The organism is Paenibacillus taichungensis, assembly GCF_050994985.1.
Classification (GTDB): domain Bacteria; phylum Bacillota; class Bacilli; order Paenibacillales; family Paenibacillaceae; genus Paenibacillus; species Paenibacillus taichungensis.
Genome location: NZ_CP194720.1, coordinates 3,632,768 through 3,690,438, shown reverse-complemented (window position 1 = coordinate 3,690,438; position 57,671 = coordinate 3,632,768). Strand labels below are relative to the sequence as shown.

Below are 57,671 nucleotides of genomic sequence, written 5' to 3'. Positions count from 1 at the left end.
ACGGGATTCGTAGTGTACAGCCTGGGTGAGCTGTATCCGGGTGTGGAGCGATTCCGCTGTGTGCTGGAAAAAGAAGAGGAGCAAGACGAAGACTAGTAACTGTCTACTACTGTGTAACGTAAAGAGAGCATAATCATAACAGGATGTTGGATTTGGCGAAGCAGCTGAGTCGGACGTCCTGTTTTTTTGTCGTTTGTTTAAAAAAAATAGGAAAAACGTATTGCTTTGCAATATAGTTTCATTATAGAATAGTTTCATTGGAGAATAGTTCTATAAGTGAACTATATTTTGAGGGAAGGAGAATGAAGAATGAACACACCAGATGCTAGAAGTTTGGTTAACCGCTATTTGGATGCTTCTTTCCTGGTAACCAAACGGTTTGATACCCAGATACGTGAACGCTTGGGGCAAACGATTACTACTGATCAGTTCTGTGCACTTCGTTTGATCGAAGAGAAGCCGTTATGCACGCCCTCTGATCTGGCAGAGCTTTTATGTGTGGGCAAGAGCAGTATCACTGCTCTGGTTAACAAGCTGGTGGATCGGGATCTGGTCCATCGGGCCGGGGATGAGCGCGACCGTAGAGTGGTCTATTTGACTCTGACAGACAATGGACGTGAAGTATACAAGGAAACGGAACAGGAAATACAGCAGCTTCTGGAGCCGTATTTGGTCCATTTCAAACCGGAAGAGGTTCAGAATTTCATTGAATCTTTTGAGAAGCTGGCAGCTCTACTAACGCATGAAGGAGGACAGGAGAACGAATGAGAACGATTTTGAAAGCGCGATGGTGGTTGATGGGGCTATGGGTTGTTGTGGCTGCTGTATTAATGTTCACCGCCCCTAACATGAGTGAATTGATTCGGGAAAAGGGGCAGTTTTCGGTTCCTGAAGGACACTCTTCCACCCAGGCAGCCGCGATTTTGGAAGAAGCTGCAGCACAAAAGGGTGAGCAGCAGGGCAGCCAGTTGGCTCTTGTCTTTTATAATCCGGATGGTTTGGGTGCCGAGGGTAAAGAAGAGGCAGAACAGGCCGTTAAGAAACTGGAGGCAGAAAAGGAGAAGCTTGGCATTCTGTCCATACTGGAACCTTTCTCTCAGCCTGAATTATCAGACAAAATGATCTCTGCGGATGGCAAGACGATCTTGACGTCGCTTTCTATTGATCAGGGAGACCGTACAGTCAAGGAAATGCGCGAAGACCTCAATGAAGCTTTGTCATCGGTCAATGTGGAGCATTACATAACCGGTAAAGGTTTGATTGATGAGGATACGGTGGAAAGTTCCCAAGAAGGACTCAAAAAATCGGAGTACATTACTGTAGTATTTATTTTGCTCATCTTGTTTCTTGTATTCCGCTCTTTTGTCGCTCCATTTGTTCCACTGCTTACGGTGGGAATCAGCTACATTGTTTCACAGCAGATTGTCGCGTTCCTTGTGGACGGACTTGACTTCCCTATATCGACGTTTACGCAGATCTTTATGGTGGCAGTCATGTTCGGGATCGGTACGGACTATTGCATCCTGTTGATTAGCCGGTTTAAGGAAGAATTGGCTCATCATGAAAATACTTGGGATGCCATTATTGCAACGTACCGCACAGCAGGCAAAACGGTATTCTTCTCAGCACTGGCCGTGCTGGTTGGATTCATTGCCATTGGTTTTGCGCAGTTTATGTTGTATCGTTCCGCGGTAGCAGTTGCTGTCGGTATTGCGGTGATGATGCTGGCATTAGTCACGATTGTTCCATTTTTCATGGCAGTACTGGGCAAAAGGTTGTTCTGGCCTTCCAAGGGTTCACTGGAACATGCCGAGAGCAAGATTTATGGTGCAGCCGGCCGTTTCTCCCTAAAACGTCCATGGGCAGCCCTGCTCATCGTTGCAGCGGTATGTGTGCCTTTGCTGGCAACTTACGATGGCAAACTGTCGTTCAACAGTCTCGATGAGATTGGTGAGAAATATGATTCGGTCAAAGCATTCAATATCATTTCGGACAGCTTCGGTCCGGGTGAATCTTTACCAGGTCAGGTCGTGATCCAGAATGATGAAGCTATGGATAACGCCAAGTACATGGCGCTCGCTGAAAAAATCAGCCGGGAAGTGGAGAAGGTGCCAGGGATCTCTGGTGTCCGCAGTATGACACGTCCAACCGGTGATGAGATCAAGGATTTTGAAGTGACACAACAAGTAGGGACATTGTCTGATGGTTTGGGCGAAGGTAAAACGGGTCTGGATAAAATCCGTGATGGCCTGAGCGAAGCCAGCAGTCAGTTAAGCAAAAATGAACCACAACTTAAAGAAGCTGCGGATGGGGCTGGAGAACTGACCAAAGGTACTTCCCAACTGCAGTCTGGTATTACACAGTTGTCGGAAGGACTTCAGCAGATTGAAAAAGGAATTCGTGACGGCTCCTCGGGTGCCGGTGATCTAAAAGCAGGTCTGCAGAAAGCCAAAACGAGTGCAGATCAACTTGCACAGGCCAACAATCAGCTGCTTCAAGCCTATCGTCAGGCAGGAGCAGGTGTCGCAGCGCTGGGTGATGGTGTAGGTGAACTGCAACAACAACTCAAAGGTGTATCTACAGCGTTGACCAGCTTGAATGAATCGTTCACAGCGCTTGAAGAGCGCTATCCTGATTTGCTGCAAGACGCCGATTATCAGCGGGTCAAAGGCACCCTTGGTGAAACAGGTACCGGCACGGCACAGCTTGCTCAAGGTTTGGGTCAAATTCAAACCAAGCTGGGAGAAGCCGCGGCTGGAATTAATCAGGCGAACGTTGGCTTTGCCTCCGCAGCTTCCGGACAGAAGGCACTTGCCGATGGTCTGGGTCAGATTGTGACGGGAATCAGTCAGTTGCAATCCGGTCTCAAACAGGCCGCTGACGGTCAAGGTAAAGTGATTAGTGAAATTCCTTCAATTCAGAAAGGACTTGGTCAGCTTCAGGGCGGCCAAGAGAAAATTCAGCAAGGCTTCTCGGATCTGAGTGGTCAACTGACTCAATTGACAGATGGTCTTAATCAGAGTGTAGATGGAATCGAACAGGTTTCAGGTGGACTCGATTCAGCACAGGACTACCTGACACAATTGCAAAACTCTCCTGATTCCGATCTGGCAGGCTGGTATGTTCCTGAAGAAGCACTGAATAGTAAAGACTTTACACAGGTATTCGATACGTATCTGTCCAAAGATCGGAAAACGATGACGATTGACGTTATTTTTGCGGAAAATCCATATGGAACTGAAGCGATTGATCGTGTTCCGGATATTGAAGCTGCTGTACATCGTGCCGTACAAGGTAGTGCACTTGAAAAAGCGGATATTGCAATTGGTGGGGTAACTAGTACCTTTGCAGATCTGCAGGAAGTCTCCAACAACGACTACACGCGCACAGTTATGCTGATGCTTGCAGGAACGTTTATCATTCTGGTTCTGCTGCTCCGTTCAGTTATTATGCCGCTGTATCTGATCGTCTCGTTGCTGCTGGCGTATTTCACATCGATGGCCCTGACTGAAGCGATCTTTGTGAATATACTTGGGTTCTCGGGTATCAGTTGGGTTACGCCGTTCTTCGGCTTTGTCATGCTGATTGCACTGGGTGTGGATTACAGCATCTTCCTGATGGACCGTTTCAATGAGAACAAAGGTATGAGAGTCCAGGATGCCATACTGTACGCCATGAAAAACATGGGTACGGTCATCCTGTCTGCAGCCGTCATTCTGAGTGGTACCTTTGCCGCAATGTATCCATCGGGAGTTCTTTCGATGATGCAAATTGCGACGGTTGTACTCAGCGGACTGATCTTGTATTCTCTGCTATTCCTACCATTCTTCGTTCCTGTAATGGTGAAAATGTTTGGCCGTGCCAACTGGTGGCCATTCCCGAACAAGGAACAGGCAGATTCCGTTGATTCGGATCGTAATATAGGCATGTAATGTAATGATATATGAAAGCCCCGCTGGATCCCCGGCGGGGCTTTCTGTGTTGTTTTGAACAATCTTTTATGAAACGGACAAATAAATGTGTATGCCTACGGACACCATCCCGCGCCTTGTCTCCGTTACTCTCATACGATATATAGGAATTGTATATGGAGTGGTTTATAACACAGCAGAGAGGGGCGGCGGGATGGTATATCGATATGTGGCTATAGGAGATTCATTAACGGTAGGTACAGGAGCGCTGCTGGGCACCGGCTTTGTTCCTTTATATCGGAGAATGGCAGAAACGAATGTGCGTACGTTTGTATCCATGGAGAATTTGGGCGTGAATGGACTTACGTCAGGGGAAATGCTGCAGATGATATCCAACAATCCAAGAGTACGCCAATCACTGCGTGAGGCGGATATTATTACGTTGTCTATTGGTGGGAACGATCTCATTCGTACATTCAAAGCAAGTGGCGGGATCCCGAATGCAAGTAAAATGACACAGGTGCTTGGGGATACTCGCAGTAACGTGTCCCAGATTATGAGGCATATCCGGCAGTTGAAAGGAAACAGTGTATATATGGTCCGTACGATTGGGTTGTACAACCCGTATCCACAAGCGGCGGAAGCTGCATATTGGGTGCGGCAGTATAATTCCTTTCTGAATAGTGCAGGATCGGGGAACTATGCCTGTGCTCAGGTCTATGACCGGTTTGAAGGGCGTGAACGTGAACTGTTATTTTGGGACAGGGTTCATCCAAATGCAAAAGGCTATCGCGTGATTGCAGAACAGCTGAATCGTACAGGATACTATCCATTTGCCTGATCAGCAGGCAGTTAAGCTTAGAATGAGTATTCACTTGGAGCTGACTAGACCGTAAGAAATACTTCCGTTAAGATGAGGACATATAGAGGTTGTATTATCTGAGGTAAAGGAGTTATTTTTGGTGCACATCATCGATTCAGGTTCCCTAAATGATTCAGAACAGCAGCTCATATCCACCGTTTTATCCTCATATGGCTTCACGTCCAACTGGAAAGCTCAGCGTGGAAAGGGAGGCATGAACAACTCTACCTTCATGGTAGAGATAGACGAAGAATGTTACGTGCTGAGGCAGTATGAAACGCATAATGATCAAATGAAAATTGCTTTTGAACATGAGGTGCTGTCTGCCTTGTCACGTTCAGAGTTTGAGCTTCATGTGCCTACGCCCGTTAGCCTTCCTGTTGATAAGCATGCAACATTTCTAGCTGTGCAGGATCGTTCCTCGGGCCGTAGCAAAATTGTGACGTTGTTCCATTATCGTGAGGGACATAATCCCGTGTGGAATACACCAGAGCAGCTGCGCGGACTGGGCAGGGCGGCTGGCATGCTGTCTTCCGTTATGGCGCACATTCCCATATCCCTGGCTCCCGTTTATCCGCCCTATTATCAGATTCAGGAGGCTTACCCGCTCTGTTCACCGGAGAAATTGTTACAACTATGCACCTCACCCCCGGATACGCTGATGGCATGTGCAGATGATCTGCAGAAGCTGAAAGTTGTATTGCCAGACTTATTCAATACGCTGCGAGGTATGGAGCTTTTGCCACATCAATTGGTCCATGGGGATTTGAATGCATCCAATGTATTGGCAGACTCTCAGGATATCATATGTGCTATTTTGGATTTTGAATTTGCCACATGGGATCTGCGGGTAATGGAGCTTGCTGTGCCCATGTCTGACCTGCTGACGATGGACAAGGAGCAGGCATGGATGTGGGAGGCTTTGGAGGGAATGATTCAGGGATTCAGGCAACAGGTCAACTTAAAACCAGAGGAGCTGGACGTGATTCCAGCGCTTATTTTACTTCGAAGTCTGGATGTGGTGATGCATTTTATCAGTCGATTGTTCGAAGGTACAGATGGGCCTGAAGTGGCTGTGCAGCAAATCAGGAAGCTGAGGGATCGGATAGACTGGATGAAAGGTAATGAGGAACGGCTGCGTAAGCTGCTGATTTAACTCTGCAACATGTGGATGTATAACAAAAGAGCACTGATTTCTGCCTTGAGGCAAGAATCAGTGCTCTTTTTATTTGGTGAAATTTTTATCACGAATGAATGGAAGGGATGCGTTCATTGCAAATTCACGACGTCGAATCCAATGTCCAATCTAACGTAATCAAGTACCCTTACAGTCCACGCTTGCGGAACCAGCTGCGAACAGCCCAGCGACGTTCCTGGCGCTTCTTATATTTTGGCAGGGAGCGATACACGTTCAGTGATTGCTCATAGGCTTGCTTGGCATCTGCGGTACGTCCAAGGGAGCGGTACACCGAGCCGAGCAGATAATACGCTTCACTGGATGAGGAATGAATCTCTTGGAATTGCTGAACGTATGCCAGCGCTTTGTCCCGGTGGCTATCCTTGAATGCACCTGCAAGTGTCAGATAAGGACGTCCATATTTCACCCTTGGATTAATATCCAGTGCCTGCAAAATATGACGCTCGCCTTCTTCCGTTTGGCCCAGATGGAGTTCAGTTGTGCCTAGCGCCTCCCAATATTCGGCTGATTGTTCATAAGGACGCTCCAGTTCCAGCAGCAAGGCATGAGCTTCGCTATAACGTTTGCGTTCAATCAACAGACGGGCCAGATCCAGCTTGGAAGAGACTTCATTCGGACTCATGGCAAGCTGCTGCCGGAGCCGTGAGATGTTACGCATACGTTTAAGTGGCTTCATGAAGCTTGGCATCACCCCAACATAGCGACGATCCAGGAAATACAGAATGATGAGGAAAATAATAACCGCCAAGAATGGATTGCCTACAATCCGCCACAGCAGGCCAAAGATTAGAAATTTAATCAGCACGACAAAGTCAACTCCATTTATGATGTAATCGCATTTCGAACACTTAAAATATATTTGGATTGGTCCAGCGGGTTAACTCCTCTGCGCTTCCGCGTATGGGTCTGATCCGAAGGGCAATCCTGGTACCCGGCAAAAGAAGTCGTGAGTACCCCGCGTCCGCTCGTCTCTGAACGCAGCTTCACCGGATAATCCATGGAGCTTGCCAGAGGCATACGTCCTTCAACGATGCATCGTCCGCCTCCGATGATCGGCGCTTCAAAGGTTGCTCGCATATGTACCAGATCACTAAGCGCTTTGCCGCCGTACTCCTCCGGAACCGTTAACCGGAAATTCAGGATGGGTTCCAGCAGGGTTGTACCTGTGTTTGCCAACCCATCCATAATTCCCATCGGCGTAGCTACTACAAAATCCAGGGGATGGGTATGCCAGACATGGTGCTCTCCTTCGATTAGCGTAATGCGCAGGTCGGTAACTTCCCACCCCAACAAACCCTGAGATAGCGCTTCGGGAATACGGCGTTCTACTTCATTCTGATAACGGAGCAGGAGATGATCTGTCCGGACAGTGGATGAGTAGATCAGACCGCTGCCACGTGGCAAAGGCTCAATGCTGAATCGAAGAATGGCCCAGCAGGGCTTGGGCATCGTATATGCGATGAATCCTTCCCCGGAAGAACGAGGGGTTTCCTTATAGATGACGGACGGTGGGTCAAATACGACATCCAGTCCGAAACGACTCATCAACAGGCTGGACAGAATCTCAAGCTGAATGGTTCCCATGACTTTAAGATGCAGTTCCCGTTCTTCAGGCAACCATTGCAAATCGAGTAGAGGATCTTCATCCGTCAGCTCTTGCAATGCCGCTACAAGGTCAGGATAACGAGCTGTGTCTTTACCATGGACCTGCACGGTCAACAAGGGAACAGCCAGCTGGGGTACAGGAGGCACACCTTCGGGGCTGCCAATAATATCACCAACATGGGTTTCGCTTAGTCCGTACAGTGCGGCGATCTGTCCGGCATGAACAGCACCGGTATCCGCCCATTTCCGACCATCCATTCGGCGAATCTGTGTCACTTTCTCTTCCAGCTTCCGAGTGGAGTTATAGATCGTATCCCGATTATGCACGCTGCCACCATACATGCGAACATAGGCTGTACGGCCCATCGTTTTATCCCGTTCAATTTTGAATACAACCCCGGATACTGAAGGTTCTTGAGGCTGTGCAGGTGCTGGAAGAAATTCGATGATGGCATCCAACAGTTCCGTTACGCCGATCCCTTTGCCAGAAGCACCATAACAAATGGGGAACACTTCACCCTGATGCACCTTTTTGCGAAATGATTCATCTAGCTGGTCAGCAGGCAGCGTTTCACCATTAATGTAGGCTTCCATCAAATCTTCGTCCAGTTCGGCAAGTAATTCAAAAAGGCCAGGGATAGATGAAGAAGAACCCTTCACTTGCGTTTGGCTCTCATTCCATAAGGAGTCAATGCCCTCAAATACATCTTCATTCATACGAAAGGATTGGACCTCGCATACGAAAGGAGATAGGCTGGAGCGGATCTGATCAATAACCGTCTCAGCAGAGGCACCAACCCGATCCATTTTGTTCATATAAATCAGGGTAGGAATTCCAAGCGAGCGGAGAGCATGCCAGATGGTCTCGCTTTGGGATTGGACCCCTTCCACGGCGGACACAATCAGTACGGCTCCGTCCATAACACGCAGGGCTCGCTCTACCTCAGAGCTGAAATCGATATGTCCCGGCGTATCAATCAGATCAATAATCGTATCTTTCCAGATCAAAGAGGTCATAGCTGCCTGCACGGAAATGCCTCGTTCCTTTTCAATATCCAGAGAGTCTGTGGCTGTAGTTCCGTCATCTACGCGACCTGGACTGCGTACGACACCGCTTTGAAATAACATATGTTCTGTCGTTGTTGTTTTCCCTGCATCGACGTGTGCGAAGATGCCGATATTTCTGCGATTCAATTCGTTTAACATGGGATGTAAGGCTCCTCTGGCAGCAGAAACGCATCGTTTCCGACATTGTAATTCAGTATTATAACATACCACACGAATAGTATGGAAGAATATGTTACACACAGACAAATCTCTACATTTCAGGATGTCGTGACAATCACGTTTGATCCTGATTCTTCATGGTTTTACGGTAGGCAGCGGGTGTGGTACCCGTCAGTTTCTTGAATTGTCTATAAAAATGGGGCAGGCTCTCAAAACCGCAAGCATCGGCAACAACGGCCATCGTCTCATCACTTCGAAGCAGATGCTCTTTTGCCATAATGACCCGGCGGGCCAATGCATAGTCAGTTAGTGTCATGCCGGTATACCTTTTGAAGGCACGGCTGAAGTGCGCCGGGGATACGGCTGCTTGCCGTGCCAGTTCCGGCAAGGAAAGGCCACTGCGCAGCTCTTCATCCATATGAGCCAGTGTAGAGGAGAGCCAGCTTGGTCCAGGAACAGTTCTGGCAGGACTTGCAGGACCAACTGCCTCCAATCGCTCCAGATATATAAGTAAGAGCTGCAACCGCAGCAGAGCGGCGTGGGCACTCAGGTGATGTTCTAACTGGAATTCTGCATGAATGTCGTCAATTAATGCAGCCACCTGTGCTTGCTCCGTGGCTTCCAGATGCCTCTTGTACACCCTGCGTTTGCGGCAGCGTTCAAATAGAGAGAGCATGGCTGACGCACTGCCTCCCGCTGTGGAGGCCAGTAATCCTGGGCTGAAGAACAAGGCCGACGAAGTCACCGGATTTCCGGCATCCGGTAATGCGCGGTGTACCGTGCTGCCAGGAATGATAAACAAATCGCCCTCCTGCATGTCTTCAAGACCAGTATCAATGAAAATGGTGCCCTGACCCCGATATACATAAATAATTTCATGCCAGTCATGAAGATGATCCGGCAACTCGTTCTGGGGGGACTTGGTATCTGCATACACCAGACGAAAGGGAATCCCCGATTCCGCCTGAATGGTTGTACGAACGGGCGAACGTTCCATTCGATCTCCTTTCAAAACAGTGCTTAGAAAAAAGTGGTTACATCTGATCATGAAAGAGTACATTTACCGCAATATAAGCAATTAAATTTCCTTTTATTGATGATACAATGAATTTAAAGCGTTTTCAATGGAAGTGTAAGCAGCTGTTTCTGTGCAGCGTGACATCTGATATTGACAAATAAAACGATGAGGTGAGTGTTCATGTCGGCGAGCACGAAAAGACCACGGCTAAAGCTGAATCTGCTTGGAAGTGATAACCAGCGCAAGTGCAAAGAAGTGATGGAACGTCCCGTAAAGGTACTACAGATTGGGGAAGGCAACTTTTTGCGTGGGTTTGTAGACTGGATGCTTCATGAAAGTGCCAGACAAGGCAAATTCCATGGCAGTGTTGCCGTGACCCAACCTCGACCTGGGGGAAAGGCAAAGCTGGAACAAATTCGTGATCAGGATGGATTGTACACGATGATTACCCGGGGACTGTCACAGGGAAAAGCGGTGGAGCGTACAGAAATGATCTCGATTTTTTCACAGTGTATTAATCCGTACGAAGAATGGCAGGATTTTCTGAAACTAGCGGAATTGCCCTCCCTAGAGTTTGTCATCTCCAATACAACCGAATCGGGATTGAAATATACGTATTCAGAGTACACGCAGTGTGAGCCGGTAGAATCGTTTCCAGGTAAACTGACAGTCTTCTTGCATCAACGTTATCTGCGGTTTGATGGGGACCCTTCCCGAGGATTGATTCACCTGCCGTGTGAGTTGCTTGAGGGCAACGGGGATGTACTGCGCAGTTGTGTGCTGCGGCATAGTGAGGATTTTGGTTATTCTGAAGGCTTTCGTTCATGGATTGAGAACCATAACTTGTTCCTGAACAATCTGGTTGACCGGATTGTCACGGGTGCACCGACTACGGAAGAAGCCGATTCCCTGACCAATCGCTGGGGATACGAGGATCAACTGGTCAATACGGCTGAGCCATATCATTTCTGGGCCATTCAGGCAGATGAAGTACTGGACAAGAAACTCCCCCTGAAACAGGCGGGGCTCAACGTACATTGGGTGAAGGATTTGAAACCTTTTCAGTTGCGCAAAGTTCGTATTCTGAATGGTGCTCATACTCTCATGTCATCGCTCGGCATTCTGCAAGGCAAGGAATATGTGAGAGAGACGATGGAAGACCCAGAGTTTGGCTCTTGGGTCAGAGAAGCGGTACATCAGGAGATCGTGCCTGCACTGGATATGCCGGATCATAATCTGGATCAGTACGCAGGGGAAGTGTTTGAACGTTTCCTCAATCCGTATATTAATCACAAGCTGCAGGATATTGCATTAAATACAGTAGGAAAGTTCAAGGTCCGTGTGTTGCCTACACTTTTGGCCTATGAGCAAAATCAGGGAACCTGGCCTTACCGGCTCGTAAAGGGGTTTGCGGGATTATTGTGTCTGTATCGTCCAGTGAACACGCCGGATGGTTATATGGCACAGCGACTGAACGGTGAATCTGTCCTGCTTCGGGATGATGCGGATGTACTGGCTGCACTCGCCAAGCATTGGGATAGTTATGATCCTTTGAAGCGGGATAAGCAGCAATTAGACCAGAGTGTCGCTGCTGTATTATCTGATGTATCGATCTGGGGAGAGAATCTGGATGATCGAGAGGGGCTTCGCGAAGCACTCGTTCACGAAATTGGTTTGCTGGAAGGTGAGAGTTAATGAACACAACACGTACAGTTAATGACTGGATCGCGATTCAACCGCAGGATGATGTCATTATAGCTCTTCGGGATTATGTAAAAGGGGAACATATTACCCTGCCAGACAGCACTGCTTTTACATTAAGGGAAGACGTACCCAAAGGCCATAAAATTGCTGTGCATACCCTCGCACCGGGTGAGGATGTGATGAAATATGGTTTTTCCATTGGGATAGCCAAGGAACAGATCGAACAGGGTAGCTGGATTCACAGTCACAATCTAAAAACAGGACTTCACGGTTTACTTGAATACCAGTATCAGCCGGGACCACCTGTCCAGACTGACATGCCTCCTGAACATCTGCGTTCATTTGATGGGTATCTGCGCCCTAACGGTGAAGCAGGTATTCGTAATGAAATCTGGATTGTAAATACGGTCGGCTGCATTAATAAAGTGTGTGAGGCTTTGGCTCGGATGGGGCAGTCTCAGTTCGGCAGCAGGGTGGATGGCGTATATCATTTCCCACACCCGTTCGGCTGCTCGCAGCTTGGAGATGACCTGAAATATACGCAGCAGGTATTGGCTTCCCTGGTGGAACACCCGAATGCTGGCGGCGTGCTGGTCATTGGTCTAGGTTGCGAAAATAACCAGGTAGAACAGTTCCGCGAATGTATCGCACCGGAATATCAGGGGAAAGTCCGTTTTCTCAAAGCACAGGAAACAGATGACGAACTTGAGGAAGGACTGCGTCTGATGGAAGAGCTCGTGGAGCTCGTCGAACATGAACAGCGTCAGCCGCTACCTTTGAGCAAGCTCAAAATTGGATTGAAGTGCGGCGGTTCGGACGGTCTGTCCGGGATTACGGCGAACCCGCTCGTAGGCTCCGTTGCGGATATGCTGGTTGCTGCCGGCGGTACGGCCATATTGACCGAAGTTCCCGAGATGTTTGGTGCAGAGACCATTCTGATGAATCGGGCGGCCAATGAGCAAGTATTTGATGATTTGGTAGACTTGGTGAACGGTTTCAAACAATACTTTGTGAACCACGGTCAGAATATATATGAAAATCCTTCACCAGGGAATAAAGCAGGCGGGATTACCACGTTGGAAGAAAAGTCTTTGGGATGTACGCAAAAGGGAGGACGTTCTTCCGTAGTTGATGTACTTCGTTACGGCAAACGTGTCACTCAAACCGGCCTGAACATTGTGGAAGCTCCGGGGAATGATCTCGTGTCTGTTACAGCACTGTCAGCTGCGGGTGCGCACATTGTTCTTTTCACGACAGGTCGCGGAACGCCGTTTGGAGGCCCGGTACCTACCGTCAAAATTGCAACCCAATCTGACCTCGCAAATCGGAAAAAGCACTGGATCGACTTTAACGCAGGTCAACTGCTGGAAGGGAAGATGATGGAGGACGTGAAAGTGCAGCTGTTCAGCCAACTGATCGATATTGCTTCAGGACGGGCGCATACACTCAGCGAGCAGCATGGATTTCGGGAAATTGCGATATTCAAGGATGGAGTCATCCTGTAATTGTATTCGTTCGTTGCTTTATATCTGTTGCATGTATGGTAAAAGTATATACAATAAATCCCGGTGGCCCTCTTCGGCTACCGGGATTTGTTGTTCAAAGGGCGTTTCAATCACTTTATGGCAAAGGATTTTTTGATTTTGGTCAGTGCGGCAGCAGAAGTGTGTTTCTCCAATTGTTGTACCAGAAGTTCGCTCGCATCTGCAACGCTGCCCTCAAACGGTTCAATACCTTGACGCTTCATCCAGCAGCCTGAGGTCTCATAAGCAGAGCTGTTCCAAGCCACCTTGCCTTCAGCGAGGCCTTCTTTTTCTTTGGTGCCGCAGATGACAATGGCACACATGCTTTGAAGGTCCAGCAGCCCCTGGTCAAATACTTTTTTGTCCTCTTTGGCTCCAAAACCTGCCAGTGAACGTAATTTCCGTCCATCAATCCCCTCCTGCTTCTCGATTATCTCATACAGTTTGAATGCTTCTCGAGAGAGGAGACCCGCGTCATATTGTTCTTCCATGACTCTGGAGTCCGCTAGCAGACGGTGCACCCATGGGAAATATTCGCGTGAGACAAGAATGGCTTTCTTTTTGAGAAATTTGCCGTAGGCAGCGATCCCTTCCTCAGCCAGACGTGAACGCCACAACCAAGGATCAAGCTCGTTATCCTTGTGCCAGTTTTCTTGAGGCGTTATAGAGGACAATGAAGGGTATTCAGGAAATAAAGGGGCGAGTGGGAGCAGTCCCACAGCCTCTATTCGCTGCACAGCTTCTTCGTAAGTAACGATCGATTCATGCTCATTCATCATGATTTGGCAGGCTCCTTTTTAGCGTGTGTTACAACGATTATTGTTGGAAGTAAGATACTTCTGGTAGACTTCCTCGGCATGTTTGCGAATATCGCAGCGGAGGTTCTCGGGTTCAAGTACTTCTGCTTCACGTCCAAGTCGATAAAAGAATCGTACAGCCCAGGCCCACTCACCAGGAGGGCAAAGAAAGGACAGTTCCCAGACATCCGGAGCAATCTCGGTCATCCGTTCTCCAATATGCTTGTCCTGTTCTGCCTCGATCATTCCGCTGTAACTCAGACGTGCGGTAACACGGGTCGGAGAAGGATCGGGAGATTTCGGTTTGCTGCGCTGTCGCTTTGCCTTTTCTGCCAGCTGTTGTGATTCAAGCAGCTCAACTGGCGTAACGTCCAGAATGCGGTCTGCCCTGAACAGGCGCTGTTCACCGTGCTCCTCCGAATACGCTTCACAATACCAGAAACCGGCTGAAGCATAGACTCGAATGGGGCAGATTGTTAGCCAGCGTTGACGGGAAGCAGAGCGGTACAACATACGCAGCCACCCTTGTTCCGGGATACAAGCCAGAAGCGGTTCCAGATGATGAAGGATGTAGTTTCGCTCGGGAACATCATGCTGCAGTTGTTTGAGCATGGGGTCCATCCTTGCTTTGACATCATCCGGAATAATGCTTTTGATTTTGTCCATTAATGTCCAGCGTTTCTCTTGAAAAGGGGTATCTGCATAATGGCTTAGGCCTTCGAGAGCAAAGATGAGAGTAGCTGCTTCAACCGGGTCTAATTGCAGTGGGGGCAGTACATACCCCTCCATAAGTCTGAAGCCGCCTCCGGGACCGGAGATAGCAATGATCGGGACATTCATCTCTGAGAGAGATTGGATATCCCGCAGGATGGTACGGCGGGAAACTTCAAACTTTTCTGCAAGTGAATGTGCCGTTTCGTGACCGTGCTGCAATGCCATAACGATGGCGGCAAGCCGATTTGTTCTATTCATGTCAGCCACTCCGTTTCGAGGGTTGCGCCGCCGGAAAGGATGCTGGAGTGTTCCTCTCATTGTAGCAGTGTATAAGTGACATCATGATTGTCACCAATATTTCGCAGCATTATATTATTTATTTTTTACAGTGCAGCGCCTACTTTAGGAGGGTCGCTTCCTTTTCCCGGCGGGGCGTCGTTAAATTGTGTGTCTCGTCCAATTCGCTTCGCTTCTCGGTATTTCCTTCTAACCGATAGCCTCACAAATAATGACAAAAACCCGTATCCGGTCTAAACGGATACGGGAAGTAGCAGATTGAAACAAGTTCAATCATATAATACTTTAAATTTTAACAATTGACACGTTTTTAAGCCACGGATAGTGATCGGTGCGATTTCCATGTAACATGTTGTATCATTAATTTTCGAATATTATTTCATTTCAAGCAGCTGCACACCACGTCCTTCAATCTCGATCGTACCTGAAAGTGACCGATCTGTGAGCAAATCATGAGCCTTAGCTTTGCCCAAATCATAGGATTGAGTGGTAGCATTGTGATTCATGACAAACAGGTACTGTTGTCCATCCTTGGTACGAGCAGTCACTTCAACACCTTCTGGAGTATCCAGAAGAGAAGCAATATTTTTGTTTGCAGCCAGTTGTCCCAGCAAGCCGTCCAGGAATCGATCTTCCGGATCGGAAGCTACATACCAGGCTTCACCTTGACCAAAGGTGTTACGGGTTACCACAGGCATGCCTTTGTAGAAATCGTCCCCGTACTCGGCAATGATATCTGCACCTTCACTGTGCAGCAAGTCACACAACATGCCGCAACCAAATTCTCCTTCAAGATCCCCATAAGCCTCTTTCATGACAATACGGTTTCTTTGCTCAGGCAGCAGTGCATCAATTTCTTCGACCCAGATACCGAGCAGTTTGCGAAGTTCGCCAGGATAACCACCGGTTGTTACGATGTCACTCTCATTGACGATACCACTGAAGAAGGTTGTCAGGAATGTACCGCCTGCTTCAACATACTTCTCCAGCTTGGCCGCAAAGCCTGGTTTAACCATATAGAGTACCGGAGCGAGCACGATGTCGTATTTGCTGATATCGGTATCCACACTAACGATGTCCACCTGAATGTTGCGGCGGAAGAAGGCAGCGTAGTATTTGTGAATTTGATCTACATAGTTCAGTGCAACCGTAGGCCCGCTGGATTTCTCGATTGCCCACCAGTTATCCCAGTCAAACACAATCGCCACTTTGGCATCCACGGTAGCATCCAGCGTTTTGTCTCCCAGCAACTGCAATTCCTTGCCCAGCTCCGCGACTTCACGGAATACACGGGTATGTTCATGGCCGACATGTTCAATAACTGCACCGTGATATTTCTCGCAGGCGCCAACCGAACGGCGGAGCTGGAAGAACATGATCGTATCCGCGCCATGAGCAACGGACTGGTAGCTCCACAGGCGCATAACGCCTGGGCGTTTCAATGAGTTATAAGGCTGCCAGTTTTGCTGGCTTGGTGTCTGCTCCATGAGCATGAACGGCTGTCCGTCCTTCAATCCACGCATCAGATCATGAGCCATAGCTGTGAAACTTACCGGAGTCGCAAGACCCGGATAGCTGTCCCAGGAGACGATATCCATATATTTAGCCCATTTGAAATAATCCAGCTGTTTGAAGAATCCCATCAGATTGGTTGTAACGACCGAATCCGGGATATGTTTTTTGATCGCATCATATTCCAGACGGTAACAATCAAGCATACTGTCGGAGTTGAAGCGGGAGTAATCAAGCGAGATGCCCTGGAAGGTGGAATTGTTGTTTCCCCAGTGCTCACTCAGATTGCTTGGCAGTACAATCTCATCCCAATCGTAGAATGTGTGCCCCCAGAAATTGGTGTTCCATGCCTTGTTGAGCTGCTCCAGGGTCTGATAACGTTCTTTGAGATACACGCGGAACGCTTTCTCGCAGTTATCACAATAACAGTCGCCGCCATATTCGTTGGAGATATGCCATACAAGCACAGCCGGGTGATCCTTGTAACGTTCCGCCAGCTTGTCTGCAATTTTCTCGGAGTATTTGCGGTAGGTTGGGCTATTCGGACAGGAGTTATGCCGTCCACCGAATTTGCGTTTGCGTCCATCGGCATCCACACGCAGTACATCCGGGTATTTCTTCGCCATCCATGCTGGATGGGCAGCAGTGCTTGTCGCGAGACAAATGTAAACACCGCTTTCATAGAGACTATTAATTAACTGGTCGAGTCCTTCAAAATTATAAGTAACTTCATCAGGCTGAATCAGTGCCCATGAAAATACGTTGATGGTCGCAATATCAATACCTGCCAATTGGAACATGCGCAGATCTTCAAGATGTGTCTCATGATCCCATTGTTCAGGGTTATAGTCGCCGCCGTAGAACATTTTGGGTAACTTGCTGCTAATCAAATGTGTTCACCTCTTGTATAAGAATAAATCTATACTATATGATGGATATGACTTTTAAAATATAAGAAAAGTAATGAAACATATAAGAATATGGAACTGTAATTTTGGTTTTTGTTCAAAGGAGAGAATCCCTATGCTCATCACACCCGATCATCGGCGCTATTTTATGACCCCACGCGATCAGCCGCTTCCGCTCTACATCGAAAGTATAGGGTATAACGGCAATCAGGAGAATGTGTACAGACCTGCCGGATATCCTTGTTATCACTGGCTTCAGACGGTGAAGGGAGCTGGAGAGTTCAAGTTTGCAGGTTCCACTGTACTGCTGGGAGAGACTTCCGGCATTTTGCTACCGCCGAATGAGCCGCACGAGTATGTACGCTCGCAAGGAGAATGGGAGACACTTTACATTACATTTGGAGGCGGCCAGTGCCCGGCCATTACAGAGTCGCTTGGTTTGGGGGAGGCAGCCCTTCACCAGTGGGATTCAGAGAGCCCGCTTGAATACTATGGCAGGGAAGTGCTGGGTTCCATCAGCAGTGACCAGGATTTATCCGGGTTGGAAGCGTCAGCGGACATGTATCGATTTCTGATTTTGCTCAAAAAACATGGCATGACGGGCAGTCGTTCTTCAATTTCCCATGCCGTGGAACGGCTGGCTCCGTTAATTTCGTTTATGAATGAACACTATGCCGATCCCGAAATCGGTCTTGAACAGATGGCCGCCATACCCGGCATTACGCCTAGGCATCTGAATACTCTTTTTAAACAATCTTTTGGTATGACCGCCTACAGTTATTTCATTCTCCTCCGTATTCGCAAATCGAAAGAATGGATGACAGGGGACAGCAAACTGACCGTCAAGGAAACGGCAGCGAAGGTTGGTTTTCGGGATGCGAGTCATTTTGTGGCTACATTTCGGCGGATTGAAGGCGTAACTCCGGAGCAGTATCGAACGTTATATTAATCCGTCTGAGGTACAAATGTGCTATAAAACACTGTTCAAGCATGAGGATTCCGTGTAACCTGTTACAAATTGAACAAAAAGTGATGCCAGGAAGGTATTGATGCGCAAGGGTGCTACCCGTTATGATGATATCGATTCCTTAGATTGGAAAATGACTATACGGATCAACGTATCCGTTCAACTTAGAGAGGATGATTGAAGTGACATCAACTATACCATTGTGGGACCATGCAGCACCTTATGCGGCCAAGGGTCATGAGGATGAAATGCCCCATCTGATTCCATTTATTCAGCCTGGTTCCGAGAGCGCTGTCATTATCTGTCCAGGTGGAGGCTATGGATTTTTGGCCGATCATGAAGGAGCTCCAATCGCTGAATTGCTGAACCGTGCGGGAATTAGCGCATTTGTGCTGAAATACCGTGTGGCGCCTCACCAGCATCCGGCACCCATGACAGATGGTCAGCGTGCGATCCGTTATGTACGGGCTCATGCCGAGCAATATGGCATTCAGCCTTCCAAAATTGCCGTGCTTGGTTTCTCGGCGGGCGGTCATCTTACAGCCACGTTGGGAACCTTGTATGACGAGGGCCAACCAGATAATGAAGACCCTATTGAACGGGAGAGTTCGCGTCCGGATCGGGTTATTCTTTGTTATCCGGTAATTACGATGGACTCCTATGGACATGCCGGTTCTCGTGAAAATCTGCTTGGGCCAGATGTGTCTGCTGAACAGATCAAGGCTTTCAGTGCGGAGCAGCAGGTGAGAGCCGACGCTCCTGAAGCATTCATCTGGCATACGAGTGATGATCAGGCGGTCCCTGTAGAGAACAGTTTGCGTTACGCGATTGCCCTGGGTGCACACGGCATTCCTTATGACTTGCATGTATTTGAAAAAGGTTCACATGGTTTGGGATTGGCAGAGGATGACCATGCCGTTCGGGCCTGGTCTGATCTGTGCCTGACCTGGCTTAAGAATCAAGGGTGGTAACCCGGCACCTGGCTGATCTATGTCTTTCCTGAATATGAAATATGAATACGAGTGAACTCACATATTTTAACGCTTATGAGAGCGAAGGAGAAAACGATAATGAAATTGCAAAAGAATGATAAGCTGCTTTTTATCGGAGATTCAATCACAGATTGTGGCCGTGAACATCCTGTTGGTGAAGGTAGTTCTGGACTGGGGCATGGCTATGTGGCGCAAGTGTATGCCTTGCTGCGCTCCATCTACCCGGAATTGATGTTACGGATTCAGAATGTGGGTAATAGTGGGAATACGATCCGTGATTTGAAGCAGCGCTGGGACCGAGATGTGCTAGATCTCAAACCAGATTGGCTAACAATCATGATCGGGATCAATGATGTATGGCGTCAATTTGACAATCCGTTATCCACAGACTCGCAAGTTTTTCTGGAAGAGTATGAATCCACACTACGAGATCTGGTTGCTTCTGTTCGTCCTGGGTTGAAAGGACTTGTTCTGATGTCTCCTTATTATTTGGAAGCCAATCCGGAAGATCCGATGCGGGCTACGATGGATATATACGGAGAGGCTGTTCGTAGAGTAGCTGCTGAATATGACGCCATTTTCGTGGATACTCAGGCTGCATTTACTCCATTCTGGGATCATTTCTATACGTCTGTGCTGACTTACGATCGGGTTCATCCCGATGCAACAGGCCATATGGTGCTTTCCAAAGCGTTCTTGGATGCTATTGGTTTCGAATGGTCAGGCGGCGTCAAATCTTAAAAAGGACGTGATGGCATGAGCGATTTGAACATTGCAGTACATACCCCGGCACTGTTGGGCGAAGGTCCAAGCTGGGATGCTGAACACAATCGATTATTATGGGTGGATATTGAAAGCTATAAGATCCATGTATACGTTCTGGCTACAGGAGAGGATCGAACTTATGATGTTGGCGAGCATGTAGGTGCGGTTGTGCCATACCATGATGATGAGGTTGTCGTTGCTTTGCGAAGTGGCTTCCACACCTATAACTTGCTCACGAGAGAGTTACAGCCGATTGAAGATCCGGAGAAAGGCAAGGACAACAACCGTTTCAATGACGGGAAGTGTGACGCTCTTGGACGCTTCTGGGCAGGGACGATGAGTATGAACAATGAAAGCAAGGCGGGGGCATTTTATTGTCTGGAGGAAGGACAGCCTGTTCGAACGTTGTTCAGGGATGTATCCACATCCAATGGTTTGGGCTGGAGCCCGGATCAACAAAATATGTATTACATTGATACGCCGACACGATCCATTGACCGTTTTGATTTTGATTTGGCTGCTGGAGAGATAACAAACCGGACAAGTGTAATTGCTATACCGGAAGAATTTGGCTATCCGGATGGAATGACTGTAGACAGTGAGGGAATGCTGTGGGTTGCCCACTGGGGCGGAGGAAGAGTCACTCGTTGGAATCCGCATACAGCAGAGCTGATGCAACAGATTGAGGTACCTGCAGATCAGGTGACATCCTGCTGTTTCGGAGGACCTGAATTGGAGGACTTATATATTACGACTGCTCGCATTGGTATTCGAGAAGAGCGGCTGACAGAGACGCCGAATGCTGGATCTCTATTTGTAGTCAGACCGGGTGTGAAAGGGCAGAAAACCTACGCATTTGGCGGGGGAGCAGCAAAGTCGGATACGAAATGAGAGAAGGACCGTGTTACTAGAACGTTGTTCTTCGTCTATAAAATATTTATCAATGAAGAAGGATGCTGTTTTAAACAGCATTCTTTTTTTATATTTTTAAAAGCGATACGCAGAAAAAATCACAAAAAATAAATTGGAGCAGAAGGGGATTTTTAATTGCCATCGAATGTTATTTATTGCAAGTATAATCCAATGGATGGTAATCGTAATTTGATTTATGAAAGCGTTTTATAAAATTGGAGAGGAGGTGGGGCTGGTTGTCTGATCCAATGCATTAAATGTCTGACACTGCACTCATCAACATGATGACACAGCGGGGTTTACCGGATGCGATGAACATATTGAAGAGGAGGCTAAGTAATTATGAAAACGTTTTTGGGAAAGCTGCGGGTGATGAGCCTCACGGTTGCTGTTGCAGCAGTTTCGTTGGGAGTACTCGCTGGAACAACACATGCGGCACCTAGTGATCCATACCAGTGGAAAAATGTCGTGACCGGGGCAGGTGGAGGTTTTGTACCGGGGATTATTTTCAATGAGTCAGAGAAAGATTTGATCTATGCCCGGACGGATATTGGGGGAGCCTATCGCTGGAATCCTGCGAATGAGAGTTGGATTCCACTCACCGATTTTGTCGGCTGGGATGACTGGAACAAAAACGGAGTCGATGCGCTGGCAACAGACCCGGTTGACCCCAATCGAGTGTATATGGCTGTCGGCACGTACACGAATTCTTGGGACAATAACAACGGTTCCATCCTGCGCTCTACGGATCGCGGTGATACTTGGCAGACAACAACTTTTCCGTTCAAAGTCGGAGGTAACATGCCGGGACGTTCCATGGGGGAACGCCTGACCGTTGATCCGAATAAAAATAGCATTTTGTATTTTGGTGCACGCAGTGGCAACGGACTCTGGAAAAGTACGGATTACGGCGTAACGTGGAACAAAGTAACGAGCTTCCCGAATCCGGGTACGTATGTGGAAGATCCGTCTTATGAGTATACGAGTGACATCGTGGGTCTTTCTTGGATCACATTTGACAAATCAACAGGTTCTGCTGGACAGGCAACACAGACCATCTATGTCGGGGTAGCCGACAAAAATCAAAGTATATACCGCAGTACGAATGGAGGCGCAACGTGGACTGCTGTTGCTGGACAGCCTACAGGGTATTTGCCTCATCACGGAGAACTGGATGCCAATGGAAATCTTTATATCTCTTACAGCGATGGTGCGGGCCCTTATGATGGGGAAAAGGGAGACCTCTGGAAATTAAATACAACTACAGGAGTATGGACCAACATTAGTCCAGTACCAAGCAGCAGCACGGACAATTACTTTGGATACGGCGGACTGGCTGTAGATGCTCAGCATCCTGGTACACTGATGGTGGCAACCCTCAACTCCTGGTGGCCTGATGCCAATTTGTTCCGCAGTACGGACAGTGGAGCTACTTGGACCCGCATTTGGGAATTTGAAGGATATCCAAACCGTAAAATGCGCTATACACAGGATATTTCGGCCGCTCCTTGGTTGACCTTTGGGACGAATCCTGCACCGCCTGAAGTTTCTCCAAAGCTGGGCTGGATGATTGGCGATCTGGAGATTGACCCGTTTGACTCTGACCGCATGATGTATGGAACAGGTGCGACCATCTACGGAACGAAAAATCTGACAGACTGGGATGACGGGAACAAAATCAATATTTCAGTAATGGCCAAAGGGGTCGAGGAGATCGCAGTTCTGGATCTGATCAGCCCGCCAAACGGAGCACATTTGTTAAGTGGGGTAGGGGATGTCTCGGGATTCCGTCATAACGATCTGGATCAGGCACCAGCTACGATGTTTACCAGTCCCAACTACTCTTCTACGGAAAGTCTGGATTTTGCAGAATTAAGTCCCAACACCATGGTTCGCGTAGGGAAAGCAGACTACAGTGCTGATCCGAACGCAAAATCTATTGGTTTATCCAGCGACGGTGGGACCACGTGGTATAAGGCGAACGCAGAGCCTGCCGGTACAACCGGAGGAGGAACCGTAGCTATCTCTGCAAATGGTAACCGACTTGTATGGAGCACGTCAGACAAGGGAGTGCATTATTCTACTGGCGGCAACTCATGGACAGCGAGTTCAGGTATACCTGCACAGGCAAAAGTGATCTCTGACCGAGTAAACCCGAACAAATTCTATGGATTTGCTGCCGGTAAAGTCTATGTGAGCACCAATGGTGGTGCCTCCTTTACTGCATCTGCGGCTACCGGGCTTCCGGTAGAAGGAAATGCAGATCTGGACGCTGTTCCAGGTACGGAAGGCGAACTTTGGTTTGCAGGTGGCAGTGAAGAAGAAGGGCCATATGGTCTATGGCATTCCACCGATTCAGGAGCGACCTTTACCAAGCTTGCAAATGTGGAGGAAGCGGACAGTATCGGTTTTGGTAAAGCGGCACCTGGGAAGAATGTGGTCGCGCTGTACACGATTGCAAAGATCGACGGAACACGTGGATTTTTCCGTTCCGATGACGGTGGGGCGAATTGGGTACGGATTAACGATAATCAGCATCAATATGCACGTGTGACCACGATTACAGGTGATCCACGTCTATATGGAAGAGTGTATCTGGGTACAAATGGACGAGGCATTTTATATGCTGACCGCATTGGTGGGAACAATGGTGGTGGAGAAGGTGGAGGCGTGACTCCGGTGACCAGTTCGGCCATCACACCAGTGAATGCGGAATTTGACAAGAATACAGGCAATCAGGTAGATATTCCTGTAACGCTGACACTGAACGGAAATACGCTTAGTGCAATACGTAATGGCAATACAACGCTGGTTTCAGGTACGGATTACACATTATCGGGCAATCAGGTTGTGTTGAGTAAAAACTATTTGGCTTCGTTGTCCAAGGGAAGCGCAGCGTTAACCTTTCATTTCAGTGCAGGCAATGATGCGATCCTGAATCTGAATATTAAGGACACAACGGCTGTACCTGCGGGAGCTATTCGAATTGAGATGTTTAATGGAACGACTTCAGCAACGGGTAACTCCATTAATCCCAAGATCAAATTAACGAATACAGGCACTTCGGCCATTAATCTTTCCGATGTCAAAATTCGTTACTATTATACGATCAATGGCGCTCAAACCCAAAACTTTTTCTGTGACTGGGCAACAGCTGGAAACGACAATGTTACAGGCACGTTTAGTGCGCTGCCGACCCCAGTAACCGGAGCAGATTCTGTGCTGGAGATTGGCTTCAAAACTTCTGCGGGTTCATTGGCAGCGGGGCAAAGTACTGAAATTCAGGCACGGTTCTCCAAAACAGACTGGACCAACTACACTCAGACGGATGATTATTCTTTTGCTCCAAGTCAAACAGCCTATACTGACTGGAACAAAGTAACGGGATATATTGCCGGAAGTCTTCAGTGGGGGATCGAACCTTAGACCTGAACTTAAGTAAAGTTGGAGTTAATCTAAACGTACATTGATAAAAAGTCCTGGCTCGCCGAAAATGATTCATGGCGGACCGGGGCTTCTTATTTTGTCGAAATATAGTGTACACTAAAGAGAGTTTCCGTTAGCATTTTGCATTATTCGAATCAACTCACTCCCGGGTACAAGATAAAGACGAATAGATGCATTTCGATCTATATCTTGCTGATTGAAAGTCGCTCTATGGATTTATGCAAAATGCCTACCATTGCTTAAACGTTCGTTTTGAGATATAAAAAGAAGTACAAAACTTTTAAATTAATGTAACCGCTAACACGGGGAGGCCATTCTATTCGATTTATGATGGTGTAACCTGCACAGACATAGAAGAGAGATTAGACAAGGGGGTCAAGGGTCATGAACCGGTTGTGTAAGGTGCTGATTGTTGACGATGAGTTTCTTGTAAGGCAAGGCATTAAGCACCATATGAACTGGGAAGCTGAAGGTTTTCAGATTGTAGGTGAAGCTTCCAACGGGGAAGAAGGGCTTGCACAGGTACAATCGTTACAGCCGGATATTGTCATTACGGACATCGTGATGCCTGTGATGGATGGGGAAACATTTGTCCGGACGTTAAAAGCCAGTCACCCGCAGATTGAGGTTATCGTACTTAGCAGCTTCAGTGAATTTGAATATGTACGTTCAACGCTCCAAAATGGAGCAGCAGACTATATTTTGAAACCTAAACTGGATACCAATGAATTATTACAAGTACTTCAGCGTACGGCTGGCAAAATTCCCGAATTGCAGTTTGAGCCTTCACATGATGGGTGGAAGCTCGGACAACTGATGGAGAAGATGCTGTCCGGTTTTACGTTGGATGAAGAAAACGAGATGCATATGATAAGGGAGACGTTTCCTCACCGATGTTTCCGTCTACTCGTATATAAGCCGCAGGATACGCAAGTACATGTGCACAAGCTGGATAACCAGCAGTTGGAGTCCAGGTTACGAGACCTGCTCCCTGATGTGGAGTGCGCAATCGTTCCGGCCGAAGGCACGTCGCCAGTGGTGCTTCTTAATGTTGAGCCTGCGAAGGATGAATGGATGGTTCAGCGAATTAAGGAGTTGGCGAGCGAGAATAAGGATGGGCAGGACGGACTTTGCTGGGTGCTGAGCGACAGTTTCTCTTCATTTGAAGAGATGGGGGACGTATATCGAACACGTCTGATCAAGCTAATGGAGTATCGCTTTTATTATGAGGACCGATCTATTCTGGTGTATGGCGAACTTCCGCCTCTTCACCCTGCCGGGTATCAGTTCAATGTGAACATGTTTTTGCAGCATGTGAAGCGAAATCGAACCGAAGCGGCAAGAGAATATTTGCAGGAGCATGCCCTTACGTTGGGACGGGATTATATTGCGGATGTGTTTGAAATTAAGTCCTTTCTGGGCAATCTGATTTTTAACGTAACCATTACGTTGGCGGATATGGATGTGCAATCTGCTGCGTTGGAAGAGAGCAAGTATGCCTATTTCAAACATGTGGATGGTGCTTCAAGTCTGACAGAAGCGATGAACGTACTTGATCAGTTTATGGCTGAGGTACAGGAGTGCACGACTGGAGAGGGCGCAAAACGAAGTGATCCGAATATGAAAATGCTACTGGAATATATGCATCAGCACTTTGATCAGCCGCTCGGACTTGCCGAAGTAGCCAAGCATTTTCATTTTAATCCATCGTACTTGTCCAGTTATTTCTCTTCACACAAAAAAGAAGGCTTTAACGAATATTTGAATAAAATTCGGATTGAAAAGGCAGAGGAACTTCTGCGCTCGGACGATGTCACCATCTCCGAAATTAGCAGTATGGTGGGGTATTCCGATCACAGTTACTTTTGCAAGGTGTTCAAAAAATTTACCGGGCTGTCACCGAGCCGATACCGGCGAAAATTCTGGGCATAACGTCAGAAGGAAGAACTAAATGAAGAAATGGATGAATGCATTTTCAAGGCTAGGACTTTTCCCTAAACTGTTCCTCGTTATGTTCGTTAGCATCATTCTTGTCTCCGTGCTCATCCTATGGACATCGATTCATATGTCGACCAAGCTGTTTACCGAGACGTTCAGCATTACGAACTCGAAGGTACTTAGCCAGATCAAAACGAACTTTGAATCTTTTAACGATGCGATTGCTGCTGTATCCAATAATGTTAGCCAAAGCGGGGCAATTCGTGGTTATCTGTCTGAGGGGGAGGGGGACTCCCTCACGATGGCAAAATCCTACTACAATATGAGGGAAACGATGGATCGGATTCAATCGATTACAGAGTCCTATGAAGTCGGTATAACGATTAGCGGTATTAATGGGCGTACGTATTCCACCGATCGGTCTCATCTTCGTTTATCAGCGGATGAATTGAAAGAACAACCGATTACGCTGGAAGCAGCGGCCAGTCCGAATCGCATCATTTTTGACGATTATCAGACGAATGATGAGACTGCCCAGCAGATGATCTCAGCGACCAAGGCATTGACGGATCGTGCCCAAAACCGACTCTATGGTACGTTGTATGTCACCATGAGAGAGAACGCATTTCGTCAGTTCTACAGCAGCTTCACGAGCAGAGGCAATGATGTGGTTATTCTGAATGATGCAGGTGAGATTGTATCGTCCAATCGTGAAGAATGGATCGGTACCACTCAACTCGAATTGCTGACCTATGCCAGAGAAATGAACAACGAAAGTGTAAAAGGTGTAAATGCACGGGTCATGGATCAGGACAGTGTGGTGCTGTCCGAGTACTTGCCCTTTTATCGGTTTTATATCGTAAACGTCGTCGATAAGGATCTAGCGATGGGGCAGCTGATTGACATGAAGACGATTGCCCTGATCTGTGCAGCCATTGTAGCCGGAGCGCTCATACTTGTGTTCCTTATTACGAATCAGATCACCAAGTCACTGCGCCGACTTGTGAAGCAGATGTCCAATATAACCAAAAGTGATCTGGACAACTATATTCCAGTCAGTGGGAGTTATGAGAGTCGACAGTTAGGTCACGCCTATAACTACATGCTGGACGAACTTCATGACTATGTGGATCAGCTAGTACTTACACAGCGGGAGCAACGAAATGCCGAGCTGGCGGCGCTGCAAAGCCAGATTAATCCTCATTTCCTGTACAATACCCTGGCTTCCGTGAAAGTTCTGGTTCAGCAGGGCAATAAGGATAGGGCTGCCGAAACCATTAATGCGCTGATCTCCTTACTGCAAAATACGATTAGTAACGTGAGTGAGACGATAACGGTGGAGCAAGAGGTCGAAAACCTGAAGAACTATGTATTCATTAATCATGTCCGATACGGAGGGCGTATTAAAGCAGCCTTCTACGTAGCTCCGGATTGTACGCATTATCATGTGCCCAAACTGGTGATTCAGCCCTTTATCGAGAATGCCTTCTTCCATGGATTCATTTCCAAGGAAACAGGCACCATCCATGTGATGGTCTCCAGAGCCGGAGAGTCATTGATATGCGAGATTATGGATAACGGGGACGGGATCGAAGGATTCTCCATGGGGGAGTCGCTGCCCAATCCGAAGAATAATCGGCAATTGTTTAGTGGTATCGGTATTCGGAATGTACATGATCGCATAGAGCTTTTGTATGGAGCCCCTTATGGTGTAACCATAATGAGCAAACCGGGAGAGGGGACAAGAGTTACTGTTACACTCCCGTTGATTACAAGCTGAGCAATAGGATTGGATTGAAAGCAAGCTCGTTATTTTTATGAAAAGATGGCTTTAATAGAAGGTCTTCCTAGGTTGTCGATGACAACACGGGAAGGCCTTTTTGGTGCTCAGAACGTAAGAATTCAGCCAGGCTTGTAAAATATTCAGATCAAAAAAATACAAAATCAAAAGAAATTACAAAAAAACAAATTTAATGCAAGCGGTTTCTGTAAAGGTTTTCATTGTGGCAATAAGATGACAAATCCACACAAAATTATTACTAACGAATGAAGATTTGGGAATGATAAGATGACTATATCGAAAGCAACCGCTTTCAGAAAACGCAAACAAATTACACATAAAGAGGTCGAAGGGGAGTTGAATCTTTTGAAAAAAATGTGGGTACTTATGCTCGTTACTGTCCTGCTGTTGTCGGCATGTTCTTCCGGTGGTGGAGGGAACACGGCAAGTGAGGGTGAAAAAACCTCCAATGAAATTACGATTTGGGCTTGGGATAAGGCGTTTAACGTCGCTGCGTTAGAAACAGCAAAAGAAGCTTATCAGAAACAAAACCCTGATCTGAAAATCAACATCATTGAATATGCTCAAGCTGACATTATCCAAAAGCTGAACACAGGTTTGAACTCAGGAACAAGCAGCGGTCTTCCGAACATCGTTCTGATTGAAGATTATCGTGCGCAAAGTTTCCTGAACGCTTACCCTGATGCGTTTAAAGATATGTCTTCTACCATTAAAGCTTCCGATTTCGCGGAATACAAACTGGGACCAACTGCTTTTGATGGCAAACAGTTCGGTGTTCCGTTTGACTCTGGTGTAACAGGTCTCTATTACAGAACAGATCTGCTGGAACAAGCAGGCTATAAAGCAGCTGACCTTCAGGACATCACATGGGATGATTACATCAAAATCGGTAAAGATGTGAAAGCCAAAACAGGCAAAGATCTGATCACACTTGATCCTAACGACTTGGGTCTGATTCGGATGATGATCCAATCCGCAGGTTCATGGTATTCCAAAGAAGATGGCAAAACACCTGATCTGGCTGGCAATGCAGCACTGAAAGAAGCATTTGTAACTTATAAAGCAATGATGGATGCAAATGTCGTGAAGTTGAACTCCGACTGGAGCCAATTCGTGGCAGCATTCAACAATGGTGATGTGGCTACCATTCCTACAGGAAACTGGATTACACCATCTGTTCGTCAAGAAGCATCCCAATCCGGCAAATGGGCGGTAGCTCCGCTTCCTAAAATGGCTGGACAATCGAATTCTGTACACGCATCCAACTTGGGTGGTAGCTCTTGGTACGTCATGAATAATGTTGCTGGTGCAGACCAAGCTGCTGATTTCATGGGTAAAACATTCGGTTCTGACAAACAATTGTATCAAGATTTGCTGAACAACATTGGTGCGATCGGCACATACAAACCGGCAGCAGAAGGTGAAGCGTTTGATAAAGCCGACGAGTTCTTCGGTGGACAAAAAGTGTTTGCTGATTTTGCAAAATGGACGCAAGAAATCCCTAGCGTAAACTACGGTATCAACACATATGCCATCGAGGACATTCTGGTTGTTGAAATGCAAAACTTCCTGAACGGCAAAGCGATTGATGACGTTCTGGCTGATGCACAGAAACAAGCTGAAGCACAATTAAACTAAGATGATCCACGGTAACTTATAGAACCCAAGGAAGCATCGGAGCCGTTCCACTGTCTGGCACAAGCAACAGCCGACCCGGACATGGTAGAGGCTCCCTGGGTTCTATCCATGTTACACGGAGAGAGAGGAGCCACACTGTGAAAGCCAAAGCCATGAATACAGGAGACAGTCTGCAAAAGAAAAATAATTTGACTGGATGGGCTTTTATATCGCTCGCTGTTATCGGGATCGTTGCATTTTACTTTTATCCGATGCTGCAAGCGCTGCTCTTATCGTTCAAGTCGGGTGTAGGAGCCAATCTTGAATTTACGGGCCTAGCTAACTATAAAAGATTATTCATTGATACAACGTTCCGTACTGCCGTATCCAATACATTTCTGTACTTGATTATTCAAGTGCCTGTCATGATTATTCTCGGTTTGTTTATTTCCGTTTTATTGAATGACAGTACGTTGCGCTTCCGCAGCTTCTTCCGTACTGCCATCTTCCTGCCTTGTGTAACCTCATTGGTTGCCTACTCTGTCGTATTCAAATATCTGTTCTCTTCTGACGGAATGGTTAACCAATTCCTGATGAATCTGCACGTGATTGCTGAACCGATTCAATGGATCACTGACCCGTTCTGGGCTAAAATTACGATTATAATCGCCGTTACTTGGCGTTGGACCGGATATAACATGATTTTCTATCTGTCATCTCTTCAGAACATTGATCAGTCGATCTATGAAGCTGCACGGATTGATGGCGCGAATGCTTTCACGCAATTTTTCAAAATTACCGTTCCATTGCTCAAACCGATTATCCTGTTCACCTCCATTACATCGACGATTGGTACATTGCAAATTTTCGATGAGATTATGAACATTACCAAAGGTGGTCCGGGTAATGCGACGATGTCCATCTCCCAGTACATCTATAACCTTTCGTTCAAATATTCGCCGGACTTCGGATATGCGGCAACCGTTTCGTATTCCATCGTGCTGATGATTATCGTATTGTCCATTATCCAGTTCAAAGTGGCAGGTGAGAGAAATGGCTAAAGCAAAAGCAAAACGTATATTCACATATGTCTTTCTGTCCATCGTTGCATTTGTGTCCATCTTCCCGTTCTTCTGGATGCTTGTCAGTTCGACTAATGCTTCTGTAGATGTCACCAAAGGCAGACTGCTTCCTGGATCGGTTTTCCTTGATAACTTCAACAAATTGCTGGATTCAACGAATCTGGTACAGGCTCTTGGAAATTCGGCGATTGTTTCTGTTATTTCCACGATTCTTGCCCTGTTGATTGGCTCCCTGGCCGGTTATGGATTCGAAGTATATCGGACGAAATCACGTGATATTGTATTTAACATTCTGTTGCTGTCCATGATGATTCCTTTCGCAGCGCTGATGGTTCCTTTATACCGGATGTTTGCTACGATCTCTGGTTTTGCACCGTTCATTGGAATCAACACCATGGCCGCAGTTATTCTGCCGACCATCACAACGGCGTTCCTGATCTTCTTCTTCCGTCAGAACACTAAAATGTTCCCGAAAGAAATGCTTGAAGCAGGCCGGATTGATGGTTTGAGCGAAATAGGCATCTTCCTGAAGATCTACATGCCTACGATGAAAACAACATATGCAGCTGCTGCGATCATCACCTTCATGAGTAGCTGGAATAACTACCTGTGGCCGCTCGTGGTGCTGCAAACGCCAGACCAACAGACAATACCGTTGTTAATCTCGAACCTCGGTTCCAGTTATTCACCGGATTATGGTGTCATCATGACCGCCATCGTCATCGCAACATTACCGACAGCCCTTGTATTCTTCATTATGCAAAAACACTTTGTGGCAGGTATGGTTGGTTCCGTCAAATAATGCATCATCAACAAACCGTCTGAATGGACGTCAATGCAGAAAAGAGAGAGGAGGGCGCCTGAATTGGTGTTCCTCTGTCTTTCTGTTTGTTTATGTTTGTTTCGTAAAAGGAAAATAAGAATCTGTACTGAATAAGTAATAAATATATTTGTTTTATGAGGGAGAGAGAGCCGAATGAAAGCAACACATGCAGATATTAACTGGCTGGGCGATGTGAGCGTATTTGAAGTAAACCGCCTTAACGCTTACTCGGATCATCGCTATTACCGTACTATGGAAGAAGCGAAAGCATCCGGTGCAATGGCTATGCGCTACAATCTTAACGGAACGTGGAAATTTAATTATGCGATCCGACCGGATTGCCGCCCCGAAGCTTTTTACAAGCAGGAATTCTCCAGTGCCGGTTGGGATGATATCGAAGTGCCGGGGCATATTCAGCTCCAAGGGTACGGTCAGATTCAATACGTAAATACACAGTATCCTTGGGATGGTTTAAACGATCTGCGTCCACCTGCATTGCCGCAGGACCAAAACCCGGTAGGCAGTTATATTCGCACTTTCCATTTGCCAACAGGCTGGCAGAACAGTCCGGTATATATTTCGTTTCAGGGTGTGGAATCTGCATTCTATGTATGGCTTAACGGACAATTTGTTGGATATGGAGAAGACAGCTTCACGCCATCCGATTTTGATCTGACACCATTCCTCCAGGATGGAGAGAATAAACTGGCTGTGGAAGTGTATCAACGCAGCACAGGCAGTTGGTTGGAGGATCAGGATTTTTGGCGGTTCTCCGGCATTTTCAGAGACGTATATCTGTATACAGTGCCAGCTGCGCATATTCGCGATGTGCGGGTTGTGACGGATCTGGACAAGTCTTATACCAATGGTACATTAAACGTAGATCTTAAGCTTGAAGGGAAAGCTACTGACGGAGCCAAAGTGGAGGCTGAACTGCGGGATGCTGAAGGCAACACGGTGAAAACATTTGGTGGTATTGAAGTTACCAATGGTCTGGTGAGTCTTCGTGAGGAGATTGGCCAAGTAAACTTGTGGAGTGCGGAGATTCCTTATCTGTATCGTCTGTATATTCAAGTATATGATGCAGCGGGCGAACTGGTGGAAGTTGTACCTCAGGCCGTTGGCTTCCGTACATTTGAAATGATCGATAAAGTGATGCACATCAACGGTAAACGTATTGTCTTCAAAGGGGTAAACCGTCACGAATTCAATCCACGTCGCGGACGTGCTGTAACCAAGGAAGACATGCTGTGGGACGTTCAGACGATCAAACAAAACAATATGAACGCTGTTCGTACATCTCACTATCCAAACCAAAGCCTATGGTATGAATTGTGTGATGAATATGGATTGTATGTGATTGATGAAATGAACCTGGAGACACACGGATCATGGCAGAAACTGGGTGCAGTTGAGCCTTCGTGGGTTATTCCTGGCGACCGTCCAGAGTGGCATGATATCGTTATGGATCGTGCGGTGTCGATGGTAGAGCGGGATAAAAACCATCCGTCCATTCTGATCTGGTCTTGTGGTAACGAGTCCCATGGTGGTGAAGTGATCTATAAAGTGTCTCAGTACTTTAAAACAGCAGACCCGACTCGTCTCGTTCACTATGAAGGAGTCTTCCATGACCGTCGTTTTAACGATACGAGTGATATGGAATCACGCATGTATGCCAAACCGGCGGACATTGAGGAATTCTTGAACGCAAATCCGGAAAAACCATATATCAGCTGTGAGTACATGCATGCCATGGGTAACTCCATTGGCGGTATGCATAAGTATACGGAACTCGAAGACAAGTATCCAATGTACCAAGGCGGCTTTATTTGGGATTACATTGATCAAGCCATTTACAAAAAAGATCGTTACGGCAAAGAGTTCCTTGCTTATGGTGGAGATTTCGGTGATCGTCCTTCGGACTATTCGTTCTGTGGAGACGGCATTGTGCACGCAGACCGCAGAGTGTCTGCCAAGATGCAGGAAGTCAAATTCCTGTATCAAAACATCAAGCTGTTCCCGGATCGGGAAGGTGTGAAAATCGTTAACGGTAATTTGTTCGCGGACACGTCTGAATTCGAACTGGTATACAGTCTGGACCGTGAAGGTCATGAAGTGCTGCGTGGAACGCTGGAGGTAAATGTGGGCCCACAAAGCGAAACCATTGTGAAACTTCCACTTGATGTGGAATCTCTTGCTGGTGGGGAATATGCAGTGAATACCGCGTTTGTATTAAAAGCAGCAACATTGTGGGCAGAAAAAGGCGAGGAAGTTGCCTTTGGACAGTTTGTATTTATTCAGGAGAAGTCGGAAACTGCGGTGTCGGATCTGAACCTGACAAATGAAATTCAGGTTGTTGAAGGGGACGTTAATATCGGGGTAAGGGTAGGCCAGACCCATGTCCTGTTCTCCAAGGCTTTTGGAACATTGGTATCCCTGAAGCTGTCAGGTCAGGAGACGATTTCACAGCCTCCAATGCCGTTGTTTTGGCGTGCGACCACCGATAATGATAAGGGTACTGCCATGGGCTTCGAGCTTGGGGCTTGGTATGCTGCAAGTCTGCTGCCTAGATGTGTGAACTGGAAAGCGGAACAAAACCCGGATCAATATCGGATTGAATTCACATACAAACTTAATATTTCGGCAGATGTACAAGTGAAAGTGGCTTATACCGTGCGTGCAGATGGTAGTGTGCATGTGCATAATACGTATAAAGGAGCGGCAGGTCTGCCAGATCTTCCGATTCATGCGCTTTCCTTCAAGACATCACCGGAGTTTGAAAATGTAGAATGGCTGGCGATGGGACCGGAAGAAAATTATGCGGACCGTGCATTTGGAGCTCGTCTGGGTATCCATGACAGCAAGGTAGCAGATACCGTTGCTCCATATCTTGTACCGCAGGAGTCGGGCAACCGTACGGGGGTACGATGGGCTAAATTGACCGACAACGCGGGGCGTGGCTTCAAAATCGAATCTGCTGCAGCTCCAGTCGAGCTGAATGTATCTCCATATACCGCATTTGAGCTGGAGAATGCACAACATGCATATGAACTGCCTCCGGTGCATTATACGGTTGTCACTGTATCCGGCAAACAAATGGGCGTAGGCGGTGACGACAGCTGGGGTGCACCGGTTCATCCGGAATACCGCATCGCCTCGGACGGCGAACTGCAATTTGAATTTGTCATTCGTGCGCTGTATAAGATGTAGCTAAGGATAGAGGTCTCCAACACTGGGGGCCTCTGTTTGCTGTTATCAGATGATGATCTATGAAACCGCTACCGTATCTGTCTCGTACTGTACTGGACATGGATAAAGGAGGGGCTTATTTTGAGCAGAAAAGCAAAGACAGGTGTATGGGTAACGATTCTCGTCATACTAGGCATCATCGTAGGATGCTTAATCTGGTATTTCAACACGGCTTCAGGTGAACGTGCACTGAAAACGATGCGATCCAACAACTCCGGGGGTCTGGAGCGTGTGGTCAACGTATACAGTAATTCGGGAGAATTGATTCATACGTATGAGGGTAAAATTGATTTGCAAGATACGGAGTATGGAAATAAGGTACTTTTTGATCTGGATGGCAAACGGATTGTGATCTATAACGCGACAGTGATTAGTGAAGAGAAGTAAATGAGGGTGTTGTGGAGATTCAGGCAGGAGCATTCCGATGACACTCTTTCGCTCATATGGTAAAATTAAGGGAATGAAGTTGAGAGGTGATGAGAGGCATGTTCATGGAGATGTTGTTGGCCTTGATTGCCATACTGGGAATGGGCGCATTTTATTTCTTAATCGCTTATTTCCTAATTCGTCTCATTTTCAGAAAAGCATTCAAGCGCACGTTAACCAAGTATGAGACAATTGAAATATTGGTATGGGTAGCAATGGTGTTCTTTGCTATTGTGATGATTAAGAATCAGTCATGGAATATGTTGTTGCCTGTAGTTCTCCTTATGGTTTCAATGATTAACCTGCGCCGTTCAAATCGGAAATACAGTGAGATGAGCAAAGAGATGAAAAAAGAGGGACTTTAATATGATACTGGATAAGTCGACAGACACCTCAGGGTTAACACAGGTTGCCGCACTTTCGGATGAATTACAGCCTGTGTTTGATAAAGCAGAAAGTAAGTATCAAGCGTGTGGCATTGAGCTGTTCTTTGTTTTCAGATGTTTGCCTGAAGAATATGAGAGGAAATCGACGGTCAGATACGCAAAGAAGGACAATACGATTTACTTTGATATGACAGTCAGTGAGGATCAGTATAAAACGTTTAGCAAAAGCAGACAGCGATATGAGCTGAGTCATTATTTCTATGCTTTTCTGAGCGACAAACTGAAGAAATATAAGATCGAACACTTGATTCATACGGAATTTATGAATGACATGGAAGAATGGCTTAAAGATATTGGATGGTTACAATCCGAATCCGAGGTCAGTATGGATGAATATGGGAAATAGTGCTGTCTGAGGGCAACATTTTTATAATTGGTCAATGCGGTTATGGTACATAATATTGGATAACAAAAAGAAGCCCTCTTTCGAGAGCTTCTTTTTCATGGGAGAGGAGAAACCGGACGAAGAGCTTATGGGGAAACGTAAGTCTTCTCCGCGGTTGTCTACGACACTTGTGATGTCGATAATTACAGGATGGCCGGAAAGTTTCCTTTTTATACATATGCGTCAACAATTCGTCAACAATATTTCGACGAGAAAGCAGACGGACTATTTTTCAAACTGAACCCGATTGTGGTACGATAGCTTTATCAATAAACTTACATAGAGAGAAAAGGTGACTCATCAGTGAGAGTGGTATCTGGGAGTGCGAAAGGCAGACCGCTGAAGGCTGTTCCTGGCACAGGGACGCGGCCGACCACCGACAAGGTGAAGGAAGCGTTGTTTAGTATGATTGGCCCGTATTTTGAGGGCGGTACAGCATTGGATCTGTTTGCAGGCAGTGGTGGTCTCGGTATTGAGGCACTGAGCCGCGGCATGGACAAGGCTGTTTTTGTTGACTTGGAATCGAAAAGTATTGAAGTGATCCGTGCAAATCTGAAAGCAACCAAGCTGGAAGATCAGGCGGCCATATACCGGAATGATGCCAGTCGTGCATTGAAGGCGCTCGCCAAGCGAAGCACAAAATTTGATCTCGTATTTCTTGATCCTCCCTACCGTATGAAAAATGGGGACGAGTTAATGCTTACAATGCATGAACTGGATCTGCTTGAACCGGAAGCGACCATCGTGCTTGAATATGAATCCCAATATAGTTACCCTGAGCAATTCGGCCCGTTTGAACAAACGCGCAAGGCATTGTATGGGGAGACAGCTGTATCCATCTATTATTATGCACCTGCTGCAACAACAACAGAAGATGGAGAACCAAGCACAGCGGAAGAGGAGGCTCCTCATGAGTGAAATGATACATCGTCAGGAACGAATTGCCGTATATCCAGGCAGTTTTGATCCCGTAACTATGGGCCATCTGGACATTATTGCCCGGGCGTCGAAGCAGTTCGATCGAGTCATCGTGGCTGTATTGAATAATATGAGCAAAAATCCATTATTTACGGTGGAAGAACGCAAGAGTCTTATTACGGAAGTCACGAGTCATCTGCCTAATGTGGAGGTGGACAGCTTCCGTGATCTGACGGCAAATTATGTACGGCAAAAAGATGCTCAGGTCATTGTCCGTGGTATCCGCTCGGTGACAGATTTTGAATATGAGCTTCAGCTGGCTTCGACGAACAGCAAGTTAAATCCGGATGCGGAAACCATTTTCATGATGACCAATCCGAAATATTCTTATCTGAGCTCCAGCATCGTTAAGGAAATTGCCCACTACCACGGAGATGTCACCGATCTGGTCTCACCTGAAGTAGAAGCTGCGTTGCGTCAGAAAATTAGCGAGAAAACCGGCGGTTAAACCAGAAGGTCAGCCCGGATAGGCAGATCATGACGGTGAGCAGCAATGCCAGACCGATAGAGGCAGCAGGGAAACCAATCCAGACGGCATCGATGATGTCGGAGGTATTCATGCCTACCAGGGACTGCTCGGTTAGGAAAGGATTCAAACCATTGCCCGGATTGTTCTGAAACGTAGCCCAGACTTCGGAGCTGTAACGGCTGAATGGTAGCCACAGCAGCAAGCTGATGAAAAATGCAACCAATGCATGAAGCAGGCGGATTCCGGCAAAATACAACATGGACGTTGTGGCAAGTCCCGCAGCTTTCAGCACGGCGGAGACTTGCAGATGAGAGCACAGACCACCCCAGCCGAGAACAGCTGCAAGCAAAGACATTAGCAGAAAGGGTGTCAGTGGGCTCTGACTCAGATGATAAGTTCCGAGATGCAGTTCCAGAAGTGAGGGCCAAAAAACAACTGAAGTACCGGGGGTGATATAGAGGGTGAGCAGCCGAACAAACACGGCAAACACAATCATATATCCTCCGGTCATCATTAAGGTTTGCACAGCTTGGGAGACCGTGTCACCAAGCAATTTGCCGAACCCGCGTCCGTCACGTTCCTGGGCTTCACGCGCTGCAAGCATCATTTGTGACCCTAGGCTCCGTCGTTTATACGAAGAAGGGGTTGCAGTTGAGGATTTTTTTCCTTTTAATTCCTTGGGTAGGAGTCGTACTCCGATCATGGTGGCAATCCAGCCACTAACCCAGTGAACAATCAGAAGGAAATATCCGGCAGCAGGCTGATGAAGAAAAGCTGCACCGATGACAAGTATAATCATCAATGGATTGGCGAAATGAGATGCTGCTGCGACAATACCCGCCTGTTTGGCGGTAATTTGTTGATCCTGCACTAAGCGGGAGGCGGTATCTGCTCCTGCCGGAAAACCGCCGCACATGCCGACAACAATGGCAAGTCCGGCTTTGCCCGGCAGACGGAACCAGCGCTGCATTAATGGCCCTAATAAGACGCCAAGTGCGTGGGTAAAGCCGAATGCAGTCAGCATTTGGGATAACATCAGGAATGGAAGCATGGCTGGAAAGATGATTTTCCACCAGATATCCAAACCTTGAATAGAGGCATCGAATGCATCTTTCGGAGACACAACTACTGCAATTACCAGCAATAAAGCGCCTGTACTCATAAGTACCGTTCGTAACGGTCCAGAGCCCGTAACTTCGCTCTGCATTGTCATTGTTTCACCTCATATGGATCGTGCCGCATACACTCGGCCAGGATTAGTTGTGGACGGCCGAATGACGTCCGTGGACGCTTCGGCCTTGACCGGATAAGCGACTGTAAACAGCGGCCTATCCGGCCTGTACCATTGTATGCAAAAGCATGAGAGTGTTAGACTTATAATTATTGAAAGATACGCAAAGAACGGGGGCTCATGCAATGAATCAGATTCGGAAATCTGGCGGATTCAGAGCTTCGATCTTTGTGATCGTGGTGGCTCTGGTCGTCTATGTTGCGGTGTATATGCCAACGCCATATATCATTTATATGCCTGGTAGTGCCGACGAAGTAAAACCCATGGTTACCGTGAAAGAGGGGGATAAGGAAGAACGCGGAGTTTTTATGATGACGACAGTGTCGGCAACATACGCCAATGTGTTTTTGCTAGGAACCTCCTTGTTTAATCGAAATGCTCAAGTGGATAAAAAAGAAGATCGGCTGCGCGGCAAAAGCGAAGCGGAATATTCTGCCGAACAGGTCTGGTTCATGAGTGATTCACAATCCTCGGCCATGGAGGCAGCTTATGAGCAGGCGGGAGTGAAATACTCCATTGTTCCTGAGCATATTTTTGTATTTGGGTTGTCTGAGGATCCCAAGCCTAAAGGAGATATTGAGCCCGGAGATATTATTTTGGGTGTAAATGGAACGGCAACTCCGGACAATACGGTGCTGTCTGAGCAGTTAAAGAACAAAAAGGTCGGAGATACGGTTGAGATGCAATTGGAGCGAGGCGGAGAAACGATCAGCCGCGACGTTCAACTGATTGAAGTGAAAGATAGCAAAACGGGTGAAGTTCGCCCGGCACTGGGTGTCATGATCGGAGCGGTTCAGAAAGTGAAAGCAGAAGATCCGGATAAACAGATATCCTTTACGGATACTCAGGTAGGTGGTCCATCTGCCGGACTGATGTTCACCCTGGAAATTTACAATCAGTTGACCCCAGGAGATTTGACGAAAGGTCACCGGATTGCTGGCACAGGCACCATTAACAAAGAAGGTGTGGTTGGCGCTATTGGTGGCGTTGTGCACAAAATTGTTGCGGCAGATCGGAAAGAAGCAGAGTTTTTCTTTGTGCCGAAGGACAATTATAAAGAAGCTGAAGCCAAGGCTGAACAGATTGGTACCAAAATGAAACTTATTCCTGTCAGCACGGTGGATGATGCGCTGGCTTATCTGAAAACCTTGTCTGTCAAATCCTAAAACGATCCTTATTAGTGATTAGCATGACTAAAAGAATACCAGGATGATGTAAAATCCCCCTATTGCAACGATGCCGAATCGGTGTGCAATAGGGGGATTTTGTGTGAGTGATCGATATAAAATAACGCATGATCAACGAGAGTCCGATCGATTTTATAATAATAGATCAGGATTGCATCAATCGATGGTTAAGCGTTGGCTCCAGCAAAAGCTTGTGAGTCGATATATTGAACTTGTGTTTCGAAATCGTTTATGTTGAACCAGCTTTGGATAGGACTGAACGTAGAGTTAGAGCCTCACAGGCGGGTCATAGTAGTCGCTGTACATCATACGTGTATCGGTGTGTTCGCAGGCGAGTGCATATGCTGCCTGAGCCTGTACATCCAGCTCCAACTGATTATGGACAAAGGTTGATGGTTTCAGCAGAACGGGCAAAGAAGCCGTCTTTTTCATCTGTTTCAACAGGCCCTGTCCTTGTGCATTAAACCCAAGCACTCGAAGATATGCGGGCCCTTCAGCCAGCTTCTCGGACGAACATTCGACCTTGGTATGATTCAGCAGGATATGGGTCAGCATGCGTTGTAGTTTTGTGCGTGTGTACCGTTTCGTTTTGAGTGCGTTCAGCAACGCCTCGACTGAAGGCTCCGGGAGCTGAGCGAGAGTGCGGCTCAGCCTGTGTTCGAGTCCTTCCGTGACCTCGGCGATCTGCTCCAGTTCGGAGGCACGGCGTGTGGCCGCGATGTGCAGCAGCGGCTGTGCAAAGCGCTCCCAGTGCACGGGAGCGCGCCCTTCCTGCCATTCGCGCTGCAGAATGGCAAGGGTTGCCGCCGGCACGTATGGCGCGGCGGCTTCGGGCCCGTCCGCCATCAACAGGCGGCGGACGGCGGTTGCACTGGCGATCGCCCCCGGTCCGGGCGTCGCCTCATGATACGCGGCACCGGTACGCGCCGCTGTAAAGGGCCTGATCGCGCTGCCCAGCCGTTGCAGCGCGATCAGGTAATGCAGCCCAAGCGAATTGTTGGGCTGCCCCAGCAGTGCAGCGGCGTCGTTCGCATCGACGCCGCCAGGCGCCAGCGCTGCCGCCGCACCTGCGTATGCGGTGGGGTAGCTGGCGCCTTCCCGCAGGCGGCGCGCGATATCTTTGCGCAGCCCTGCGGGCTCCACAGCCAGCACGCGCGCAATGCGCTGCAGGCTGTCCAGGTCGCCGGACTCGCTGCCAAAGCAGAGCGAGTCCACCACGCCTGTGCGGTGCAGCAGGGACACCGCACCATAGGCGAACCACTCGGCCGGTTGTACAGCATAGGCAACCGGCAGTTCAATTACAAGATCGGCGCCAGCATGCAGCGCCATCTCAGTCCGTGCCCTTTTGCCCACGATGGCGGGTTCGCCGCGCTGGAGGAAAGGGCCGCTCATCACAGCTACAACAACATCTGCTCCACTGAGCCGTCTGGCTTCGCTTAGATGATAGACATGTCCGTTATGTAAAGGGTTATATTCAACAATGACGCCAACGGCTTTCATATGAGAACGCGCTCCTTTCGTTAAATATTCAATTGCGGTTCAATCCTTTACTCCTAGCCCGATTATATCCGAGCTCATCTTGTTCCATAATAGGACATGGGTATACCTTTGTTCAAATCATATCGCAGTGTACACCCGAAAAAGAAAAGAATCCTTTTCGTCGATATAGCCCGAACCTACCTTCAAAATGCATGACTTGTAGTTTAACTTATAGTAAGCCTATAATGTATCAGAGATCGAAAGCGGATTAGGATCGTCATTTTTAAAAAAGGGTGTAAAGTTAAAAGTGTTGACAAACGTCTTGAAAAATCGGTATAATGATTTTTGTTTGTTAAGTCAATTTCATAATACTTTTAACGAGGAATCGTCAGAATACATACAGTCAGGAATATGATGTGTTGCAAGAGTCAGGCTTGACCTGTATAACTGTCGTAAGGCGTTTAACTTTAATTATGAGATTGGTTTCGTTTGGAGTGATGGGAAATGTTAATGCCATTTCGCAAAGTGGCTACCAGTGACCGACCCCTGCAGTTTAATGAACAGTGGGATATCAAGGAACTGGTTTCTAACCGACAGGATATCACAGCCGTTACCCCGCTGACTGCGGATTTATCTGCAGAATACAGAGAGGGCGACGTTGTGGATGTTCATGGCAAACTGACAGTAGGAGTGGACATGTTATGCTCCCGATGTCTTAAGCCGATTAATGAACATTTTCATATTGATTTTCATGAGCAATTCAAGCAGGGGAAACAGCCAGAGGAATTGCCTGAAGACGACGATACTTTCTACGTGGATGGAGAGAGCGTTGATCTGAAAGGTTATGCCGAGGAAGCTTTTCTGCTGGATCTTCCGTTTATACCGCTATGCAGCGATACATGCAAAGGGTTATGCCCCAAGTGTGGCCATGAGCTGAACGAAGGTGACTGCGGTTGTGATAACCAAGTTATCGATCCGCGGCTTGCAGGGCTCAAGGATTTTTTTAAATGAGCATGAGTGAAAATCGAACATTGTAACAACTACCTGCAAAGGTTGATTTTGATAAGGAGGTGGGAATAATGGCAGTACCTCAACGGAGAACGTCCAAGACGCGTCGCGACAAACGTCGCACTCACTTTAAATTGGCTGTACCGGGCATGGTGAAATGTGAACAATGTGGCGAACTTAAACTTAGTCACCACGTGTGCAAAGTGTGCGGAACGTACAAAGCAAGAGAGATCATCTCTCAATAATAGCTAGACATCAAGTAGCACTTCATTTCGATGAGGTGCTACTTTTTTTAGACTATAGCATCGCAAAAAAGACCCTTTCTACCTGTACTCTATCTTCTTGAATAAAGTTCAATATACGTATTTGATATTTTAGTAAGGCTCATTACGGGTTGTATTCAGGACTGTGAAGCCAGGCTCCGCAAGGCAGGATTGTTTTTGTTCAGCCAGCCTTTCTTTTTGACACGGGATGAGATATACTATAGTTTAGTACCAGGTTCTAAGATTTGACGTTACATAAACATGAACCATAATATGTGTGAGAACGACCCTGCTGAACAGGGATGCAACTATAGAAGCAACGTGAAAGAATATATTGAACTGACCGGATTAGGCGGTTCCTTAAACGATACAGCGGGGGGTGTCAGGCATCGAACGTGTACCGAAGAGACAGAGGCAGCAGCAGTTAACCAAAATGATCGAAGACAACCCGTTTGTGACGGATCAGGAACTTACACGCCAATTGAAGGTGAGTATTCAGACGATTCGTCTCGACAGACTGGAGCTTGGGATTCCCGAGCTTCGGGAGCGGATGAAACTGATGGCGGAGCGTTCCTATGATCAGGTGCGCTCCTTGCCCCTGCATGAGATTATCGGTGATATTGTGGACTTGCAGCTGGACAAGAGTGGGATCTCCTTGTTTGAGATTAAGGAAGAACACGTATTTTCGAGAACGGGCATTGCTCGGGGACACTATGTTTTTGCACAGGCCAACTCATTGGCTGTAGCCGTTATTAATGACGAGATTGCACTGACGGCTTCCGCAGACATTCGTTTTGTCCGTTCGGTCCATTTGTCTGAGAAATGTATTGCGAAGGCTTATGTGAGATCGATCTCGGGTCAAAAGGGCAAAGCCAAAGTGGAAGTATTCACATATGTGGGTGAAGAAATGGTGTTTCAAGGCAACTTTGTAATCTACCGTTCAGGTGGAGAAGACAGCGTAGAAGGAGGTCATTTGGGATGAAAATCGTCATTGATGCCATGGGAGGCGATAACGCACCTGCGGCAACAGTAGAAGGTGCGATCGCCGCGGCAACGGAATGGGCGGATACACAGATCGTCCTGGTCGGCGATGAAGCCAAGCTGGAACCTCTTCTGAGTCAGTCAGGTGCCAAACCTGCTAATCTGACTATTCGGCATGCTTCCGAAGTGATCGGTTCGGATGACGAACCGGTGAAGGCAGTCCGTCGCAAGAAGGATGCCTCCATGGTGGTTGCAGGTCGTATGCTTAAGGAAGGCGAAGCAGACGCCATGATCTCAGCGGGCAATACCGGAGCGCTGATGACAGCCGGCTTGCTGGTGGTAGGCCGTATGGAAGGTATTGAGCGCCCGGCGCTTGCGCCCATGATTCCAACGATCGATGATGTGGGTGTACTTGCACTTGATCTCGGCGCGAATATGGATGCTAAACCAGAGCACCTCGCACAATATGGTCTGATGGGAAGCTTGTATCGGCAAAAAGTGCAGGGAATCGCGTCACCAAGAGTGGGTCTGCTCAATGTGGGAACGGAGCCTGGTAAGGGGAATGAGTTAACCAAACATGCTTATCCATTGCTCGAGCAACTTCCAATTCGTTTTGTTGGTAACGTAGAGGCCCGTGACGTGCTTACAGGCGCATGTGATGTGCTTGTATGTGATGGATTTGCCGGGAATATATTGCTCAAATCCCTCGAAGGCACAGCGGGTGCCATTTTCGCTCTGCTTAAGGAACAATTCTCATCGTCGCTCAAAAGCAAACTGGCTGCTGCTGTGCTCATGCCTGAGCTGCGCGGTTTGAAGCGGAAACTGGATTATACCGAGCATGGTGGTGCACCACTCCTCGGTTTGAGCAGACTTGTGGTGAAAAGTCATGGATCGGCTGATGGCAATGCCATCAAAAATGCTGTGCGCCAAGCACGGATTGCAGTACAGAACCAGCTGGTGGAGAGCATATCTAAGGAAATTAGCGGGAAGTGAGTGACGACATGAATAATTTGCGCCCGGTAGGGGTTATCGGTACAGGTAAATATGTACCAGAGAAAATTTTGACAAACAGCGATTTGGAGAAAATGGTCGATACGAATGATGAGTGGATTGTCAGTCGTACAGGAATCAAGGAACGTCACATCGCTGCACCGGATCAGGCGACTTCGGACCTGGCATACGAGGCAGCTATTAAAGCACTTGAATCTGCTGGCATGACTGGCAGTGATCTTGATCTGATTATTGTGGCAACTATTACACCGGATTCTTCATTCCCTTCTACTGCTTGTATTTTGCAAGATAAACTTGGTGCCAAGGGCGCTGCGGCATTTGACTTGTCTGCTGCCTGCTCCGGATTTGTATACGGTCTGGCAACAGCAACGAGCTTTATCCAAAGCGGCATGTACAACAATGCACTTGTTATTGGTGCAGATTGTTTGTCTCGTATTACTGACTATACCGACCGTAATACCTGTGTGCTGTTTGGCGACGGAGCGGGCGCGGTTATCGTTGGTGAAGTGCCGGAAGGCCGTGGATTTAAATCATTCGATCTCGGAGCTGAAGGTGCGGGTGGAAGCCTGCTTCAAATGGAGGGCGGCGGTTCCCGTCTGCCTGCATCCGTAGAAACAGTTGAGAACAAAAAACATTACATTTACATGAATGGCCGTGAAGTGTTTAAATTTGCAGTACGGGTGATGGGTACAGCGACAATCGAAGTACTGCGCAAGGCTGGCCTGGAGCGTACGGACGTGGATCTGTTTGTTCCTCACCAAGCCAATATTCGGATTATCCAATCTGCAATGCAGCGACTTGAGCTTCCAGAAGAGAAAGTTGTAGTCAATGTGGATAAATACGCGAACACATCTGCAGCCTCCATTCCGCTTGCTTTGGTAGAAGCTGCTGAAGAAGGCCGCATGAAAGCCGGAGATACCGTGCTTATGGTTGGTTTTGGTGGCGGTTTGACGTGGGGCGCATCGGTACTCGTTTGGTAAATTAGACAGCTGGGAGAGATGAATTGGATGGGTAAAATAGCATTTGTATTTCCCGGACAGGGATCGCAGACTGTGGGCATGGCCAAGGACGCATATGAGTCTGTGCCTGCGGCAACAGAAATTTTCCGTACAGCCGATGAGACGCTGGGTTTCTCGCTGAGCAATCTTGTTTTTGAGGGACCAGAGACCGAGTTGAAACAGACATCAAATACGCAACCGGCTCTGCTGACAGCAAGTATTGCATTGTTTGAGGCTTTTAAAGAAAAAGGAATTCAGCCTGATTATATGGCTGGACACAGTTTGGGTGAATACAGTGCACTGGTCGCGGCGGGCGTTCTTTCGTTCGCGGACGCGGTAAGCATTGTGCGGGCACGCGGTCAATATATGGAACAGGCTGTTCCTGGTGGACAGGGTGCGATGGCTGCGGTATTGGGTGCGGATCGGGAAGCGCTGGGGGTGCTTTGCCGGGACGTATCCGAAAGTGGTCATGCAGTTGAACTTGCTAATATCAACTGTCCGGGACAAATCGTGATTTCCGGTGTGAAGGAAGGGGTAGCTGCTGTCGCTGAACGGGTTAAGGAAGCAGGCGGCAAACGTGCCATCACACTTGAAGTAAGCGGTCCGTTCCATTCTTCCTTAATGAAGGGTGCAGCAGAGAAGCTGGCTGAGAAACTGAAAACTGTTTCGTTCTCACCCGGAGCGGTCCCTGTAGTCGCGAATGTGACTGCAAGACCTGTGGAGGACGGTAAGGTTCAGGATTTATTGACAGCTCAGGTCTATTCTCCGGTTTTATGGGAAGACAGTGTGACATGGCTTATTGAGCAAGGTGTAGATACTTTTATCGAGATTGGCTCTGGCAGTGTGTTAACAGGTTTGATTAAAAAAACAGATAAAACCGTTAAACTGTACAATGTAAACAGTCTTGAGACGCTCGAAGCAACGGCAGCTGCACTAATTTGATTAACAATGATTAGATTTGGGGAAAGGAGGAATGATTATGTCTAAACCATTACAAGGCAAAAATGCGCTCGTTACTGGTGCGTCCCGTGGTATCGGGCGTAGTATTGCACTCGCTTTAGCCGAGGCAGGTGCCAACGTGGCCGTGAATTATGCGGGCAGTCAAGCGGCAGCTGAGGAAGTAGCTGAAGCGATTCGCGCCAAAGGTGTCCAGGCAATTACGATTCAAGCGAATGTGGGCCAGATGGATGAAGCCGAACAAATGGTCAAAGCAACGATTGAAGCGTGGGGCAATGTTGATATTCTTGTCAACAATGCTGGAATTACCCGTGATAATCTGATCATGCGTATGAAAGAAGAGGAATTTGATCAGGTAATCGAAACCAATCTCAAAGGGGTGTTTAACTGTCTTAAGGCGGTTACGCGTCCAATGATGAAGCAACGGTCTGGTAGAATTATCAATATCTCCTCTGTTGTGGGTGTGCTCGGAAATGCTGGACAAGCAAACTATGTTGCTGCCAAGGCAGGGGTCATCGGTTTAACGAAGGCATCTGCACGTGAGCTTGCCTCCCGCGGCATCACAGTTAACTGCGTTGCACCAGGATTTATTGAGACCGATATGACGAAGGAATTGTCCCAGGAGATCGTGGACAACATGTTGAACGGTATTCCGTTGTCCCGTCTGGGCCAGCCGGATGAAATCGCCGGTGTTGTCACGTTCCTGGCTTCAGAAGCTTCATCTTATATGACAGGGCAGACACTGCATGTTGATGGTGGCATGTACATGTAATTCTTCCCGGACTTGAACAATAGTCGGGGAACAGGCGCTGGACGATCCGAAATGCCGGAAAAAGGCCGGGTTCCCCGGCCGGGAGCCGCATATGTCTTCTATGGCATTTTGCCTGCGATTCTCGTATAATACCAAGGAGGAGGTGAACCGGATGTCCGATGTATTGGAGCGTGTAAAACGCATCGTCGTCGACCGCTTGGGCGCAGACGAAGCTGAAGTTACACTTGAAGCATCTTTCAAAGAAGATTTGGGTGCTGATTCTTTGGATGTAGTGGAATTGGTCATGGAATTGGAAGATGAATTCGATTTGGAAATCTCTGATGAAGATGCAGAAAAAATCACGACCGTAGGTGAAGTTGTAAACTACATACAATCTCATACCTAAAGTCAATTCAGTCCCGCACCTGTTTTCGAACAGGCGGGACTTCTCATCATTCATTGGTTTTTCTCATTCCGCAAGCGGCGCAGGTCAAACGGATCTTCGGGTCCTGCTTGGCTAGACGTCTGCTTGCGGATATTCCCACAAAATACTTGCGTAATGCAGTCGATATAGAGGTGAGTCGGTTTGAAACAAAGAGTTGTAATTACCGGAATGGGCGTAATGACATCGCTCGGAAAAGATTTAGAAACGTTCTGGGGCAGTTTAATGGCAGGCAAGTCCGGAATCTCTCAGATTGAGGCGTTTGATGTAAGTGAATACACCACTCAAATTGCAGCCGAGATCAAGGATTTCAACCCGGAAGAGTACATGGATCGCAAAGATGCACGTAAAATGGACCGTTTTGTTCAGTTCGCTGTAGCAGCTGGCTTCAAGGCCGTTGAAGACAGTGGTCTGAAAATTGACGAGAACATTGATGCAGAGCGTTTCGGTGTGTCGATCGGATCGGGTATCGGTGGATTGGGTACTTGGGAGGACCAACATAATGCATTGCTGCAAAAAGGTCCTAAACGCGTAAGCCCATTTTTCATTCCGATGATGATATCCAACATGGCTTCTGGCCAGATGTCGATTTCTCTCGGGGCGAAAGGTCCTAACATCAACGTGGTAACGGCATGTGCTACAGGAACACACTCCATTGGAGATTCCTTCAAGCTGATTGCAAACGGTGATGCGGATGCGATGATTTGTGGCGGTGCGGAAGCTACCATTAGACCAACTGGTCTGGCTGGGTTCTGCGCAATGCGTGCCATGTCTACACGTAACGATGATCCGGCTAAGTCGAGCCGTCCTTTTGATACAGAACGTGACGGGTTTGTTATGGGCGAGGGCGCAGGTGTTCTGATCCTTGAATCCCTAGAACATGCTCAAAAACGTGGTGCTCGTATTTATGGCGAAGTGATTGGTTACGGTCTCACTGGCGATGCACATCACATGACGGAGCCTGATCCGGATGGAGCAGCTCGTTGCATGAAGATGGCTCTTCGTAATGCGGGTATCGAACCAGAAGAAGTGGACTATATCAATGCACATGGTACATCAACACCTGTGGGTGACAGATCCGAAACGCTTGCGATCAAAAAAGCGTTTGGTGATCATGCGTACAAGCTTGCGGTGAGTTCAACCAAATCGATGACAGGTCATATGCTTGGTGCTGCTGGTGGCGTGGAAGCCGTAATCTGCGGATTGTCGTTGACACATCAGACGCTTGCTCCAACGATCAACCTGGAAAATCAGGACCCGGAATGTGATTTGGATTATGTTCCAAACGTTCCACGTCAAACTAAAGTCAATATTGCCATGTCCAATTCATTTGGGTTCGGCGGTCACAATGCCACCATTATTCTCAAAAAATTTGAAGCATAAGGGGCTAGTTCGTTTGAGTGAAGATCTGAAGCAGTTACAACACAAACTTCAAATCAAATTTGACAACAGGCAGCTTTTAAAACAAGCGTTTACCCATGCTTCTTATGTAAACGAACACCGGTTCAGTCAGCATCAGGATAACGAGCGTCTGGAGTTTCTGGGCGATGCCGTACTGGAACTGACTGTGTCGGAATACTTGTATCATTTGTTTCCTAACCGGCCGGAAGGTGAATTAACTAAGCTGCGGGCATCCATTGTCTGCGAGCCTTCCCTCGTCAAATTTGCTGAAGCGTTGGGTTTTGGGCAGTATGTACTTCTTGGTAAAGGTGAGGAACTGACGGGAGGACGAACTAGACCGGCTTTGCTAGCGGATGTGTTTGAATCTTTCATCGGTGCATTATATCTGGATCAGGGATTGGCGCCTGTCCGGACATTTCTGGATCAGCATGTATTTCCGTTGATCGTTCTGGGCAGCAAGTTGCAGATGAGCGATTACAAAACGGAATTGCAGGAACTCACTCAGCATCACAATATGGGAGCTCTGGAATACCGTATTGTTGAGGAACGGGGCCCTGCCCATGAACGGGAGTTTGTCTCCGAGGTCCATATGGGTCAAGAACGGCTAGGCAGAGGTACAGGACGTTCCAAAAAGGAAGCCGAACAACAGGCTGCATCTGCAGCGCTGGATCGACTGAAGCTTCCGGAAGCCTGAGCTTTACCGTAAGCGCATAGACAAACGAAGAGCAAAGAGCAGCCCGCGGGTCCGCCTGGCGGAATTTATCGGCCGGACTGCTTTTTGCTCTTTTTTTTGTAAAGAAGACCAGGGGAGGTTGCCTGATCTTAACTAAATAAGTTGGACCTTATTTTTACACAAAACGAAGAGTGCAGAACCAATCTTAAGAAGCGAAGCGTGCGCCTTTATCACCGGATTTTTCCCTCGGACCAATGGAATAAAGAAAATCTTGGGATAAGAGCGATCGAAAGATGGTACTGCAATTGAAGTGACAAGGTGTAACATTTCTACCCAACTTATATAGGCGCTGAATGCAACATTTGAAATTTGCAAGAGGAGGTGACGGGAAACCCTATGTTTTTGAAACGGATTGAACTGGGTGGATTCAAGTCATTCGCCGACAAAACGGAAATGGAGTTCGTTCGTGGTATAACCGCGGTTGTGGGCCCGAACGGAAGTGGGAAAAGTAACATTTCAGACGGCATACGCTGGGTTCTTGGGGAACAAAGCGCCAAATCACTGCGTGGTGGCAAGATGGAAGATATTATTTTTGCCGGCAGTGATGCACGGAAGGCTGTTAATTATGGTGAAGTTTCGTTGACGCTGGATAACGAAGATCATGCGCTTGCTTTGGATTTTGGCGAAGTAACGGTAACGCGTCGCGTACATCGCAGCGGAGACAGTGAATATTTTATTAACAAGCAGTCGTGTCGGTTGAAGGATATTACCGAATTGTTTATGGATACCGGAATCGGCAAGGAAGCTTACTCGATTATTGGACAGGGACGAATCGAAGAGATTCTGAGTACCCGTTCAGAGGATCGCAGGGGGATCTTTGAAGAGGCATCAGGTATTGTTAAATATAAATCTCGCAAACGGGATGCTACTCGCAAACTGGATGAGACGGAACAGAATTTATTACGTATTCATGACCTGGTCACCGAATTGGAAGACCAGATTGGTCCGTTAAAGGAACAATCGGAGAAAGCAATCCACTACAAGGAATTGCGTGGACAGCTGAAGTCACAGGAAATCTCCATGTATGTGTATCAGATTGAACAAATTCATGCTTCCTGGAGCAAGGCGAATCAACGACTTGAATCATTGAAAGAGGAAGAAGTCGGATTGGCGGCAATCGTCTCCACTCATGATGCCAAGCTGGAAAGTGACCGCAATGCACTACGTACGCTGGAAACGGAGACGGAACAGCTGCAATCGGCCTTATTGCAATTCAGTGAAGCAACAGAGAAAAGTGAAGGACTTGGGGAACTGCTCAAGGAGCGTTCGCGTCATCTGCAGACAAATCAGGAACAGCTCAAAGTGACCCTTGCAGCGAGTGAAGAGAGACATCGGGAGCGTGAAGCCGAGTTACTTGCATTACGCGAAAAGTTTGCCAAGCTTGAACTGGAATTGAGTGACGTAAGAAATCGTCTGTCCGAAGAAGAAGCCAAACTTATCGGTGTCACTGGTGGTATTAGCCAACAGCAGGAGGAAAGCCTTAAGGGCAACTTGCTGGAACTGATGAATCAGATGGCTCAGACAAGAAATGAAATTCGTTACGCAGACCAACAGAAAGAAACGCTGGAACGGCGAATGAACCGAGCGACTGAGGAATCCGGCAAGTGGGAAGGCCAGAAGGAAACGCTGGAAGCCCGCAAAACGGAGATTGAGAAAAAAGTTGTTCGTTTAGGCAAGGAAATCAGTGATCTGCGCGGTGGTTATATTACGGAAAGTGAACGTCTCCAATCGCTGCAGAAGCTGCTCGAAGAAAGCCGGGGCACTGTCCGTAAATGGGAACAGAAGCGTGAAGCCCAGGTCTCCCGTCGCGATACAATGAAAGAAATGCAGGATGATTTTGACGGTTTCATGTTGGGTGTCAAAGAAGTTCTTAAGGCATCACGCAAAGGTACACTGAACGGGGTTCATGGAGCTGTTGCAGAGCTCGTTAAAGTGCCTGAGAAGATTGAACTTGCGGTAGAGACGGCGATGGGCGCTTCCCTGCAGCATGTCGTCATGGAGAATGAGTCGGTTTCCAGACAGGCGATTGCTTTTCTGAAACAACGTCAATTGGGCAGAGCTACGTTCCTCCCGCTGGATGTTATTCGTGCACGTACCATTGGTGCAGGGGAACGTTCGATGATCGAAGGCATGGATGGTTTTGTGGGAATTGGTGCGGATCTTGTACAATACGAATCCCGTTATGCTGCGATCATTGGAAGTCTGCTCGGAAATGTCATTATTGCAGAAAAGCTGGAGGATGCCAATAAGATCGCAGCTCGCTGCCAATATCGTTTCAGGGTCGTAACCCTGGAAGGCGATGTGGTTAATGCGGGTGGTTCGATGACCGGTGGTAGCCAGCATAAGAAAAATGGTAGTCTGCTCAGCCGCAAACGGCAGCTGGATCAGCTGGATCAAGATATTTTGGATACCGAAAATCAGATCGTAAAACTGCATCGCAGTGTGGAGGATGTAAAGACTCAGCTGGAGCAGTGCCAAGATAAGCTGGACGAGCTGCGTCAGTCTGGAGACGACACCCGGAATGCAGAACAGCAGGCTTCAATGGAAATGAAGCAGGTTGAGCATGAACTGCGTCACGTACTGGAACAGGTTGCCGTAGCCGGGCAGGAAAAGAGCGGGTTTACTGAAGAAATCAAAGAAATGGATACAGCCCGCGATGTTGCTGTGAAGAAGCTGGAGCAACTTGAGGAAGAAGAGAAGGCGACTCATCGTGCCATTCATGCCGCAGAATTTGCGCGTAAAGCGAATGAATCCGCGAAGGAGGAATTGCAGACCCAACTCACCGATCTGAAAGTCCGAGAGGGGAAACTGGATCAGGAGCGATTCTCCAACGAGGAGCAGTTACGGCGTCTGGAGCGCGAAGTGGATTCACTGGTGAAGGATCTTCGTCAAAATCGCACGTTGCTGGCCTCCATGGAAGCCGATCTGAAGAAAACAGAGACTGAGAGTGTTAAACAGATTGAAGATCTTAACCAATATAAGCTGAAAAAAGCGGAATCTGCACAGGAGCTGGACTTCAAACGTGCTGCCCGAAGCGAGCTGTCGAAGAAGCTTGAGCTTGCCGAGAGTGAAACGAAGGAACAGCGCACACAGCTGAAAGCTGTGGAGGAACAGATGCGACAAACGGAAATTTCCGTGAACAGACTTGATGTTGAGTTGGAAAACATTCTGCGCAAACTGATGGATGAGTATGAGCTCGGCTATGAACTTGCCAAGGAGCGTTATCCAGTACCGGAAGATGTGGAGAGCACACAAGCTGAGGTTCAGAAACTGAAGCGCAGCATTGCGGCTCTCGGTGACGTCAATCTGGGAGCCATCGAGGAATTCCAGCGGGTTAACGAGCGGTATGAGTTCCTCAGCACGCAGAAGAATGACCTGGTCGAAGCCAAAACAACGTTGTATCAGGTTATTCGAGAAATGGAAGATGAGATGGCCAAACGATTCAAGGCAACATTTGATGCGATTCGCCGGGAGTTCGGCACGGTCTTCACCAAGCTGTTTGGCGGAGGGCGCGCGGATCTTGTATTGATGGACCCTGAGCGTTTGCTCGATACGGGCATAGATATCGTCGCCCAGCCACCAGGCAAAAAGCTGCAAAACCTGCAGCTATTATCCGGCGGGGAACGAGCGTTGACCGCAATGGCCCTTTTATTCGCTATACTGCATGTTAAGCCTGTACCGTTCTGCGTACTGGATGAAGTGGAAGCGGCACTGGATGAAGCCAACGTGGTGCGTTTTGCCCAGTATTTACGTGAGTTCTCGGAACAAACACAATTCATCGTTGTTACACATCGCAAAGGCACAATGGAAGAAGCGGATGTGCTGTATGGCGTCACGATGGAAGAGGGCGGAGTATCCAAGCTCGTTTCGGTTAAACTGGAAGATGAGGAAGCTGTCATTGCCTAATCTTTGAGTTGGTTGTCACGCATGAACTCATCTAATATCATTTAAACTAAGAAATGTACACGATGGAGGGGCTTTATGAGTTTTTTTAAAAAGCTGAGAGACAGCATTGCAAGCAAAACGGAGTCGGTTACCAAACAGTTCAAGGACGGGTTGGAAAAGACACGTAAAGGCCTTGTAGAGAAAGTGTCGGATCTCGTTATCCGCCGCAAAAAAATCGACGAGGAATTCTATGAAGAATTGGAAGAGATTCTGATTGGAGCCGACGTAGGTGTCAATACGGTCATGAAACTGATTGAAGATCTGCGTGAAGAAGTCAAAAAACGCAAAATTGAGGACGCGGCTGAACTTCAGCCTGTATTGTCCGAAAAACTGACGGCTTTGCTTCGTGGCGAGCAGAATAATGAACTGAAAATGAATCCGGATGGCATCACGGTCATTTTGTTTGTTGGTGTTAATGGTGTTGGTAAAACAACAACGATTGGCAAGCTGGCCCATCGCTTCAAACAGCAGGGTAAAAAGGTCATCATGGCAGCAGGAGATACGTTCCGTGCCGGAGCAATTGAACAACTCGAAGTATGGGGACAACGTGCCGGTGTGGAAGTGATCAAGCAACAATCAGGTTCTGACCCTGCCGCTGTAATGTATGATGCTGTACAGGCTGCGAAGCAACGGGGTGCTGATGTATTGCTCTGTGATACTGCGGGCCGTCTGCAAAATAAATCCAATCTGATGGACGAACTCAACAAAATCTATCGTGTCATTCAACGCGAAATTCCGGAAGCACCTCATGAAGTATTAATGGTGCTGGATGCAACTACAGGTCAGAATGCACTGAATCAGGCCAAACTCTTCGGAGAGAAGAGCGGGGTAACTGGACTTGTACTGACGAAACTGGATGGTACCGCCAAAGGTGGTATTGTTGTTGCGATTCGTCAGGAGTTGGATCTGCCTGTGAAGCTGGTCGGACTTGGTGAGAAAATTGATGATCTGCAGCCATTCGACTCGGAGCAATTCGTGCATGCGTTGTTTGCGGGACTGATTCAGGAACAGCCAGCTGAAAGTGCTGAAGAAGAGGAAGCTAATTCCTAGAACCATTAATAAATAGCATGAATGAATAGCTTTAACCGTATTGCCAGTGATATACGTGATAAGTGTCACGTGTAATGTCACTGGCAATACGTGTATAATGGGAATAAAGAAGGCAAGGCTAAAGGGCTAGAAAGGACGGTTGATATGGCCAATACCTATACCTATTCCCGTCGTGAGGAAGTCGCCAATGCGGTAACTCATGGAATCGGCGCTGCACTCAGCGTAGCTGCACTGGTGCTATTGATTGTATTTTCGAGTATGAAAGGCACGGCTTGGCATGTGGTCAGTTTCACGATCTACGGGATCACCATGCTGCTGCTCTATACGAGCTCCACACTCGTGCATGCATGGAAAGATGGGAAAGTGAAAGATTTATTTGAGATTTTTGACCATTCATCCATTTATTTGTTTATTGCCGGATCGTACACTCCGCTTTTGTTTATTGCTGTTCGTGGCACACTTGGTTGGACCCTGTTCGGTGTGATCTGGGGAATCGCATTATTCGGTGTGATCTTTAAGGCATTTTTCACGAAAAAGTTTCTATTCATGTCCACGATTTTCTATATTGCAATGGGCTGGCTCATCGTTATTGCCTGGCAACCGCTTATGGCTGCCATTCCTACAGGCGGAATCGTGTTGCTGGTTGCTGGAGGTCTGATGTATACACTGGGGACGCTTTTTTATGTGTGGCGTGGATTTCCATACCACCATGCGATTTGGCATCTCTTTGTGCTAGCAGGCAGTATTCTTCATTTCTTCATGGTACTGTTGTACCTGACACCACTTCGCTAGAACGGTAGATAACGTTAAACGAATCGGCTCCATCTGTGGAGACCCATTCGTTTTTTGTTTTATATAATGGTTGCAGCAGGTCGTATTCAACTGTAGAGGAACGGCTAAGAGTAACCATGTAGGCAGGAAAAATGAGTGTAAAATGAACGTTTTTATTGTGACAAGTATTTTTGCTTGACAACCTGATTTGTTTTAGGTATTATTAGGAACGTTGCAAGAGTGTAAAGTGTTTTTCCTTGACGAAGGGAGTGCCCCGTTATGAGTCAAGAAAACCGGCTTGAGAAGACAAACCGGATTAACTTGCTGTTTGCTTTCTATGAACGGTTGCTTACCGAGAAACAGCAGACGTTTCTAAAGTATTACTTTCATGATGATTTCTCGCTGGGCGAGATTGCAGCCGAGTTCGAGATCAGCCGCCAGGCGGTATACGAGCATATCAAACGTGCCGAACAAGTGTTGGAAAATTACGAAAGCAAGCTTGGCTTGCTGGAGAAGCACGAACGGCGCAACCGTAATCTTGAAGATTTGCAAAATGCATTGGAGCGCGCAGGCGTTTCCATTGATAACAACCAACAAATAAACGATATTATTCAACAGCTCAGAGAGTAGTTTATAAGAGTTGAACGAAACGTATCGGTCCTGAAAACAGTATTACAGCTTAAGGAGGTGGGATCATGGCATTTGAAGGATTAACGACCCGATTGCAGAATGTGTTCAGCAAGCTGCGCGGCAAAGGCAAGGTGTCTGATGAAGATGTTGCTGAAGCTATGCGCGAGGTACGTCTGGCATTGCTCGAAGCGGATGTAAACTTCAAAGTGGTCAAGGAATTCATCGCCAAGGTGAAAGAGAAGGCTGTCGGCAAAGAAGTGATGGAGAGCTTCACGCCCGGAATGGTCATTATCGACATCGTAAACAAGGAACTGACGGATTTGATGGGGGGAAGCCAGTCGAAACTGGCCAAAGCCAACAAACCGCCTACGGTACTGATGATGGTTGGTTTGCAGGGTGCAGGTAAAACGACTACATCCGGTAAACTGGCTAAGATGCTGCAAAAGCAAAATAGCAGACCGTTACTTGTTGCAGGAGATATTTATCGTCCAGCAGCGATCAAACAGTTGCAAGTTCTCGGCGAGCAGATCAAAGCGCCAGTATTTACACTGGGAGATCAGACAAGCCCTGTAGAGATCGCACGTCAGGGTCTGCAGCACGCCAAGGATAACGGTAATGACTACGTCATTATCGATACAGCTGGACGTCTGCATGTCGATGAAGAACTGATGGAAGAACTTCGTCAGATTCACAGCGTAGTGAACCCGGATGAAGTACTGCTTGTCGTAGACAGCATGACTGGTCAGGATGCAGTTAATGTGGCAGAACACTTTAACCAGCAACTTGATCTGACCGGGGTGGTTCTGACTAAGCTTGATGGAGATACTCGTGGTGGTGCTGCACTGTCTGTTAAAGCAGTCACTGGTTGTCCAATCAAATTTGCTTCCCTTGGAGAGAAACTGGACGCACTTGAGCCTTTCCATCCAGAACGTATGGCTTCACGTATTCTTGGTATGGGTGACATGCTCTCTCTGATTGAGAAGGCGCAGTCCAACATTGATACCGAAAAAGCCAAGGAAATGGAACGGAAGATGCGTAATGCAGAATTCACGTTCGAAGATTTCCTTGAGCAAATGGATCAAGTGAAAAAGCTGGGGCCAATCGATCAGATCATGGATATGATTCCTGGTATGGGCAAGATGAAACAAGCCAAGGACCTGAAAGTTGATGATAAACAGATGGGCCGGATCGAAGCGATCG

At 47.5% G+C, this 57,671-nt stretch carries 47 protein-coding genes (2 of these 47 running past the window's edge); 39 read left to right on the top strand and 8 right to left on the bottom strand.

The window, feature by feature from the left end; translation table 11 throughout:
• From ACR1R9_RS16420 to ACR1R9_RS16400, 5 genes are all read left to right on the top strand, one after another.
• Positions 1–96, top strand: partial view of a GNAT family N-acetyltransferase gene (locus tag ACR1R9_RS16420; RefSeq protein WP_099853402.1) — the 3' portion only. Its footprint begins 342 nt before the window's first position; the window shows 96 of its 438 coding nt (coding positions 343–438); the start codon falls outside the window, past its left edge; it ends in the stop codon at positions 94–96.
• Between the two features lie 213 nt (positions 97–309).
• Positions 310–768, top strand: a complete 459-nt coding sequence (locus tag ACR1R9_RS16415) for a MarR family winged helix-turn-helix transcriptional regulator (protein WP_076289453.1) — start codon at positions 310–312, stop codon at positions 766–768.
• Positions 765–3,932 (top strand): MMPL family transporter, encoded by a 3,168-nt coding sequence (locus ACR1R9_RS16410; RefSeq protein WP_433923178.1) that lies wholly within the window; start codon positions 765–767, stop codon positions 3,930–3,932. The genes ACR1R9_RS16415 and ACR1R9_RS16410 overlap by 4 nt, the downstream gene beginning before the upstream one ends.
• A gap of 193 nt (positions 3,933–4,125) precedes the next feature.
• Complete coding sequence (locus tag ACR1R9_RS16405; protein WP_076289455.1) at positions 4,126–4,752, top strand: GDSL-type esterase/lipase family protein; 627 nt, start codon at positions 4,126–4,128, stop codon at positions 4,750–4,752.
• A gap of 121 nt (positions 4,753–4,873) precedes the next feature.
• A complete protein-coding gene (locus ACR1R9_RS16400; RefSeq protein ID WP_433923179.1) occupies positions 4,874–5,929 on the top strand; it encodes a phosphotransferase in 1,056 nt (351 codons plus the stop codon).
• Between the two features lie 169 nt (positions 5,930–6,098).
• Here ACR1R9_RS16400 and ACR1R9_RS16395 read toward each other — a convergent pair whose 3' ends face one another.
• The 3 genes from ACR1R9_RS16395 to ACR1R9_RS16385 all read right to left on the bottom strand — a co-directional run bounded on the left by ACR1R9_RS16395 (position 6,099) and on the right by ACR1R9_RS16385 (position 9,800).
• Positions 6,099–6,776, bottom strand: a complete 678-nt coding sequence (locus ACR1R9_RS16395; RefSeq protein ID WP_076289456.1) for a tetratricopeptide repeat protein — start codon at positions 6,774–6,776, stop codon at positions 6,099–6,101.
• Between the two features lie 17 nt (positions 6,777–6,793).
• Complete coding sequence (locus tag ACR1R9_RS16390; protein ID WP_433923180.1) at positions 6,794–8,782, bottom strand: GTP-binding protein; 1,989 nt, start codon at positions 8,780–8,782, stop codon at positions 6,794–6,796.
• A gap of 136 nt (positions 8,783–8,918) precedes the next feature.
• Positions 8,919–9,800: an AraC family transcriptional regulator gene (locus ACR1R9_RS16385; RefSeq protein WP_175381554.1), complete on the bottom strand. Its 882-nt coding sequence runs from the start codon at positions 9,798–9,800 to the stop codon at positions 8,919–8,921.
• A gap of 201 nt (positions 9,801–10,001) precedes the next feature.
• Here ACR1R9_RS16385 and ACR1R9_RS16380 point away from each other — a divergent pair, with 201 nt between their 5' ends.
• Positions 10,002–11,516: a tagaturonate reductase gene (locus tag ACR1R9_RS16380; protein ID WP_433923181.1), complete on the top strand. Its 1,515-nt coding sequence runs from the start codon at positions 10,002–10,004 to the stop codon at positions 11,514–11,516.
• On the top strand, positions 11,516–13,030 hold the full coding sequence (locus ACR1R9_RS16375) for a UxaA family hydrolase (protein WP_433923182.1): 1,515 nt from the start codon (positions 11,516–11,518) through the stop codon (positions 13,028–13,030). Before ACR1R9_RS16380 ends, ACR1R9_RS16375 begins: the two co-directional genes overlap by 1 nt.
• Before the next feature lie 110 nt (positions 13,031–13,140).
• On the opposite strand, the gene ACR1R9_RS16370 is transcribed toward ACR1R9_RS16375, so the two are convergent.
• The 3 genes from ACR1R9_RS16370 to ACR1R9_RS16360 all read right to left on the bottom strand — a co-directional run bounded on the left by ACR1R9_RS16370 (position 13,141) and on the right by ACR1R9_RS16360 (position 17,258).
• Positions 13,141–13,827 (bottom strand): AlkZ-related protein, encoded by a 687-nt coding sequence (locus tag ACR1R9_RS16370; protein WP_257219318.1) that lies wholly within the window; start codon positions 13,825–13,827, stop codon positions 13,141–13,143.
• An 18-nt stretch (positions 13,828–13,845) separates the two neighbouring features.
• Positions 13,846–14,817, bottom strand: coding sequence for a helix-turn-helix transcriptional regulator (locus tag ACR1R9_RS16365; RefSeq protein WP_076289462.1), 972 nt, complete (start codon positions 14,815–14,817; stop codon positions 13,846–13,848).
• Between the two features lie 413 nt (positions 14,818–15,230).
• Positions 15,231–17,258, bottom strand: coding sequence for a beta-galactosidase (locus ACR1R9_RS16360; RefSeq protein WP_433923183.1), 2,028 nt, complete (start codon positions 17,256–17,258; stop codon positions 15,231–15,233).
• Between the two features lie 133 nt (positions 17,259–17,391).
• Here ACR1R9_RS16360 and ACR1R9_RS16355 point away from each other — a divergent pair, with 133 nt between their 5' ends.
• From ACR1R9_RS16355 to coaD, 16 genes are all read left to right on the top strand, one after another.
• Complete coding sequence (locus tag ACR1R9_RS16355; RefSeq protein WP_310852587.1) at positions 17,392–18,225, top strand: AraC family transcriptional regulator; 834 nt, start codon at positions 17,392–17,394, stop codon at positions 18,223–18,225.
• A 200-nt stretch (positions 18,226–18,425) separates the two neighbouring features.
• A complete protein-coding gene (locus ACR1R9_RS16350) occupies positions 18,426–19,214 on the top strand; it encodes an alpha/beta hydrolase (protein ID WP_433923184.1) in 789 nt (262 codons plus the stop codon).
• 99 nt (positions 19,215–19,313) lie between these two features.
• A complete protein-coding gene (locus ACR1R9_RS16345) occupies positions 19,314–19,976 on the top strand; it encodes an SGNH/GDSL hydrolase family protein (RefSeq protein ID WP_090895847.1) in 663 nt (220 codons plus the stop codon).
• A gap of 15 nt (positions 19,977–19,991) precedes the next feature.
• Positions 19,992–20,891 (top strand): SMP-30/gluconolactonase/LRE family protein, encoded by a 900-nt coding sequence (locus tag ACR1R9_RS16340; protein WP_433923185.1) that lies wholly within the window; start codon positions 19,992–19,994, stop codon positions 20,889–20,891.
• Positions 20,892–21,254: 363 nt separating this feature from the next.
• Entirely contained in the window at positions 21,255–24,338 is a 3,084-nt protein-coding gene (locus ACR1R9_RS16335) for a X2-like carbohydrate binding domain-containing protein (protein ID WP_433923186.1), read from the top strand.
• Between the two features lie 405 nt (positions 24,339–24,743).
• Positions 24,744–26,291, top strand: coding sequence for a response regulator transcription factor (locus tag ACR1R9_RS16330; RefSeq protein ID WP_433923187.1), 1,548 nt, complete (start codon positions 24,744–24,746; stop codon positions 26,289–26,291).
• A 19-nt stretch (positions 26,292–26,310) separates the two neighbouring features.
• Positions 26,311–28,077 carry a cache domain-containing sensor histidine kinase gene (locus tag ACR1R9_RS16325; protein ID WP_076289469.1) on the top strand — a complete coding sequence of 589 codons (1,767 nt, stop codon included), beginning with the start codon at positions 26,311–26,313 and terminating at the stop codon, positions 28,075–28,077.
• A gap of 366 nt (positions 28,078–28,443) precedes the next feature.
• A complete protein-coding gene (locus ACR1R9_RS16320; RefSeq protein ID WP_076289742.1) occupies positions 28,444–29,736 on the top strand; it encodes an ABC transporter substrate-binding protein in 1,293 nt (430 codons plus the stop codon).
• A gap of 152 nt (positions 29,737–29,888) precedes the next feature.
• Positions 29,889–30,776: a carbohydrate ABC transporter permease gene (locus ACR1R9_RS16315; protein WP_072733438.1), complete on the top strand. Its 888-nt coding sequence runs from the start codon at positions 29,889–29,891 to the stop codon at positions 30,774–30,776.
• Positions 30,769–31,599 carry a carbohydrate ABC transporter permease gene (locus ACR1R9_RS16310; RefSeq protein WP_076289470.1) on the top strand — a complete coding sequence of 277 codons (831 nt, stop codon included), beginning with the start codon at positions 30,769–30,771 and terminating at the stop codon, positions 31,597–31,599. Before ACR1R9_RS16315 ends, ACR1R9_RS16310 begins: the two co-directional genes overlap by 8 nt.
• Positions 31,600–31,773: 174 nt before the next feature.
• Positions 31,774–34,830: a glycoside hydrolase family 2 TIM barrel-domain containing protein gene (locus tag ACR1R9_RS16305; RefSeq protein ID WP_433923188.1), complete on the top strand. Its 3,057-nt coding sequence runs from the start codon at positions 31,774–31,776 to the stop codon at positions 34,828–34,830.
• A 120-nt stretch (positions 34,831–34,950) separates the two neighbouring features.
• Positions 34,951–35,256 (top strand): hypothetical protein, encoded by a 306-nt coding sequence (locus ACR1R9_RS16300; protein ID WP_076289472.1) that lies wholly within the window; start codon positions 34,951–34,953, stop codon positions 35,254–35,256.
• A 104-nt stretch (positions 35,257–35,360) separates the two neighbouring features.
• Positions 35,361–35,660 (top strand): hypothetical protein, encoded by a 300-nt coding sequence (locus ACR1R9_RS16295; RefSeq protein WP_310852591.1) that lies wholly within the window; start codon positions 35,361–35,363, stop codon positions 35,658–35,660.
• A gap of 1 nt (position 35,661) precedes the next feature.
• Positions 35,662–36,087, top strand: coding sequence for a hypothetical protein (locus ACR1R9_RS16290; RefSeq protein WP_433923189.1), 426 nt, complete (start codon positions 35,662–35,664; stop codon positions 36,085–36,087).
• Positions 36,088–36,429: 342 nt separating this feature from the next.
• A complete protein-coding gene (rsmD, locus tag ACR1R9_RS16285; RefSeq protein WP_433923190.1) occupies positions 36,430–37,044 on the top strand; it encodes a 16S rRNA (guanine(966)-N(2))-methyltransferase RsmD in 615 nt (204 codons plus the stop codon).
• 1 nt (position 37,045) lies between these two features.
• Positions 37,046–37,552 carry a pantetheine-phosphate adenylyltransferase gene (coaD, locus tag ACR1R9_RS16280; protein WP_090807427.1) on the top strand — a complete coding sequence of 169 codons (507 nt, stop codon included), beginning with the start codon at positions 37,046–37,048 and terminating at the stop codon, positions 37,550–37,552.
• On the opposite strand, the gene ACR1R9_RS16275 is transcribed toward coaD, so the two are convergent.
• The gene (locus tag ACR1R9_RS16275; protein WP_433923191.1) at positions 37,530–38,786 is read right to left on the bottom strand and encodes a nucleoside recognition domain-containing protein; all 1,257 of its coding nucleotides are present in this window, start codon (positions 38,784–38,786) and stop codon (positions 37,530–37,532) included. The genes coaD and ACR1R9_RS16275 overlap by 23 nt on opposite strands.
• Before the next feature lie 203 nt (positions 38,787–38,989).
• Between ACR1R9_RS16275 and ACR1R9_RS16270 the strand changes: the two genes are divergently transcribed.
• Positions 38,990–40,030, top strand: coding sequence for a SepM family pheromone-processing serine protease (locus ACR1R9_RS16270; protein ID WP_076289476.1), 1,041 nt, complete (start codon positions 38,990–38,992; stop codon positions 40,028–40,030).
• 288 nt (positions 40,031–40,318) lie between these two features.
• On the opposite strand, the gene ACR1R9_RS16265 is transcribed toward ACR1R9_RS16270, so the two are convergent.
• Positions 40,319–41,551, bottom strand: coding sequence for a nucleotidyltransferase (locus ACR1R9_RS16265; protein ID WP_433923192.1), 1,233 nt, complete (start codon positions 41,549–41,551; stop codon positions 40,319–40,321).
• A gap of 483 nt (positions 41,552–42,034) precedes the next feature.
• On the opposite strand from ACR1R9_RS16265, the gene ACR1R9_RS16260 reads away from it, so the two are divergent.
• The 15 genes from ACR1R9_RS16260 to ffh all read left to right on the top strand — a co-directional run.
• The gene (locus ACR1R9_RS16260) at positions 42,035–42,541 is read left to right on the top strand and encodes a YceD family protein (protein WP_076289478.1); all 507 of its coding nucleotides are present in this window, start codon (positions 42,035–42,037) and stop codon (positions 42,539–42,541) included.
• A 68-nt stretch (positions 42,542–42,609) separates the two neighbouring features.
• Complete coding sequence (gene rpmF, locus ACR1R9_RS16255) at positions 42,610–42,783, top strand: 50S ribosomal protein L32 (protein WP_017689233.1); 174 nt, start codon at positions 42,610–42,612, stop codon at positions 42,781–42,783.
• A gap of 451 nt (positions 42,784–43,234) precedes the next feature.
• Positions 43,235–43,783, top strand: coding sequence for a transcription factor FapR (gene fapR, locus ACR1R9_RS16250; RefSeq protein ID WP_205525006.1), 549 nt, complete (start codon positions 43,235–43,237; stop codon positions 43,781–43,783).
• On the top strand, positions 43,780–44,775 hold the full coding sequence (plsX, locus tag ACR1R9_RS16245) for a phosphate acyltransferase PlsX (protein WP_064639094.1): 996 nt from the start codon (positions 43,780–43,782) through the stop codon (positions 44,773–44,775). The genes fapR and plsX overlap by 4 nt, the downstream gene beginning before the upstream one ends.
• A gap of 8 nt (positions 44,776–44,783) precedes the next feature.
• Positions 44,784–45,773 carry a beta-ketoacyl-ACP synthase III gene (locus ACR1R9_RS16240; RefSeq protein WP_063564927.1) on the top strand — a complete coding sequence of 330 codons (990 nt, stop codon included), beginning with the start codon at positions 44,784–44,786 and terminating at the stop codon, positions 45,771–45,773.
• 27 nt (positions 45,774–45,800) lie between these two features.
• Positions 45,801–46,733 (top strand): ACP S-malonyltransferase, encoded by a 933-nt coding sequence (gene fabD, locus ACR1R9_RS16235; RefSeq protein WP_076289479.1) that lies wholly within the window; start codon positions 45,801–45,803, stop codon positions 46,731–46,733.
• A gap of 37 nt (positions 46,734–46,770) precedes the next feature.
• Positions 46,771–47,520, top strand: a complete 750-nt coding sequence (gene fabG / locus ACR1R9_RS16230) for a 3-oxoacyl-[acyl-carrier-protein] reductase (RefSeq protein ID WP_063564667.1) — start codon at positions 46,771–46,773, stop codon at positions 47,518–47,520.
• 151 nt (positions 47,521–47,671) lie between these two features.
• Positions 47,672–47,905, top strand: coding sequence for an acyl carrier protein (gene acpP, locus ACR1R9_RS16225; protein WP_024630176.1), 234 nt, complete (start codon positions 47,672–47,674; stop codon positions 47,903–47,905).
• 180 nt (positions 47,906–48,085) lie between these two features.
• Positions 48,086–49,324, top strand: coding sequence for a beta-ketoacyl-ACP synthase II (gene fabF / locus ACR1R9_RS16220; protein ID WP_024630177.1), 1,239 nt, complete (start codon positions 48,086–48,088; stop codon positions 49,322–49,324).
• 13 nt (positions 49,325–49,337) lie between these two features.
• Positions 49,338–50,036, top strand: a complete 699-nt coding sequence (gene rnc / locus ACR1R9_RS16215; protein ID WP_024630178.1) for a ribonuclease III — start codon at positions 49,338–49,340, stop codon at positions 50,034–50,036.
• A 375-nt stretch (positions 50,037–50,411) separates the two neighbouring features.
• A complete protein-coding gene (gene smc, locus ACR1R9_RS16210) occupies positions 50,412–53,981 on the top strand; it encodes a chromosome segregation protein SMC (RefSeq protein WP_076289480.1) in 3,570 nt (1,189 codons plus the stop codon).
• Between the two features lie 75 nt (positions 53,982–54,056).
• Positions 54,057–55,070, top strand: coding sequence for a signal recognition particle-docking protein FtsY (gene ftsY, locus ACR1R9_RS16205; protein ID WP_310852596.1), 1,014 nt, complete (start codon positions 54,057–54,059; stop codon positions 55,068–55,070).
• A gap of 144 nt (positions 55,071–55,214) precedes the next feature.
• A complete protein-coding gene (gene trhA, locus ACR1R9_RS16200) occupies positions 55,215–55,862 on the top strand; it encodes a PAQR family membrane homeostasis protein TrhA (protein WP_076289482.1) in 648 nt (215 codons plus the stop codon).
• A 258-nt stretch (positions 55,863–56,120) separates the two neighbouring features.
• Complete coding sequence (locus ACR1R9_RS16195) at positions 56,121–56,471, top strand: putative DNA-binding protein (RefSeq protein WP_076289483.1); 351 nt, start codon at positions 56,121–56,123, stop codon at positions 56,469–56,471.
• Positions 56,472–56,536: 65 nt separating this feature from the next.
• On the top strand, positions 56,537–57,671 hold the 5' portion of the coding sequence (gene ffh / locus ACR1R9_RS16190) for a signal recognition particle protein (protein WP_024630183.1). It continues 242 nt past the right edge of the window; only the first 1,135 of its 1,377 coding nucleotides appear in the window; its start codon is at positions 56,537–56,539; its stop codon lies off the right edge, out of view.

Bases quoted from the DNA above. Each gene is read 5' to 3' on its own strand.
- ACR1R9_RS16415 (WP_076289453.1), top strand. From the start codon at position 310: ATGAACACACCAGATGCTAGAAGTTTGGTTAACCGCTATTTGGATGCT.
- ACR1R9_RS16410 (WP_433923178.1), top strand. From the start codon at position 765: ATGAGAACGATTTTGAAAGCGCGATGGTGGTTGATGGGGCTATGGGTT.
- ACR1R9_RS16405 (WP_076289455.1), top strand. From the start codon at position 4,126: ATGGTATATCGATATGTGGCTATAGGAGATTCATTAACGGTAGGTACA.
- ACR1R9_RS16390 (WP_433923180.1), bottom strand. From the start codon at position 8,782: ATGTTAAACGAATTGAATCGCAGAAATATCGGCATCTTCGCACACGTC.
- ACR1R9_RS16385 (WP_175381554.1), bottom strand. From the start codon at position 9,800: ATGGAACGTTCGCCCGTTCGTACAACCATTCAGGCGGAATCGGGGATT.
- ACR1R9_RS16380 (WP_433923181.1), top strand. From the start codon at position 10,002: ATGTCGGCGAGCACGAAAAGACCACGGCTAAAGCTGAATCTGCTTGGA.
- ACR1R9_RS16375 (WP_433923182.1), top strand. From the start codon at position 11,516: ATGAACACAACACGTACAGTTAATGACTGGATCGCGATTCAACCGCAG.
- ACR1R9_RS16370 (WP_257219318.1), bottom strand. From the start codon at position 13,827: ATGATGAATGAGCATGAATCGATCGTTACTTACGAAGAAGCTGTGCAG.
- ACR1R9_RS16365 (WP_076289462.1), bottom strand. From the start codon at position 14,817: ATGAATAGAACAAATCGGCTTGCCGCCATCGTTATGGCATTGCAGCAC.
- ACR1R9_RS16355 (WP_310852587.1), top strand. From the start codon at position 17,392: ATGCTCATCACACCCGATCATCGGCGCTATTTTATGACCCCACGCGAT.
- ACR1R9_RS16345 (WP_090895847.1), top strand. From the start codon at position 19,314: ATGAAATTGCAAAAGAATGATAAGCTGCTTTTTATCGGAGATTCAATC.
- ACR1R9_RS16340 (WP_433923185.1), top strand. From the start codon at position 19,992: ATGAGCGATTTGAACATTGCAGTACATACCCCGGCACTGTTGGGCGAA.
- ACR1R9_RS16335 (WP_433923186.1), top strand. From the start codon at position 21,255: ATGAAAACGTTTTTGGGAAAGCTGCGGGTGATGAGCCTCACGGTTGCT.
- ACR1R9_RS16330 (WP_433923187.1), top strand. From the start codon at position 24,744: ATGAACCGGTTGTGTAAGGTGCTGATTGTTGACGATGAGTTTCTTGTA.
- ACR1R9_RS16325 (WP_076289469.1), top strand. From the start codon at position 26,311: ATGAAGAAATGGATGAATGCATTTTCAAGGCTAGGACTTTTCCCTAAA.
- ACR1R9_RS16315 (WP_072733438.1), top strand. From the start codon at position 29,889: ATGAATACAGGAGACAGTCTGCAAAAGAAAAATAATTTGACTGGATGG.
- ACR1R9_RS16310 (WP_076289470.1), top strand. From the start codon at position 30,769: ATGGCTAAAGCAAAAGCAAAACGTATATTCACATATGTCTTTCTGTCC.
- ACR1R9_RS16305 (WP_433923188.1), top strand. From the start codon at position 31,774: ATGAAAGCAACACATGCAGATATTAACTGGCTGGGCGATGTGAGCGTA.
- ACR1R9_RS16295 (WP_310852591.1), top strand. From the start codon at position 35,361: ATGGAGATGTTGTTGGCCTTGATTGCCATACTGGGAATGGGCGCATTT.
- ACR1R9_RS16290 (WP_433923189.1), top strand. From the start codon at position 35,662: ATGATACTGGATAAGTCGACAGACACCTCAGGGTTAACACAGGTTGCC.
- coaD (WP_090807427.1), top strand. From the start codon at position 37,046: ATGATACATCGTCAGGAACGAATTGCCGTATATCCAGGCAGTTTTGAT.
- ACR1R9_RS16275 (WP_433923191.1), bottom strand. From the start codon at position 38,786: ATGACAATGCAGAGCGAAGTTACGGGCTCTGGACCGTTACGAACGGTA.
- ACR1R9_RS16270 (WP_076289476.1), top strand. From the start codon at position 38,990: ATGAATCAGATTCGGAAATCTGGCGGATTCAGAGCTTCGATCTTTGTG.
- ACR1R9_RS16265 (WP_433923192.1), bottom strand. From the start codon at position 41,551: ATGAAAGCCGTTGGCGTCATTGTTGAATATAACCCTTTACATAACGGA.
- ACR1R9_RS16260 (WP_076289478.1), top strand. From the start codon at position 42,035: ATGTTAATGCCATTTCGCAAAGTGGCTACCAGTGACCGACCCCTGCAG.
- rpmF (WP_017689233.1), top strand. From the start codon at position 42,610: ATGGCAGTACCTCAACGGAGAACGTCCAAGACGCGTCGCGACAAACGT.
- fapR (WP_205525006.1), top strand. From the start codon at position 43,235: ATGATCGAAGACAACCCGTTTGTGACGGATCAGGAACTTACACGCCAA.
- plsX (WP_064639094.1), top strand. From the start codon at position 43,780: ATGAAAATCGTCATTGATGCCATGGGAGGCGATAACGCACCTGCGGCA.
- ACR1R9_RS16240 (WP_063564927.1), top strand. From the start codon at position 44,784: ATGAATAATTTGCGCCCGGTAGGGGTTATCGGTACAGGTAAATATGTA.
- fabD (WP_076289479.1), top strand. From the start codon at position 45,801: ATGGGTAAAATAGCATTTGTATTTCCCGGACAGGGATCGCAGACTGTG.
- fabG (WP_063564667.1), top strand. From the start codon at position 46,771: ATGTCTAAACCATTACAAGGCAAAAATGCGCTCGTTACTGGTGCGTCC.
- acpP (WP_024630176.1), top strand. From the start codon at position 47,672: ATGTCCGATGTATTGGAGCGTGTAAAACGCATCGTCGTCGACCGCTTG.
- smc (WP_076289480.1), top strand. From the start codon at position 50,412: ATGTTTTTGAAACGGATTGAACTGGGTGGATTCAAGTCATTCGCCGAC.
- ftsY (WP_310852596.1), top strand. From the start codon at position 54,057: ATGAGTTTTTTTAAAAAGCTGAGAGACAGCATTGCAAGCAAAACGGAG.
- trhA (WP_076289482.1), top strand. From the start codon at position 55,215: ATGGCCAATACCTATACCTATTCCCGTCGTGAGGAAGTCGCCAATGCG.
- ACR1R9_RS16195 (WP_076289483.1), top strand. From the start codon at position 56,121: ATGAGTCAAGAAAACCGGCTTGAGAAGACAAACCGGATTAACTTGCTG.